Below are 57,671 nucleotides of genomic sequence, written 5' to 3' on the forward strand. Positions count from 1 at the left end.
GCTACATTAGGATGCTCCCCAGCAAACAGGCGCTTTGTCATTGCCAGGGCTTCAATCAACAGAGGTTCGGCATCGCTGTACCGTCCTTGGCTATTATACAGCAAAGCTAAATTGTTCAAGCTAGTAGCTACATTAGGATGCTCCCCAGCAAACAGGCGCTTTGTCATTGCCAGGGCTTCAATCAACAGAGGTTCGGCATCGCTGTACCGTCCTTGGCTATTGTAGAGTAAAGCTAAATTGTTCAAGCTAGCAGCTACATTGGGATGCTCCCCAGCAAACAAGGACTGGCAAACATTTACGCAATTTTCAGTCCAAAGTTCTGCTAATTTATATAGTCCTTGTCCTTCGTAAAATCTTTTTATCCCTACAAATATCCAAATTACTTCATCACTGGGAACTGATGCTAGAGAAATTATCTCTGCCTCTGTTGGTTCTTTTATCTCTGCAATTATACGTTTTCCCAAGTCTTCGAGATGGGGAACGATATCTCTGATGCTTTCAATCTGCTCAGAAGTGGCAGAATCAGGAAGGATTTGGGCAAAGCCTATCATCGCAGTAGCGAAGGTTGTTTCCAAAACTAATTTCATCTCGCCAGCATCGGCTAACTGCCCTTGCAAAAACCACCGCACCAAGGCATGAATTTTATAACATCCTGTTCTTCCTTCTAAGAGTTGCAGCAAGTTGCACCCGTAGAGTTGCTTTTTAGCTGCGTTTAATTCTTCTTCTGACCAAGTTAGCTGTTTTTGTTCCTGATTTTCTGCTTCCCCTCCACTTGTCGCCACCCAAAGAACTAAATCCCAAAGAATCTGTACAGGAGAAAATAAACTCAAAAATATTCCTAGTTGTTGCGCCAGTGGGTCGAGTTCTGACCAAGTTAAAGCAAAGACGGCTTTAACTCCTAGTTGAGTTGAGTTGAGATTTTTCCGGTCTTGTAAAGCTGCTTCTGCTAATTTACGTTTTTGCAATCGCCCAAACATGATATCTAAAGATATGTCCGGGTCGCGTACTAAATAGCCTCCCACTAATTCTATGCCCAAGGGCAAATATTCTAGACATTCACATATTGCTGTTGCGGCTTGTGGTTGATTTTCAACTCGCCTATCTGTTTTCCTCAACAGTCGTTTTAACAGTTCTAAAGCTTTACCTGGTTCTTTTTGGGGCGAGAGAACATCTAAGGCAATCTCTTGAATAAAATTCGCGTCTAAATCCCGCAGTCTAGTAGTAACTAAGACTCGGAAGCGGTTATCCTTGGGTACGACTTTGCGGAGGTTGTCTAAATCAGTTACGTCATCGAAGACAATTAAAATCGGCAAGGCAGAGTTAGGATATCTAGACCAACACCAGGCGACTTGTTGTTCAAGGCTTAAAAATCTTCCTCCTAATTTTTGGGGAATCTCCAAACCTAACTGCAATGAGAAAAACTCTAAAACTTCGGCGGCGAGATTGCTTTCTCTGTCGTTAAACCAAGCAATTCCCCCATAATCTTGTTCGTATCGTCTGGCGTACTGGGTAGCTAATTCAGTTTTGCCCACGCCACCCATTCCCGCTATTGCTACATAATTTCCTTGCTGCAAGTTTTCATGCACCATTGTCAGTTCGGTTTCTCGCCCGACAAAATTGACGGAACCGCGATAAGGAATAGATTTTGTGGGAGTTAGCTGTTTCTGCCCTTCAATAATTTGAGTCTCAATATGAACTTTAGAACCAGTGGCGGCGTAAACGCCAACTTTGTCAGCAAACTTCCCAGAGTCTTCAGACATATAATAGTTAAATTTTGCGGTTCATAAAAACTGAAAGACCTCTTTCTTTTTCGGCTACCGTGTATACACAAGTCTGAAGTCGTTGAGAAATATTGGTTTTACCCCACCCTAACCCTCCCCTTATAAAGGGGAGGGAACCGAATTTCCCAGTTTCCCCCTTTACAAGGGGGGATTAAGGGGGGTAATTCGACTTGTGTATACACGGTAGCCTTAAAAAGGGGGGCAAAAACCTCTCAAAGTCCTCCTTTTTAAGGAGGATATACATGATTTTGGTTTAGTACAGAGATGTGTGTACACCGTAGCCTTGGAAAGGGGAGGGAACTAGATTTCCCAGTTTCCCCCTTTACAAGGGGGGATTAAGGGGGGTAATTCGATTTGTGTATACACGGCAGCTCCGTTTCGGAGAGAAACTTTGAATCTTGCTCCCCTTCCCTTGTAGGGAAGGGGCTGGGGGTTAGGTCACACGCTAACTTTTGGTGATAATTTAAAAAGACTGATGTTCAATATTACCTGTCCCACCTGGCATAACTACCTGACCAATTTTATCTGCTAATTTTTGCAGGTTAGGCATAGCCAGAATTTCCGCAAACTTGGGATTTGGTTCTGCTTTAGCTGCTTCTGCCAATTCCTGTACAGCTTGAGCCACTTCTGGATTAGCTTTAGCAGCCAATTCAACCTCTAGTACAGCTTTGCCATAATCGAGTGGTTGTTCTGGTGCTTTCTCGATCGCAGCTACAGTATGGGGAGACTGTTTTTTCAGGGTGACGAGAAACTTACCAGTCTTATCTAATAAGGTTTCTGTTACCTTTTCGGTGGTTTTTTCTAAGGCTTTAGTGGCTATTACAGAACCAATTGCGATCGCCGCAGTTTCAAGTATCATATCCTGCCTTGACTATGTGTTTGCTATCTAACTTATTAATACACCGCCTTTGTTCTAAATTCCAAAGACGCGATAAATCGCCGTCTCTACAATAATTAATCCTTTGTAGACGGCGATTTATCGCGTCTGGTGCCTTATCATCGCATCTCTTGGTGCAACGTTTTCATCAACAAAAGCAACTGTTTCATCAACAAAAGCGACTGTTTCATTAAAAAAAGCAACTGTTTCATTAAAAAAAGCGACTGTTTCATTAAAAAAAGCGACTATTTCATCAACAAAAGCATCATTTTTGTGATAAATACTGATATTTACGTCATTCTGTATACTATTAAATGAGGATTTTACTGAACTTAGATCCAGCTTTAGTAAGGCAAACTAGCTCTAAGGCAATAAAAAGGATACATTTATGACTGCTCAAAAACGTACATACCGCGTTTTAGAAAAAGCTGAATTAAGACTGACGGGATTTAAAGCGATCGATCCGAGTATGGATTTTGGGGATATTCGCAACTTGCAAAACGTGACACAACTAATTGAGCAGTACCGTAGCAAGATAAATGCTTATAATACTGCTCTAGCCGTGATTAACTCTTCTAGAACTGAAATGGATGAATTAGACAAAAATTTAAATGACTTGGTTGAGAAAATGCTGATTGGAGTTGCTTTCAAATACGGTAAAGACAGCCGTGAATATGAAATGGCGGGTGCTGTTCGCAAAAGCGATCGCATCCGCAAAAGTCAGGCGACACGTTTGAAGAATTCAGAGCAAAAATCCAATCAGAATGCAAAAACCAGCTAGTCTCATCAGGCTTTGTTTGTAGCCAGTAAGTTTTATGCTGTTAAAATTCTCCGGCTAAGGCTGCAACGCATCGTTCGCAAATTAAGGGATGTTCTGCTGATTCTCCCACATGAGTAGAGTAGTTCCAACAGCGATCGCATTTTTCCCCATCTGCGTTCACTATCCCAATTCCCCAGTTTTCCGTCTGCGCTGTATATTTTAATCCTTGCAATCCCTCAGCAGAATCTAATAATTCCACTTGGGAAGTTAGGAACAAATAACGGAGTTCGTCAATACCGTTACCGTTAACAGGGTTAAAGGCTTTGATAGCATCGCCTAACTGTTTGTGAGGTATATGAATCAAAGCTTTCGCTTCCAGGGAAGAACCAATTAGTTTCTCTATCCTGGCTTGTTCTAACACCTTATTAACATCGGTGCGGAGTTGCCGCAGCGCTGACCAAAATTCCGCTAATTCTGGATTACGCCATTTTTCCTCTATTTGCACCCAACCGGCTTCAAACACTGATTTATAAGGTGTTTTGTAGGGGAGATATTGCCAGATATCTTCGGCAGTATGGCATAATACTGGTGCGATCGCTCGTGCTAAATTATCTATTGCTATCTTCAGCACCGTTTGACAACTGCGACGGCGGAAAGCATCGGTTGCACTGATGTACAGTCTATCTTTGGCAACATCTAAATAAAAGTTGGATAAATCCACCACGCAGAAATTCTGCACTGTTTGGAAAAAGCGGAAGAATTGGAAACTCTCAAAGGCTTCGGTTACTTCCTCAAATACCTCAGTTATGCGATGCAGCATATAACGGTCAAGTTCTGACAATTCCTCGAAGGGAACTGCATCTTTTTCCGGGTCAAAATCATCTAAGCTACCCAACAAAAACCGCGCCGTATTGCGAATTTTGCCTCTAACATCATTCATCTGCTTGATGATGTTTTTACCAATGCGGACATCGCCGGAGTAATCTACCGATGATACCCACAATCTCAATACATCTGCACCGTAGGCCGGTTCTACTTTTTGATTTTTCCCGCCTTCAATGATTGTATTTGGGTCAACCACATTCCCTTCTGACTTACTCATCTTTCGGCCTTGTTCGTCCAAAGCGAAGCCGTGAGTTAGCACAGTTTTGTAAGGCGCAATGTCATTCACTGCTACACTGGTGAGCAAGCTTGACTGAAACCAGCCACGATGTTGGTCGGAACCTTCCAAATATATATCAGCAGGGTAGCGTAACTCTGGACGCTGTTCGACGACAGCCGCCCAAGATGAACCAGAATCAAACCATACATCCATTGTGTCTGTACCTTTGCGGTAAGACTTACCATTTTGGCGATAGGATTCCGGTAATAACTCAGTTACCGACAGTTCCCACCAAGCATCAGAACCTTTTTTGGCGATAATTCCTTGGACGTGGTTGATAATTTCCTCATTTAACAGTGGTTCCCCGGTGGCTTCATCGTAGAAAACGGGAATGGGTACACCCCAACTCCGTTGACGGGAGATACACCAATCGGAACGTTCCGCCACCATTGGCGTGATCCGATTTTCACCTTGGGCTGGAATCCATTTTACCGTGGCGATCGCCTTTAATGCTTCTTCTCTAAATCCTTCCACGGAAGCAAACCATTGTTCAGTTGCGCGGAAAATCGTTGGTTTTTTCGTCCGCCAATCGTAGGGGTACTTGTGGGGGTATGCTTCTTCTTTCAACAAAGAACCAGCCGCATTTAATGCATCAATTACCGCCTGATTCCCATCACCCAGCACATTCAACCCTGCAAACTCTCCCGCTTCTTCGGTAAAATTGCCATTGTCATCCACTGGTGCAAGGATGGGTAAACCGTAGCGCAGACCAACAATGTAATCTTCTTGACCATGACCGGGGGCAGTATGTACTAACCCAGTACCTGACTCAGTAGTAATGTAATCACCGCCCACAACAATCGGACTTTCGCGGTCAAATAGAGGATGACGGTAAGTAGTATGTTCTAAATCATTCCCCTTAAACGTGGCTTTGAGAGTTAACTCAACTCCCAACGTCGAAGATAAACGTTCCACTAAATCAGCAGCAACGATGAGGTATTTGTGAGGTTGCTTTCGTCGTACCTGCTTTTCAAGTTCATGCAAAGCTTGGATGTAGTCAGCATCTTGACCAAACTTATCTTGTTGGGGTCTGCCTTTTGCTTCCCAGATTTCTTTTGCTCTGCGTTCAACTTCCTGATGTGTAAAGTCTTTTTTAGTAGAAATTACGGCATAGTTCAAATCTGCATTTACCGCCACCGCCAAATTTGCCGGAATTGTCCAAGGTGTAGTTGTCCAGATAGCCACGCCCAAATCTGACAGATATTCCGCCAACAGTGGTTTTACAGCTTCCGCCAGACTTGTGATGGGAAAAGCTGCATAGATACTGCGGGAAACGTGACCTTCAGGATATTCCAATTCAGCTTCAGCCAAAGCGGTTTTAGAACTCGGACTCCAGTGAACTGGCTTCAAACCGCGATAGATGTAGCCTTTTAAGAACATCTGACCAAACACGCCAATTTGAGCCGCTTCATATTCCGGCTTCAGAGTTAAATAAGGGTTGTCCCAATCACCCCAAATACCGTAGCGTTTAAAACTTTGACACTGGTTATCTACCGTAGTTAGGGCAAATTCTTTCGCTTTTTGGCGCAGTTGTAAAGGCGTTAAGTTTTGCCGTTCTGCTGACTTCATGTTCTGCAAAACTTTCAACTCAATTGGCAAACCGTGACAATCCCAACCAGGGACGTAGCGAACTTTACGCCCTTTTAGTAGTTGGTAGCGATTAATAATATCTTTGAGAATTTTATTTAAAGCATGACCAATATGGAGTGAGCCATTAGCGTAGGGAGGCCCATCGTGCAGTATAAATAATTCGCCGGTGTTCTTTTCAAAGAGGCGATCGTAAATTTTATTTTCTTCCCAAAATTTTTGGATTTCCGGCTCCCGCTTGATGGCGTTTGCCCGCATCTCAAAGTTAGTCTTGGGTAGATTTACAGTATCTTTGTAACTTCCTGATTCGGTCACAGTCTCATGCCTAGAATTAGGTGTGTAGGTTTTATTAATTATAGAAGATGGCATCAAAACCAAAATTCGCTATTTGAACGTGAGTTAAATAAACCTCTTCCTGCCTTGAATTTTCATTCAAGTCTCTCCCTCTCTGACTCGGCTACGGTGTACACACAAGTCTTTTATAGTTGTCGCACAGCGTTTAGATTTCCCCTAACCCACGCCAGTCGCTCCACTTGGGGAGACCCCAAGACCGCGCTGGCTCCCCTTAAAAAGGCTACAGTGTACACACAAGTTGGAAAATCCTCTACCCGCATTTTTGTCAGAGTGAAACTGTCACGCAGACTGACATCCCGCCCAGAACTCAAGTTCAGGGCTGATAGCGAAAGTCCACTCAAGTGGACTGAATTGATCATTTATATCAAGTCGAGTGATTACTTATAAAAAAATCTATCAATGTAGGTTGGGTAGAATGGCAGTGAAACCCAACATGAACAAGGATCAAATGTTGGGTTTCGTTCCTCAAACGCCACTTGCAACTCCTACGGGGAGATGCTACGCGAACAAGTCGGGAAACCGCAAGGGCGCAGTGGCTCCCTAAGCTACAGATATTATAAGTGTTTACCGAACCTGATATTAGTCCACGCTTAGTGGACTTCAGCGATGAGACTCGGAATTCATTCCGAGGTGGGATAGAAACGCAGTGCGAGATTCATTAATAAAGATATGGCTGTGGCAAGATTTGTGTGTACACCGTACTTCCGACTCGGAGAGGGACGGTTTTGCCTAGTAAAACCAGGGAGAGGTTTATAGGCAACTAGGGGACTAATCAGGAATTTTGCGGAGGTTGAGAGTTAATCAACAGAAAGTAGTATACTTTTCTGGGTTCTCGTATTGCCTATCCAAAGGTTTCGTTTAAAAACAAATAATTTTGGGGTTGCTCTAATGCTAAATCCTGTGGTAACAGTCGGTATCTTTCAAAAACAACCCGATCCTAAAGTATTTTCAGCAGGCCAAGTCATCTTTGAAGAAGGACAGCCTGGTGATGAAATGTTTGGCATTCTCGAAGGAGAGGTAGATATATTAGTCAATGGCAAGATTGTAGAAACCATTGAGACGGGCGAAGTTTTTGGTGCTGGGATACTAATAGGAATCAAAAATAGAACTTACAGAGCTATTGCCAAGGTGGATACCAAACTAGGTTTCCTTGATCAGGAAGGGTTTCTCTTTGCCGTTCAGGAAACACCTATGTTTGCCATACAGGTGATGAAAAGTTATTCAGAACGTCTGAGTCGCTTGCAGCGTATGATCTAAATCACCTCAGGAGGCAGAAGTGATAAAACTAATCAGAATCTGCCAGGAATTTTACCTCCTTCCCAGAAGGTCATACATAATATATATGCTCTCGCTTGGGGAGTCAGAAGTCAGTATTCAGAGAATTCTAGATTCTGGCAAATGACTCCTGATTTATATAAAGTGAAAGGTGCAAAATTTACCGGAGGTAGCAATGGCGCGTAAACGGTTGATTATCGAGATGGGGATGGGAATAGATCAGCATGGACAGTGCGATTCGTTGCTAGTAGAATCACGGTAATCAGTCCGTAAATATACTAGCCAACCCAATCTAGAAATAGAGAAAGGTTGAACTCTCGGTCTGATATGGGTGCAAGTCCCATCTGCCAGACTCAGGCATGACTCCTTACCTGCCCACACTGACCAGACTCGTTTTTCTGGAGGGTGAAGCTGGGAACAGGACGCAATCAGACACCCGTTGTGGGGTGACACTGGCGTTAATAGGGAGTTCCTATGATGAAGATCCGTAAAAAGCAACCTAGCTGGAAGCGAGACACAAAACAAAAACCTCGACTTCACTGGAGTTCATTCCCGCCGCATCTTGTTCAAATAGCGGCACGAGTCTAGGGGATTCAGTGGTTGAATTGGCTACATCTAAGGGAACTATCAATCAACTGAGGGAACGAATAAAAACGGGTTGAAGGTCAAGGGGGATGTCGAACCCCAAGTAGGCTAGACGAGCAGCGGAATCCCTTCAATCCGGGTAGGACAGACCGTAATTGGTCTGAGGTGTTCAGAGTACACAAATTGGAGCAGAGCATGGTTAGGCACAGCAACAATGCTAGTGAATCTTGGAAGACATTGCCTTGGAAGAAATTCCGCCGTAATTTATTCCGCCTACAAAGACGAGTGTATAAAGCTGTTCAAGCAGGAGACAAGCGGAAAGCAAAGTCCCTACAAAAGCTAATTCTGAAATCCACCGCAGCAAGATTACTGGCTATCCGTCAAGTATCACAGCTAAACGCTGGGAAAAAGACCGCAGGAATTGATGGTAAAAAGTCCCTTAACCATAAGGAACGATTTGAACTAAATGAACTGCTAAAAGCATCAAGTAGCAACTGGAAACACCAGAGACTAACAGAAATACCCATCCTAAAAAAGGATGGTACTATCAGGATGCTGAAAATCCCCACTATTGCAGACCGAGCTTGGCAATGCCTAGCAAAATACGCACTAGAACCAGCACACGAGGCAACTTTCCACGCTAGGAGTTATGGGTTCAGGGCAGGACGTTCATCGCATGATGCCCAGAAAATCCTGCAAATAAACCTAAAATCTAATGCCAACGGAATAGATAAACGAGTTATAGAACTCGATATCGAAAAATGCTTTGACAGGATAAACCACACCGCCATAATGGATAGGCTGATTGCTCCCAGGAGTATAAGACAGGGAATCTTCCGATGTCTCAAAGCCGGAGTCAACGCAGAGTTCCCAGAACTTGGGACACCACAAGGTGGTGTGGTAAGCCCACTTTTAGCTAACATCGCCCTAAATGGGATTGAAAGTATTCATAGATACCACTCGGAAATTGGTAAAAGAATCACAGACAATACCAGCAAGGACAGAATAATAGAGCCATCAATCCGATACGCGAATGATATGGTAATTATACTGCGACCTGAAGACGATGCTACAGAAATACTTGACAAAATCAGTCAGTTCCTCGCAGAACGTGGAATGAAAGTTAGCGAAAAGAAAACTAAACTAACCGCCGCGACAGATGGTTTTGATTTCCTAGGTTGGCATTTTAAAGTGCAAAATAACGGGAAATTTAGATGCGTCCCATCAGTGGACAACTATAAAGCTTTTCGCAAGAAAGTCAAAGCCATCGTCAACTGCTCGAATTATGGAGCTACCACAAAGGCTGAGAAATTAGCCCCTGTAGTTAGAGGTTGGAGGAATTACCACCGCTTCTGCAAGATGGACGGGTCGAGATTCTCCCTGTTCCATGTCCAAAACAGAGCATTCAAGGTATTCAATAAGGAAACCAAACAGAATCGCCACACTAGCAAAAAATTACTAGACAAAGCATTCCCATCAGTTCCTTACTCCGAAAATAAACACATCAATGTCAAAGGCGAGAAATCACCTTACGACGGAGATTTAACTTATTGGAGCGAACGCAACAGTAAGTTATATGACGACAATACCTCTAAAGCCCTTAAACGGCAAAACCATACTTGTGGACATTGTGGATTAAAAATGCTTAGTGACGAAAAGGTACGTTTGCATCATGTTGATGGCAATCATAAGAACTGGAAACCCAAGAACCTTTTAGCTATTCACGAAAGCTGCCACGATTACATTCACATGAGCAAAAGAGGAATCTAAGAACATCGGGAGCCGGATGCCACGAAAGTGGCACGTCCGGATCTAAATGAGAGGTGCGGGGAATAATATCCCCCATCGACTCAACCAGATCCAACAGTAGCAGCATCTAGGGCGGTAAGGAATGCGATCGCTCACAATGCCTTACCTGGTGTTTGGGAAGTTGCAGGTTTAAGTCACCCCAATGAAATGATTATAGAGGTTCAGGTAGCAGTACCATACCCAGAACAAGTTAGGGAAGAAGAAGTACTAGCTGTACTGCCATTTGGTCGGAAAACCCTCACCGTAGAATCTGGGGGGATGGTAGTTCAAGGGCGGGCGATTCCCGAACTCAACGATAAAAATGACGAAATGTTGATTGCGATCGCATCTGTAACAGTTCTGGTTGAAAATGAGTAGCATCAGTCAAACCCATAGAAGGCTGACTGATCCTCGACTAACCAAGAAATGGTTTTGCTCTGGTGCGCGATTGAAAAAATATAACTCAACATTTGGGACGATCGCGTCCCAAGTCCCCTGCCCACCCTACTGAAATCGTTATACTAACTGTGGGAGGCTGTGAATCTAACTAGCCAGCTTCCATAGTTGTGTTTTTTTATAGCTTGCTGCACTATGTCCTTGATCAAAACCCCGCTAATTGGTTTAAAAGCTGACTCATTTCGTCATCCATTAGACCTGGAAGCTACCAGAGCGCTCAAGCAGATACCAGGCATAGATATGTTGGTGCGAAATTGGCTCGGGCCAATGGCAGAGCAGGTTTTCTATGTGGAAAATATTGCCTCCAGCATTCTGGTGGGTGAAAAGCAACTGCCCGATTTATACAAACTGTTGTTAGATGCCTGTAAAATCCTGGATATAGAGCCTCCGCAGTTGTACGTCCGGCAACATCCGGCTCCTAACGCCTATACTTTTGCTATGCGGGGTAAACAGCCGTTTGTTGTGCTACACACATCCCTGATTGATATCCTCACACCAGAAGAAATACAGGCAGTAATTGCCCACGAGTTGGGGCATCTCAAGTGTGACCATAGCGTTTACTTGACTCCTGTAAATTTATTAATATTAGCTGCGGCGATTGTACCCAACGTCGGAACCTTCGTTGCTCAAGCGATACAGACACAGCTTTTAGAATGGGTCCGCTGTGCTGAGTTTACCTGCGATCGCGCCGCATTACTAGCAACCCAAGACCCCAAAGTTGTCATGTCAGTGTTGATGAAGTTGGCGGGTGGTTCCCCTACCTTAGCGCCACAACTAAATCTCGATGCCTTTGTTGCTCAAGTCCGCGCTTACGATGATATTAGCAAGACCGAACTAGGCGAAATGGTCAAAGTCGCCCGCACAGCCCAATTAACCCATCCAGTGCCAGTGCTACGAGCGCAAGAAATTGACCGATGGGCAAGTAGCACAGAATATCAAACTCTGTTACACAGTCACGGACTTAAGTATACCAACGAAGTTACACCCAAAGGCGGGTGGCGCAACTGGTAGAGTTATTAATCATAAGGGACTGACAAATAAAAAAATACTCAAGTACTTATTGTCGGGTGGATGTCTCGCCATTGGTGTCAACTTAAGCGCAAACCCTTTTAAAACCTCGTTTCCAGCCTCTTGCTGGAAATGCACTTCAATTGCGGCTCTGCCGCCAGTCTTGAGGCGGCAGCCCCCCCATTAGGCATTCCCAGTCTCCGACTCTTGACGAGAGAGACAATCTCTAAAAGCTAGTTATAGACTGGCTTTTACGTTAAGTTGAAACCAATGGCGTCTCGCACGCCCTACAAGATTGGATAAATGTATTTCTCAATATTATGAATGCGATGTCAGACGACAAGCCGCTTCTCTACGAGACGCTCCGAGAATACGTCTACGCACTCATGTAAAATATTGATACAGCCAAATAATCAGCTAATGACCAGGTTTCCCTACGACCAGTTTGCAAAAGACTATCTTAAAGAATTGTTACAGCCATTGGGAGAAGTGGAAACAAGTCGGAAAGTTCCGGCCCAAATCCGAGAGATTGATGTTTATTTTGTCCCTTCACCGCAATCCCCAAGCGATACAATAGAATTAGGACTGTTAGGAAAATTTGCGGCTGAACCTGCATTAATTGAACCATTTAGAAATGCGGCGACAATTGCGGAGATCCGCAGTTGCATGAATAAGTTGTTTGATATCTTTGCTGAAGTAAAACGTCAAGCTAAAGGTGATAAAAATCGGCTTGCAGAATCAGAATTACCACGTTTGTGGATTTTGTCACCCACAGCTTCTGAATCCATATTGGATGGTTTTAGAACTAACCTAGATGAAGAAAATTGGGGAATAGGAGTACATTTTTTAGGCGATTATTTGAGAACAGTAATTGTGTCAATTCACCAATTACCATGTACGGAAGAAACATTATGGTTGAGAATTTTAGGTAAGGGAAGAGTCCAGCAAAAAGCCATAGATGAACTAGAAGCACTTCCCCAAAATAATCCATTACGTTCCAAAGCAATTGATTTATTATTGAGTTTAAAGACTACCTTAGAATTCAATCAAAATATAGACGAGGAGGATAGAGATTTAATTATGCGCTTATCACCTATTTACGAGCAAAAATTAGCAGAAGCTAAACAAGAAGGAATCCAAGAAGGAATCCAAGAAGGAATCCAAGAAGGAATCCAAGAAGGAATCCAAGAAGGAATCCAAGCAGAACGTCGTAATGTTATAGAGAATTTGTTGCGAGTTCGCTTTGGTTCTTTAGATGCAGAAATTAGAGTAATTGTTGAAGCTTTGTTGGCATTATCTCCAGAGGAATTTACTCCTTTATTATTGCAACTATCCAGGGAAGAATTATTAGATAGGTTCCTTTAGAATAACCTGACATTTAATTGTAAAATCAAGGGTTTAAGACCCCTACATCTACAGGTAGCTCGGAGGCGGAGTGTCTCCGACTCCGCTCAGTTTCAGTCGGGGTTTAAATCCCCTTATGTAAATGTCTAAAATGTTTGAATGCGTGAATTTTGAATTGTTAATATGTCTACCTACTTATCCAATGACGATCGCTTTCAACCCATTAACCTTTTTGAGTACGAAAAATTAGCAAAAGAGCATCTGTCTCAAATGACGCTCGATTACTATAGCAGTGGTGCTTGGGATGAAATCACATTGCAGGATAATCGTGCAGCCTTTGAGCGAGTCAAGCTGCGACCTCGGATATTAGTCGATGTTACCGATCGCAATCTAACTACATCCATTTTAGGACAACCCCTGCAACTACCTTTGTTAATTGCGCCGATGGCTTTTCAATGTCTAGCCCATCCAGACGGAGAACTTGCCACCGCCCTAGCTGCCGCCTCAGCTGGTGTGGGCATGGTTTTAAGTACAATGGCCACAAAGAGCATTGAAGAAGTAGCGACTGCATCTGATAAATTTCCAGATTCTCTGCAATGGTTCCAGCTTTACATCCATAAAGATCGAGGATTAACTCGTGCTTTAGTAGAAAAAGCCCATAAATCAGGCTACAAAGCGCTTTGCTTGACTGTAGATGCACCTGTTCTCGGACAGCGCGAGAGAGATAGACGTAACGAATTTGCCTTACCCCTAGACTTACATCTGGCTAATCTCGCCAGCATCTCAGGGCTAGATATTCCCTATGAAAAAGGCGAATCTGGGTTATTTACCTATTTTGCCCAACAGCTAAACCCAGCAGTAACTTGGCACGATTTAGAATGGTTACAGTCTTTATCTGCACTACCTTTAGTCATCAAAGGAATTTTACGCCCAGATGATGCTGTGCGCGCTGTGGAATATGGAGCCAAAGCAATTATTGTTTCCAATCATGGTGGCAGACAACTCGATGGTGCGATCGCTTCTTTAGATGCCCTGGCTGAAATAGTAGCCGCAGTGGATGGTAAAGTAGAAGTGCTGTTGGATGGAGGCATTCGTAGGGGCACAGACATTCTCAAAGCTCTGGCATTAGGAGCAAAAGCGGTACTGATTGGACGACCCATTTTGTGGGGACTGGCAGTAGCAGGACAAGCGGGTGTATCTCACGTCATCTCACTGCTACAAGATGAGTTAAATGTGGCAATGGCACTTAGCGGCTGTGCAAAACTACAGGATATTGATCCTAGTTTATTGACCCTGCCACGCCTTTAAGCCTTAGAATTATCGGAGCTTATTCCAGCAAAGGTTTGAAAATTAATTTTCCCAGTTGTTACAAAATCCCTCAATTAGAGTATAATAGTTAAGATTGGATATAAGGGCGGGTGGCGGAATTGGTAGACGCACCACACTCAAAATGTGGCGGCCTTACGGTCATAGGAGTTCGATTCTCCTCCTGCCCACTACCAAACAATTGATAGAGAGGTTAATAATTTATGCGCCTGAAAAGATGGGAATCTCCCCGTAAAGAAGGCAGGAATGACAAAGGTAGAGGCGGTTCTGCTAGGAAGCGGCAACTCAAAAAGCAAAGGCAAATGTTACGGCAAAGACTCAAGGAAAGTAACAAACCAGACAACGAGAAAAATAATAAAGCAGGGAAAGATAAGTTTATCTTTCCCTTATTTTTTGGGCTTTTATTTCATGAAAAAATAAATTTTAGGGATTTTTCAATACATAGGGTAAATTAAGTTTTTCATAAATTGGGAAAGTCATAAGAAAAAATTATTATCCTATTCTTCAAAATATACTAATTTTAATTGAACCTCTTAAGCGGATACTTACGTATCAAAATCATCAAACTAAGTATCTACTATTTTGCTTCGCCATCTAATTTATATTTATATGTGTAGCAAATATTACGCAATTAAACACATATTTATAAGGAAATTATCGTAATTGTAATGCTTAGATGAACAAATCAAAAATTAATTATGAAGGAAGTATGAATTTTGCCCAGCAGTGTCTTAAATCCCTTGGTTAAAACGGTAAACTAGGACACAACAGCAAATAACTCTAGTATTACTGATTAAGCCAAAAGTATACTAAGAAGGCAATTGCATCTCCATGTGTTAACTTCCAACGATGACACAAGCCGACAAAAAGTCAGGAGTCATCCAATCCGAATTCTTCAATATTCGGATTGGTCTAGGTAATCTATGGATTTTTTTTCTTGGACACAGGAGTTATTGATGGTGGCGAGAGTGCTTCTACCTACTAAAAAAGTGCTTGATTTTCCTATTACTGCTTTACGCTTTGACGACCAAGTACAAACAATACTGAAGTGGTCGAGTCGGCATGAGAGTAAAAGTGTATACGTAGCTAATGTACACATGCTCATTGAAGCTCATTGGAATCCAGAGTTTGCCACAGTATTACGAAATGCAGATATAGTTACTCCTGATGGTATGCCTCTGGTATGGATGATGCGAAAAATGGGAGCGATTTATCAAGACCGTGTAGCAGGAATGGATGTTTTCCTAGCATTGTGTCAGCTAACTCAAACACAAAATCTTAGTATTTTCTTTGTTGGTTCCCAAACAGAAATTCTTTCTAGGATGCGAAAAAGGTTAGAGGAGGAATTTCCGCAGATGAAGATTTCGGCGATGGAACCTCTACCCTTTCGTCCCCTGAGTGAAACTGAAGACGAAGCTTTGATTCAAAAGATTAATTCTAGTGGTGCTAGCGCCGTCTTAGTATCTCTGGGATGTCCTAAGCAAGAAAATTGGATAGCTCAACATAAGGGTAAGATACAAGCTGTAATGATTGGACTGGGTGGAGTTTTCCCAGTTTATGCAGGAATTTACAAGCGGGCACCCCGCATAGTTCGAGATTTAGGACTTGAATGGCTGTATCGATGGATTCAAGAACCGCGCCGACTTTGCGGTCGCTATGCTAAGACCATTCCACTATTTATCTGGCTGGCTACAAAGCAACTACTATCATCAAGTCGAATTGCAGCCGTCTTTCTTCACGAGACTGGAGATTAACAGCTTCTGAGCAATGGTTGGAAAGATATTCGCGACATTAAGGAAATGTCGGGCATGAAACAGTTAAAAATTCTCATCTGTGCATATGCTTGTGAACCGGGAAAGGGTTCTGAACCAGGATTAGGCTGGAATGTTGTTAGGGAGGTAAGCAAGTATCACCAAATTTGGGTACTCACATCAAACTGTCACCGTCAAGGTCTTGAAACTGAACTAGCACGTAACCCCCTGCCCAACCTGCACATTGTTTACTTAGATCCTCTAGGCTGGATTATAGACTGGAGTCATCAGAGGATGGGAAAACAATGGGGGGTTTATCTTCACTATTACCTTTGGCAAATTTGGGCGTATTTTATCAGTCGCTCACTCCACAAGCAGATTGGCTTTGATATCCTACATCATGTAACTTATGCGAAGTATTCAAGCCCTAGTTTAATTTCACTGCTACCAGTTCCTTTCATCTGGGGTCCAGTTGGGGGCGGGGAATCATCTCCCAAAAGTTTTTGTCAAGATTTTAGTTTCCGTGGGAAGATATATGAGGTTTTGCGAAATTTGGCTCGCTGGATAGGGGAGTGTGATCCCTTAGTTCGCATCACTGCACAACAAAGTGTCTTAGCCCGCGCTACCACAGAAGATACAGCTAAACGCTTACGCAAAGTGGGGACAAAAAATGTCCAAGTTTATTCTCCATTAGGTTTATCTCAAGATGAAATAGCAAACCTTTCAGATTCTCTAATTCTCGATAATTCTGTAATTAGATTTATCAGCGTAGGTAGACTTTTGCACTGGAAAGGGTTTCATTTGGGATTAGCAGCATTTGCCCAAGCAAACCTACCTAATGCTGAGTATTGGATTGTAGGAGAAGGATTTGAACGCAAACAGCTAGAAATATTAACTCAACATCTGAATATTAATCAACAAGTCCAGTTTTTAGGTAATCTGTCTCGTGAACATACATGGAGTAAAATACAGAACTGCCATCTGTTAGTTCATCCCAGCTTGCATGAATCTGGAGGATTTGTGTGTTTAGAGGCAATGGCAGCTGGGCGACCAGTGATTTGCCTAGATTTAGGAGGTCCCGCAGTTCAGGTTACAGAGGAAACTGGCTTTAAAATTAAGGCAAATACACCTGAGCAAGTAGTAAGTGATATTGCTAAAGCTATGACGTATTTGGCTAGTAACCCAGAGCTAAGATTATTGATGGGTCAAGCCGGACAGAAGAGGGTGAGAGAGACTTTCAGTTGGGAAAGTAAGGGGACGCAGCTAATTCAACTCTACGAAGAAATTTCAAACCAGAATAAATCCTGCTTGAAATTGAGTTAGAGCTATGGCTCTAGCGATGATTAATGATAACGTCATAGTATATATCTTCTCAATAGCTCCTTTAGCGCTACTGGTAGCATACGTAAAAAACTAATTAAATTTCATCAAAAATTGGCTGTAGTGTCACGAATTGTAGAAAAACTGGCTATAGAACAGTAAAACTACTGTAAATCAGGGTGTAATTGCTTTGCATGATCTACTAGTTGGTTCTTTCCTTCCACTATTCAGAGAGTTAACTGGATGAAAGTGCTGTTGATACATAACCATTATCGACTTGCAGGCGGTGAGGATGGAGTAGTGAAAGCTGAACAATCCTTACTGAAAGCAAATGGTCATCAGGTATCTTTACTGGAAGTTAGTAATCATGACATTAAAAATACCTGGGATAAAGTTGCAACTGGTATTAGTGCAATTTACTCATATTCAGGAAAACAACAAGTTCGCATCAAAATTTCCCAACTCCGCCCTGATGTCGTCCATGTACATAACTTTTTTCCTCTACTCTCTCCTTCGATATATGATGCTTGTCGAGAGTATGGGCTAAGTATTGTCCAAACTCTTCACAACTATCGGCTTGCTTGTCCCAAAGCAATACCTTTTCGAGATGCAAAGGTTTGTGTTGATTGCTTTGGACAAACAGTGCCGTGGTCTAGTGTTGTACATGGCTGCTACCGCAATTCACGTCTACAAAGCTCAGTGATAGCAGCAATGAACAGCTGGCATCGGTTGCGAGGTACTTGGCAAGAACAGGTAGATGCCTATATTGTCTTTACCCAATTTCAAAAAGACAAAATGTTACAGGCTGGACTACCGGCAGAAAAGTTGTACATCAAACCTAATTTTGTGTTTGCTCCAGACTCTCGAAACCAAAATAGTGAGCATAGTGATTACTTACTTTTTGTTGGTAGATTGTCTGAAGAAAAGGGAGTTTCTGTTTTAATTGATGCCTATGTAGAGAAGAAATTATGCACACCACTAAAAATTGTGGGTGATGGTCCTTGGGGTCAAAAGTTACAGCAACAGATTAAAAATACCAGTTCCGAAAATTTCATCGAATTTTTAGGCTTTCAGGATAAGCCAACAGTGTTGGCACTAATGCAGAATGCACGGTTTTTAGTATTTCCTTCCATTTGGTACGAAGGTTTTCCCTTAACTATCGCTGAAGCTTTTGCCTGCGGTTTACCTGTACTGGTGTCCAAATTAGGTAGCATGGTAGAAATTGTCGAGGATGGAGTAACTGGTTTACATTTTGAAGCCGGCAACCATAGGGATATGGCAGCTAAAATTGAATGGGCAACCACTCATCCTGAAGCGATGAGAACTATGGGCAAAAATGCTAGCCAGGTTTATGAGAGTAAGTATGCTCCTGAAGCTAATTATCAGCAATTGATGGCAATTTATCAACAAGTCATCAATAAGAAGAAATAGTCTGTCCCTAGTAAAGGAATTGCGATCGCACAATTTTGTCCCTTAACCCTCTTTGATCATTATCGGATAAATTAATGTGAGTTCGACGATACAGCCAAACATTGATTCAATAGTTCATCCCAAAGTGATGAAATAGTCTAAGTGCAAGGATTCCGACCAATCAATGTCCGGCTGTAAAAACCCATTATCTGAAATCAGCTATTAAAGTACTTGACATTAACCCACGACTAAGTGCTATATTAACTAAAGTAAAGTCGTTGGGGCGTCGCCAAGTGGTAAGGCAGCGGGTTTTGGTCTCGCCATCCCTGGGTTCGAATCCTAGCGCCCCAGTAAATCTAAAGACAGGCATAACAGCCTGTCTTTAGATTTTTTAATTATATTTTTAAGATGCGTCTCAATGCATCTAACTCTGTAAATGTTACTTGTCAGGCGATTTGAGAGCTTGATCCAAAATCTGCCGAGCCTGTTCCGCTTTAGATCGCGCTTCCTGATAGCGCACATTAGCTTGGGCAAAATTTTTGAGAACTTTAAAACCTTCTTTAAGTCGAGTAATTTCCTCTTCTGTCACCGACTCGTCGGTGAACAGAACATCAACCGCTTTGCGAATTTCCAACGCTTCAGCTCGTGACTCTTGAACTTTCAACTTGAGCGTGGCCAGATTACTCAAAACCTGGACAGCTTGTGTAATGGTATCCTCACCGCTAGCAGGATCAATAGTTGGCTCTTTAACCTCAATTAATTGTTGAGGACCAAATCCTTCTTCCAGTTCCGTGGGTAGCTTACCTGCATCCATCAGTTCCATCAGCTGATCCATTGCTTTATCACGGGCTTTAGCTGAATCTTTTCCAGAAACAGTAAGGATAATTTCTGGGCTTTGAGCGAGAGTGTACTGAACCATATTTGAGCAGAAAATTTGCTGGTTAACCAAGCTGAAGCAAATAATTATAACATGTTGCGTGTTAGGTAATTTGTTGATTTATCAACTTTAGTGTCGGTTTGCCAACTTTATGTGATTTATATATTTAATGATTTCATGCTTCAATCCTGCCCCTGGCAAGTCACTTAAAATAAAACTTTATACTTAAGAAAAGGGAAATAAGTTTCAACAGGAGAGGAGAGCAATGGCTCCCAGTCCCACCATCATGCAAGCCGTGGAACAACTGGGCTACCGTGTCACCGTTGGTGATGTGGCAACTCAGGCAGGATTGAACGTCGCTGAAGCTAATCAAAGCTTGTTAGCCCTGGCATCTGATGCTGGGGGACATTTGCAGGTAGCGGATTCAGGTGATATAGTTTACCTTTTTCCACAAAATTTTCGAGCAGTTTTGCGTAATAAATACTTCTGGTTACGATTGCAGGAATGGTGGAAAAAGGTCTGGAGTGTTCTGTTTTACCTGATTCGCATTTCTTTTGGAATTTTCTTAACTGTTTCCATCGTCCTGATAACTGTTACCATCTACATTATCATTACCTATGCCAACTCAGACCGGAACGGCAACAATCGGGGCAGTAATTTCGGTGGTGGGTTCTTCTATTTTCCAAATTTATTCTGGTATCTTAGCCCAAATTATGACACCCACAACCAGGAACGGCGACGTGAAAGGCACCAAGAAAGCAATCTGAATTTCTTTGAAGCTGTGTTTTCGTTTTTGTTTGGCGATGGAAATCCTAACGCCAATTTAGAAGAACGTCGCTGGCAAGAAATTGCTACGGTGATTCGGAGTAACCGTGGTGCAGTGGTAGCGGAACAAATTGCCCCATATTTGGATGACATTGGCGAGGGATATACAAGAGAGTATGAAGATTATATGCTGCCCGTTCTGACGCGATTTAATGGGCAACCGGGGGTAAGTCCTGAAGGGCAAATTGTTTATTACTTCCCAGAGTTGCAGGTGAGTGCAACTAAAAAGCGCCGTCATGCAATATCAGATCACTTGGAGGAATTTCCCTGGCGTTTTAGTGCCGCAAGTTCCGGACAAATTATGCTGAGTGCTGGGTTGGGTGTATTAAATTTTGTTGGTGCCTTAGTACTGGGAAGTTTGTTGAGAGATGGCACTATTGCCGTCAAATTAGGTGGACTGGTAGCTTTTGTGCAAGGAATTTATTGGCTGCTATTGGCTTACGGAGCAGGTTTCTTAGCCATACCGTTATTGCGTTATTTCTGGATTCGGTGGCGTAATCGCAAAATAGGCGATCGCAACCGCGATCGCCTTTCCAGAGCAAGACTATTGGTAAGTCCTGATGCACCTTTGCAACAAAAAATCGACTATGCTCAACAATTTGCAACAGAAAAAGTCATTGGCAACGAAGATTTAGTGTATTCTAGCGAAACTGACTTACTCGACCAGGAAGTTGAGCGTTCTGCACAAATTGACGCTGAATGGCAACGGCGGTTAGACCAGTCATAAGTAATTCGCTCAGTCAAAATTTAGAATAATTAGAAGGTAACAAAAATGGGTGGGCATCTTGCTCACCCAACTGAGTTTTTGAGGAAGTGCGATCGCTTGATTTTTAAGACAGTCGTTACAGGCTAGAACTGAGCGCTAGACCACCATGTTACTACCAACTACCAGATTTGTAGCCTTATATCTGGGGTTTTAATTCTTATTTTTCTGAAAAGCTCGATGTCTGCGCCCATTTTCAAACAGGGGTTTTCGCAACGGTACTACCTCAGCTTCACTACTCTCGCGTGCTACCCGAATCAGCAACCCAGCAGATACTAAGCTGGCAATCATGGAATTACCACCATAACTAAACATGGGCAAAGGTAAGCCCGTAGTTGGTAGAGAACCTGTAGCAACACCGATGTGGAGCAATGATTGTCCTACCATCAAAATCGTCACGCCGATCGCTACCAATCGATGTACTGTATTTTTAGCCTTCAGCGCCACGATTAATCCGAGAGTGGCGAATGTCGCTAAAAGTGCTAATAACACCATACTGCCAACAAAGCCAAACTCTTCAGCGAACACAGCAAAAATAAAATCGGTGTCCTGAATTGGTAAATAAAACAGCTTTTGTTGAGAAAGCCCATATCCAGCTCCCCAAGTTCTACCAGAACCCACGGCTAGTAGACTTTGCACTAACTGGTAGCCATCTCCTGTAGCATCTGCCCACGGATTAAGGAATGACATTACCCGCTTACGCTGATACTCTTTAATACTAATACTGAGTACTGCCAACATCACTCCACCAATTGCTGTTCCTCCCAGATATTTGTAAGATAATCCAGATGCGAGAGCAATTAGCCAGATAGTCATGCCGCAAAGTGCTGTTGTACTCAAGTTAGGCTGGGCAAGAATTCCTAAAAGTACCAGACCGAAAATACCCAACCAAGCCAAGCGAACCCGCCAACTGATTCGTTCCCACTGACCAAAAAGCCGCGCACTTTGCAGCACCAAAAAGGGTTTAATCAATTCTGAAGGTTGAATCGGAATTGGCCCGATCGCAATCCAACGCGCTGCGTCAAAAGCTTTTTTTCCCAATCCTGGGATCAGTGTGACAAAAATTAATGCCAAAAACAGCAACAAAAACCAATGGGATAATCCCAAAATTTTCTGCAACGGCAAATTAACAATAATATTAAATCCGATTAAGGAAACTAACACCCAAAGCAGTTGACGCTTAAAGTAGTACAACCCATCATGTTGACGGGCATCAGCGACGGGATAAGATGCGGAAAATAGCATGATCAAGCCGACGAACAGCCAAATCAACGTTAACCAGCGCAACAACCGCGCTTCTAATGCCCAGTTGGAGGCGGAAATATCAAAAATTGGAATCAGGCGGCGTAGATTCACGATCAGTACAGGTAAAAAGTTAGAAATTAGGAGTTAGTAATAAAACTCATAAATCATAACTTATAACTTATAACTCTTAAGTAGCTTTGACAACGATACATTTGATAATGGTCAACTTTAATACACTCAGCTAGCAACTGTTAATCTAATTCTCAGTCGCCTTGACTGGGGTTGTTCTAGCGATCGCTAGTTGATACAAAGGATATTTTTCTCAGACGACTACCAAATTTGACAACACAATATTTTTTGCTTTCCTTGATTTGACTTTTGACAAACTGAAAAATTTTTAATTTATCACGCATCCAGAAAGTTTCTCATAAAAAGCCCAGATAAAATTTCAGTAATATTACGGTAGTTGCTTCACTTTCTTGGGGCTATGGTTAATTGAACTTATTTCAAAAGCTTGCGTAAATATGACGAATAACAGCAAAACCCCCACAAACACAATTGTGCGTAAATCTACTCGTCCAGCATTAGTAGGTGAGTTTCACATTCATATAGATGCTCAAACGCTTTCAACTCCTTTTGAAAAATTTCTGATCGAGACTCAGAACTTTTGGAATTCCGATTTCTCAGGTCATCCCGAAGGACTTGCTCATCGTCCTCCAAAAAAGCACTTGACAATGAAAACTAAATATGCATTACAGCTTAGAGAAAACTTTGCTGATATTCTCCGCTACTTAGAGGATAATTCTGAAGCTATAGAAGGGTACATTGAGGCGGAATATATTCCCGTTGACGTAGAAATTGAGGAAAAATCTTTCAATCCAGAAATCGAAATTCCTTTTAAGCTTAAGTTGGCATCTTTAGCACCTGGAACATTTCGTCAAGATGAGCTCCACATCACTTTATCGCGGGAGCAGTCAGACCCAAGATTAATTAATTCCTTGCGAGATATGGGATTCTACTCAGTCTATATGGAAAAATCATTTGGGGAAGTAGAAATCTTTACTGCCCAAGGAACACGCAAAATGATTCGTCAGCTTTTGCCAGAGGTTATTATATATCTAACAGCTGTGGGGGGTGCCGTACAGTGCAGCGTTAAAGAAGAAAGAATTATTCGCTGGTGGATGAGTTCACCAGAACTTCTACTGCCTTCTGTTATCAACACTGTTGAGAGTTAATTAGCTCTGTTTCATCAGTGTACTGGGAGTAATATTTAGAGTAGCTCCTATAAAATGCCAGCTAATCTAAAACCTTTGCTGCAACAAAGTTTTAGACTCTTTCGAAGGGCTTGATAGAACACCTAATCGTAGTATAGCTACGTGGAATTCAAAATTAAGAAAGCTTACCAAATAAGGTTTTCACTCATTTAAATAATTGGTTTATTTGCCCCCTGCTGCACTGGTTAGAGTACAAGAATGAAGGCTACTTGCTTTGGTTTATATAACTGTAGCAGAATTCTTTACTCTAAAAGCCAGAATCTTGTGAAGAGTCAACCCAATCTCATCTGTCGATTTATCCCATTACAAACTCGTTCAAACAGGATATCAGACATCCTGCATCGTTTGAGTTTAAGAAACAAAATTATTGGCGGCTATGCTGTAGCTCTGAGCATTGCTGTAGGAGGAACGATCGCTGGATTGACCCTTGGCAATTACTACCAGCAACAAGCGAGTACCAGTCAAGACAGTGCTAATCAACAAGGTCAGCTCTTGAGTGACTTGCAAGTAGCTATGCTTCGGACTCTACCTACCAGAGAGTTTGTACCTTTACTCAAAAAGCCGAAAGAGTTTGAGCAACACAAGTCGGAATTGGGTGAGCGAGCAGAAAAAATTAAGCAGCTGATCAACGAACTCCAGGGATCACCAGAAACCACAGCTACAAAAGACTTGGATCGTTTGTTGTCCAAAGATTATCGGGCGACGGAACAATTCTACCAACAGCTTGAAGTCTTGCTCAACCAGATAAAGCCGCAGATGTTACAACCACAATCAAGTGGTGCAGCTAAGAAACAAATCACAGACTTTACAGGTGGCCCTGAATTTGGTGCAATTGTTAGCTCTGCTTACGATCTCACAACTTTTATTAGAAGCGCTGGAGAGCAAGAGAAAGAAGCAAAGGACGCCTTGACAGAAGCAGAGGACTTGCGAAACCAGATTATTGCTATCGGTATGGTACTCTCAGTCTTGTTCGCTGCTGTCTTAGCCTTCTCTACCAGTCGAGCGATCGCCCGGCCGATAGAAGCTGTAACTCAGGTTGCTCAACTTGTTAGTTCTTCATCAGATTTTACTTTGCGAGTTCCGGTCACCACATCAGATGAAATCGGTCTATTGTCAATATCCTTCAACAACCTTATCCAAACGATCGCAACTTACATTCAAAAACTTTCACAAAAGAATCAGAAACTAGAGCAAGCAGAAGAGGCGTTACGAATAGCTCATGATCAGCTAGAAACTCGTGTCAGAGAACGAACAGCAGAACTAGCGAAAATAAATCAGGAATTGCTAATTGAAGTTACAGAGCGTAAGCGAGCAGAATCACAACTGCTACATTTGGCATTTCACGATGCATTAACGGGGTTGCCAAACCGCACTTTCTTTATGAATAGCCTCAGAAATGCGATCGATTATTCAAAGCGGCATTCAGATTATTTATTTGCCGTGCTGTTTCTAGACTTAGATCGCTTCAAATTTATCAACGACAGCTTGGGACACACATTTGGTGACCAAGTACTGCTGACTATTGCTCAAAGGCTAAAGGAATGCCTACGCTCTATAGATGTAGCTGCAAGGGTGGGAGGAGACGAGTTCACAATCCTGTTGGGAGGAATTCAGGATGTCAACCACGTAGTACGCATGACTGAACAGATACAAGAAAAACTGGCAATTCCCGTAGTTTTAGATGGGCAAGAAGTGTTTACTACAGTCAGTATTGGTATTGCCTTGAGTATGACAGATTATAACCAACCAGAAGACCTTCTGCGTAACGCCGACATTGCAATGTACCGAGCTAAGGCACAAGACAAGGTGCGCTACGAGATGTTTAATACTGATATGCATATTCAGGTAATGGCACACTTGCAGTTGGAGACAGCTCTGCGACGAGCTATTGAACGTCAGGAGTTTCGGATTCATTATCAACCAATTGTGTCACTCACTACCGGGAGGATAACTGGTTTTGAAGCACTGGTGCGATGGCAGCATCCAGAACGAGGTATTATTTTTCCAGAAGATTTCCTGCCAACTGCTCAAGAAACTGGGCTTAGTATTTTAATTGATGAGTGGGTGATGCGTGAAGCATGCCGCCAGACACAGCAGTGGCAAGACCGATTCCCTCCAAAATCAGGGAAGTTGGGTGAGGAAGCCTTGACGATTAGCGTCAATCTTTGTAGTTCTTGGTTCAGTCAACAAAAGCCACTGCTGCACATCAATCAAGTCTTACAGGAGACTAGTTTAGATATACAGAGTTTGAAATTGGAGATCACAGAAAGCGTAATTATGGAAAACGGCGAGAATGTCACCACCACGTTAAATCTACTAAGAAATTTAGGAATTAAGTTGGCAATTGATGACTTTGGTACAGGCTATTCTTCATTAGGTCGCCTTCACCACTTTCCGATTCATGAGTTGAAGATTGACCGCTCCTTTGTTAGTGGAAGGAGTGTTGGTGAAGGAAATTTAGATATTGTTGAGACAATTGTCACCCTGTCTAAAAAAATAGGTGTAACTGTGACAGCAGAAGGCTTGGAAACGGCAGAACAACTAGCACTCCTGAGAGCAATGAAATGTGAATATGGCCAGGGAAATTTTTTCTCGAAGCCCTTGGACAGTTCAACAGCAGAGGCTTTAATCGTGGCTAATCGTCAGTGGTGATTATGGCAATTTTTTACACAGTTGCAGACAACGACTTCAACTAACAACAAATCTTATTCTGATGCTATTTACTTAACATAACTCAATGACTTAATCCGATTAACTGCTTGGCTTTTAGGAGATATGATGATGCAAGGATTGTTAGCACAATCACCAGTGAGCGATCGCATTTTCTAACTTTCAAAAATCCAAGCAACAAAAAAGAGGTCTTTTTCGACCTCTTACCAATTCCCTAAAATAATGTTCTATTTACAGAATTACGACAAGCCAGTATTAGCACCTTGCTTACCAGTTACCAGCTGCACCTTGATGATTTTGCCGCCTGCTTTTTGAATACGTTGCTGTTCGCGGAACCAGTTCTCATAGGGAACTAGCTTAGTGAAGTAAGTATTTTGCAGTTCGCGTTGGGTACGAATTCGGGTTTGGCTGGGAACTAGAGCAGTAATTTTAAACAAACGTGACATATTTTGAAAATCTCCTGTATACTTTGTGAAAACTTTTTTTATCTCAAAATCTTGAGTGCAAATCTTTTAATCATTCAAAGGCTGGAAATCAAACATCAATATTAGACCACTAACACTCATCACTGATAATTTACCAAGATAAGCAATATAACGTTCTAACACTCACGGTTGATTTCCAGACCTTAATAAAGCCGCACCTAAATTCTTAAGCGCAAACTAGCTCTTAACTTAAGCCAGAGGAGATATAGTCTAAGTAAACGCCCATTTCCTTACCGGCGTCAGAACCAACCAAGCTAGCGGTTACTTCCTTGATTGCTTGGATAGCTTGCACGGTAGCACCAACGGGAACTCCTAAAGAGTTGTAAGTTTCCTTCAAGCCATTTAATACACGCTCATCCAGAATGGAAGGATCGCCAGCTAACATAGCGTAGGTAGCATAACGAAGGTAGTAGTCCAAATCACGGATGCAAGCAGCATAGCGGCGGGTGGTGTACATATTGCCGCCGGGACGGGTGATGTCAGAGTATAGCAAAGATTTTGCTACAGCTTCTTTGACGATCGCAGCAGCGTTAGCGCTGATGGTGCTAGCAGCACGTACCCGCAGTTCGCCAGTGGCGAAGTAGCCTTTTAGCTTCTCTAAAGCAGAAGAGTCTAAGTATTTACCTTGAACGTCTGCGGAGTTAATGACAGCGGTAATTGCGTCTTGAGCCATGTTGTTAATTCCTTATTTCCAACCGTATTGCAATACTTCTGTTTCAGTAGGTAAACAGCTTTACCTTATCCTAGAAGGGCGCCAACTAGGTAGTCGAAGTAGCTACCAGCTTCACTAGCGTCATCACCAGACAGCAGAGTAGCAGAGACATTCTTCAGCCCACGGATACCTTCAGCAACACCATCGATAGGAGTTCCCAAGGACTTGTACAGTTCACGGGCACCGATAACACCAATTTCTTCGATGGGGGTAACATCACCAGCAACGATACCGTAGGTAACGAGGCGCAGGTAGTAATCTAGGTCACGCAGACAAGTAGCAGTCAATTCTTGACCGTAGGCGTTACCACCAGGAGACACAACATCAGGACGCTTTTGGAACAGTTGATCGCCAGCTTGTTTAACAAGCCGTTCACGATTTTCTGACAAAATTTGAGCAATCCGCACACGGCGCTCACCACTTGCAACGAAGGATTTGATCCGATCTAACTCACCAGGGCTGAGATAGCGGGCTTCTGCATCAGCATTCACGATAGCTTTCGTGACAATACTCATTAATGGATTCCTCCAATACGAATGAAACCAGGATTTGATTAAACTGGCGCGACTTTAAATTTGGTTTACTGAGTTTGTTTTCTCGTCCTTTTAGACACAACAGTTTCATAACTGCTACGGCTAATAAATTACGAGTTTGCTTGAGTCAACATAAGTACACAAGCTTTTAAACTCAATTACCTTCCGCAAAACATTTTCCGGCATTCTGTTGAGCATTTATGACTGCTCTTAACACTTTGTAATATTGCTTTTCAGAATTTACTGTTTTAACTGCAATCTGAGAGCAATATTACGAAAGGTTACGAATAGGCATTGGGCATTGGCAAGAAAGTTAAGTCCTTAGTCCCCAGTACCCAATTCCTACTCCCGACTCCCGACTCCCGACTCCCTAATCAACCGCTACACTGCCGAGTTAGTTACCTGCTGGCAGAGACGGGAAGCGGTTGTAAGGCACAACATCTTCACCGAAGTAGCGGCTATATTCTGGGCTTTCGACTATTGCTTCTACAGCAGCCGACAAACCACTATCGGCTAGCAGCTGGTTATACTGGTAAATTTCTGACTGAGTTGCGGGTGTACGCCCCAACAAGTGACGAAAGAGGAACTCAATCACCTTGGCATGAGGATAAGGTGTGTAGAAGCGCTGGCGATAGATTTCGGAACTGGCTAGTTCACGCACAAACTCCCGCACGGAAATTTCCCCATTTTGGAGTTTGCTGTCTAGGTCAGTACGGCGGAAATTATCAGGCACTTCACCACTAAATACATCCAACACCTGACAGTAAATAGCGTTGATTGCTTGTAGTGTTTCAGCTTGGTTTGTGCTTTCCGTCAGACGGTAAATGCGTGCATTTTTACGCACACTTAGTTCTACAGCTTGTCCGCTACCATCGTTGTAGGAACGACCCAGTTCAGCAAAAGAGGGATTGTTCTGGTTTATACCATTTGTTCGCGCTGCTATATCTGCGATCGCCTGTGTCAAAAGTGGTGTATCACTAGCTCCTACCCGGGCTTGTACTGGCTTAAAGCTAGGTACAACTACGTCATCATTTTGCTTCGTAAGCTGATTGTACAGCTTCTCTGTATTCGGGAAGTTTGCCGCAGGTAGGGTCGGGAAGCGACGGTAAGGTACCGTATCTTCACCAAATACCTGGTTATATTCCACACTATCTACCAAAGCACCAATAAAGGCACGAATACCTTGAGTAGCCAAAATCTGGTTATACTTGCGGATTTCTGCTTGGTCTAGTGGCGCACGTCCTAAGAAGTGTTTGGTTCCCAACTCAATTACTTTGGTGTTGGGGTAGGGTGTGTAGAATTCTTTCAGGTAGAGGTTAGAGTAACCCAAACCTTCAATAAATTCCTTCACACTAATTTCGCCATTCCCTAGCTTGCTTTCCCATTTTGTAAATTCGTTTTTGGCGATGTAGGGTGCAATATCCCGCTCAAAAATTTGACGATACGCAGCGCTAATCAAAGTTTGCACTGCAACTTTGTCACTGGTATTCGCCACCAGCTTGAAGATTTTGGTTTGTTCGCGTTGCTTGCTGACGCCTTGGTTAATCCGGAACTGAATATCTGGTTCTGACCGGTTTTCTGTGACTGTACCCAGTGTCACAAAGCTCGGTGTTACTTCCTTCTGGAGTTTAGCGGCAACATCATCACGAATGCTACCAACGCGCAATTGTCGCCCTGCTACACCACCAGGAGTCAGATACCGTTCGTAAGGAATTGTATCTTCACCAAATGCTTCGTTGTATTCTACGCTGTTAATAATGGCATCAACTACCGCGTAAAAGCCCTGTTTAGCGGCGATGTCGAAATACTTGTTGATTTCTTGACGACCATAGGTTGGACGACCCAACAAGCGGCGGTGAATATACTCGATCGCTTTACAAACATATAGCGATGTCCAGTAGAGATTGCGGAATACATCCGACTTAGCCAAAGCACGGATAAACTCACGCACGGAGATGTTGCCGTTTTCCAGCTTGATTTCCAATACCTTCTGGCGCTGACCTTCGTAGACATCGCGACCGAAAACTTGCAGGTAAGCAGCTCTAATCAGTGCTTGCGTTGAGCTTTCGGAGTATCTGACGCTAGAACCTTTGGCAGCTTTTTTCCCAACAGTACCAGGTAGTTGATCTAACTTGAACACCTTCGGACCAAGAGTACCAGGAGCTTCACCCCGCGCTTTGGGATTACTATTTTGGTTATTAATCCCTGCCCCTTGGTGAATCAGGATTCGCTTGGTATCCTTACCAAAAGGAGCCGGACTCGTGCTGGGGTTGCGAGTTTCTTTCGGGAAAATCGCCCCAAACTGAATTTCCAAGGGGTCATTACCAGAGCCGTAAGGATGTTGATCTGGTAGGGGTTGCTCGTAAGCAGCAAATGTGGTTATGAACTGAGGTATCTTGCGGAAAGGCGCACTGTAGTTAAACAGGTCTTGCTGCGGTCCCCAGTTGCGACATTCTTGTGCTTCTTGACCCAGACCCCGGAGATAGGGTACCGTTTCCTCGCCAAAATAGTCGCCGTATTCAGCAGAATCTACTAAGGCATCTACCAAGGCCGGTAGACCACCGTTAGAAATAATCGAAAAGTATTTTTGTACTTCTTCGCGGCTACTTGGGCCCCGTCCCAAAATGTGACGGAAAGCTAGTTCGATGACTCGGCTGTTAATAAAAGGCTGGTAAAACTGTTTTTGGTAAAGGGGAGATTTAGTTAGACGACGGACAAACTCTTTCACAGAGATGTCGCCATTCTTGACCTTGGATTCTAAGTCAGATATGGACAAGCTATAAGCACGGGTAATGTCGCGCTCAAAGATTTGCCGATATGCAGCTTTGATTACCTCATTTTTTTCGCTAGCTGATAACCCAGTCTTCATCACAAACTTGGGACGCCGTTCTGCCGCATTAAAGTAAATTTGGGGCAGTTGCAACCCTTGCTGGTCGCTAGAGGGGCGTTGGCGCAGTTTATTTGAAGGTGTGGCTGCTTTGAATTCTGTTAACAAAACATCCATGTACTGAGACACAATCTCTGTAGCCTCAGCATCGTTGCGGAAAAACGAAAGTGACCCGGCTTTGATTTCCTGCAAAGCTACCAGCGTTGCTTCACCAGAGCAGGCATTTTCAATTATTTCCCGCAAACCTCGTGTATTCACGGCTATGATGTTGGGGTCGCCAGCAACGATCGCATAAGTAGCGTAGCGCAAGAACCAGGATAAATCCCGCAAGCTCTTGGCCATGTTGCTCGGACCATAACGAGCAATGTTAATTGGTCTGAAACCTGCGGGTGTCGGGCCACTGGGGGATGAGTTAAATATTGAGCGTAAATTTTCTAGGAACCCACCACGACTTTCAACGTAGGTTACGGTTCCCAGTTGCATCCCTTGTTGAACATTAGCACCACCACCAGCAGTTACTAGTTCTGCTTCTCTAGGCTTTTCTAAAAAAGCCATTGGCGAACCACCGACAAAAATCCGGTTGGCAGCACGAGATACGATAATCTCGGCATTATCCGTCAGCGTCTGAGAAATTTCTAAACGCTTTGCACCAGATGCAAAATAGCTTGCCAGTTCATTTAGTTCACCACTTCCCAAAAAGCGGTCTTGCTGCTCCGCTTGGGTAATTGTAGCTACTGCTAGGGTTTGATATAGTTGCGGACGCGCAACTGAGCTTCCACCACTCGCCTTAACACTCATCGGATTTCTAAAACTCCCATCATCAGCGTTTATGTGTTAAGTCTGGATTGTTTTGAGGCTTGACACATCGGTGTGTCTATGCTTTATGAGCTTGAGAGTATTGCCTGCAAAACTGCCAGTAAATTAACCCAGTTAGCTTTTAGATTAGAACGTTTTGCGTTCTCAAGGCTGGTTTATTAAGAAGTGTGTAGAACCTCGCTCTTGAATGTATCCAGTCTTAAGAATGGGTACTATTGTTTGGCTGAGACAAAAGATAAATTTTGTAACTACTTATCGGTAGACGGACACCCGACGATTATTGCAACTGGTGCAAAATCTCTGTTGAAACCAAATTGACTTTAGCAACGTCAGTGGACAGTAGTCATTAGAGGATGCTAAGTTATTTTTGCTACCACTACCTTGATCTTGATAAATAACGCCAACCGGAAAATAATTGTCAATTTGTGGTGGTTTTAGCTTTACCTATTAGCATTCTTTAATAGGAAAATACTATGCTCAAAAGTTCTAAATTTAACTATTTATTCAATGCTACCCTGTCGGCCATCGCAGTTATTTTGGCTGTCAGTCCTGTAAATGCGCTTCCAGAACAAAACATCAGCACCGTTGTTAAGTGGGCAAAAACCAGACCTCAACTACCAACTCTGAGATACAACAGCGAAGCCCACGGCTACGAAGGGACAAAGGGAAAATTATACTTTTATGCTGATGTCCCTTCTCAAAATGGGACAGTGACTAAAGAAAGAATAACCGTTAGTGGTGACTCAAGCCTCAAATTCACCACAAAAAATGCCAAAGCAGTGAAATTGTTAGAAAATATTTATAATTATAACATTGCCAATGACTTCCAGAAGTCTCGATATATCACCAAAATTGGACGTGACCAGTTTTATCGCGGGGAAAAGTTTGCTTACATAGCTGCTGCGGTGCAGGATGGGTCATCATTGCAGATAATTCCCTTAAATAAGTTGCAAGAGTTTATAGATAATGCCAAACATTGTCAAACCAATCAATGCGACATTTAATTAACCCTGTTTTGAAATTTGACATTTTATGCTGAAGGGGCGACGTAAATTTCCCGGCTTGATTCCTGGTTTCGTAGTAGCTAGCAGTAGCAGCATACTTTTGAGTTTCAATACCCAAAAAATATTGGTAATGCTCATTTTGGCCATCGCCTTTTTCTTGGCTAGTATGATTCCTGTAAGAATAGCTGTTGCACTCCATCAAGCCCCAATACCCCAGGCTATTTTAGTCTTGGGGAGTGCTACCAAAAGAATGGAGTTTGCCGCCCGATTTTGGCAATCTCACACTAATGTAGATATTTGGGTTTCTGATTATGCTTGGAATCTGGATGTTAATCGCCGTATTTTTCAACAGTTTGACGTTCCAAATAAGCGGTTGCACTTAGATGGTAGAGCAACGGATACTGTGACTAATTTTACGACTTTGGTAGAAGATTTTGTCAGGCAGAAGTTACAGCATATTTATCTAATTACATCCAATTATCACATGAAAAGGGCAAGAGCGATCGCGGCGATCGTTCTCGGTAGTCACGGGGTTGCGGTTACACCTGTGGAGGTTCCTTCGCGAGGAGACGAGTCAGAAACCCTGGTGCAGGTGTTACGAGATTGTGGGCGATCGTTTTTGTGGGTTGTGACCGGGAGGACGGGAGCTAGTTTTAATCCGCGTCTTGAAAAACTATGATTTGTCTACCAAGCACTAAATACCATAGTAAAATTTGAACCACGATGTAAATTTATCTAATCCTACTTCAATTGGTGTACTCGGTCTGAACCCGACATCTCGAACAAGATCATCAACATCGGCATATGTGATTGGAACGTCACCTGGCTGCATTGGCAAAAAGTTTTTCTGTGCTTTTTTACCCAAATGACTTTCTAGCACTTCAATAAAGTGTAGTAGTTCTACGGGTTGATTGTTGCCGATATTATAGATTTTGTAAGGAGGAATGCTCGCATCTAAATCTGATGTAGGGATTTTATCAATAACTCTCACCACACCTTCAATAATATCGTCGATGTAAGTAAAGTCTCGTTGCATCTTGCCATAATTGAATACGTTAATTGGTTCACCTGCCAAGATGGATTTTGTAAAGGAATAGTAAGCCATATCAGGACGACCCCAAGGTCCATATACCGTAAAAAAGCGTAGTCCTGTAGCTGGAAGGCAATACAGATGACTATAGGTGTATGCCATCAGTTCATTAGCTTTTTTTGTGGCGGCATAGAGGCTGATGGGGCGATCAACATTGTCGTTTACAGAAAAGGGGATCTTGGTATTGGCTCCGTATACGGAACTTGAAGAAGCAAATACTAGATGTTTAACTTGGGAATGACGGCAACCTTCCAGAATATTAATGAAGCCACTTAGATTGCTGTCTGTGTAGGCATGGGGATTTTTGATGGAGTAGCGCACGCCTGCTTGAGCAGCTAGATTGACTACAATATCAAACGGATGATCTCTAAATAATTTTGCTATATTTTCTCGATCTGCTAAGTCTAATTTATAGAATCTAAACTTCTTATTTTCTTGTAGTTGCTGAAACCGATCGCATTTTAATTTAACATCATAATAGTCGTTTAAATTATCTAAGCCGACAACTGTATCGCCTTGAGATAGCAGTTTTTGACAGAGGTAAAAACCAATGAAACCTGCTGCACCTGTAACTAGAATAGAACTCATAGTCTTATCTTTTTATCTTAACTTTGTCTGCTAGTACGCGCTCATAGATTGCTTCGATTTTTTGCACCATTAAGTTAGCATCAAATAGTTGCCGTGTAAGTTGACGGGCATTGTTCCCCAGTCTTTCTCTTTCTTCTGGATGTTGCAATAAGTAGTTTAAATGTTGAGCTAGCTGTTCTATATCCTTTGCAGGAAAAAGCAAGCCTGTTTTACCATGCTCAACTTCTTCAGGAATACCATTGACGCTAGTTGCCACTACAGGTACACCAGCACGCATAGCTTCTAGAATACTGATAGGCAAACCTTCATAATGGGTACTGAGAATAAAAATTTGAGATTGGGCTAATAAATCGGGTACATCTGTGCGATCGCCTAAAAAAGAAACCCTTTCTGCAATTCCAAGAGAATGTGCTAAATCTTTGCAGAATTCCAGAGATGAACCACTACCAGCCAAATCAAGATGGATAGGGTGATTAGACAATTGAGCGATCGCTCGAAGTACAGTTGCTTGGTCTTTTTGTCCTTGAAATCGTGCTACCATGATTAATCGAGGTGGCTGTTGTGAAGAATTCGCAATGCACAGAGGAATATTCGCAATGCCATAATGAATGACCTGGAGTGAATTTTTATTGCCAACACCAAACTTGAGGGCTTGCTGACGACCGCTTTCAGAGACACAAATTAGCTTCGCAGACAGTGGTGCCAATAATTTTTCAGCTATCAGCGCCACGGTTCGCTGAAGTGGAGGCGTTCCCTGAGTAAAACCCCAACCATGCGCTGTGAAGACAACAGGTGTCTTGGATATGCATGCAGCAATACGTGCTATAACACCAGCTTTACTGCTATGTGCATGAATGATATCAGGTTTAATTTTATTAATCAATGAAATACATTCTTTGATAGCGATAAATTCACTTGATAATTTAATATCACGACTTAAGTTAGAAATTAAATGTACAGCAACATCTAAATCACTAACAAATTCTGTTAGTAAACCTAATTGACTAGTTGCCAGGTGGATTTGATAGTCTTTGCGAAAATTTTCGATTAAATCATAAACATTTTTTTGAGCACCACCAAGCTCTGATTTTGTAATGATATAGAGTACGACAGGTTTTTTGGAATATTTCATACACAGCAACCTCACCTTATTTAGTTTGTGTAAAAGTGGATAAAGTTATTAACTGACAGTTTTTGTGTACAAATCTATATATTCTATTACTGTTTGATTGATATCAAATCTAGATGCTCTCAGTCGAGCATTTTTGCCCATCGTTAAACGTAGGTTTTGGTCTGCAAGTAACTTGCTCAATTTTTTAGCAATATCATCTTCACACAGAGGGTCAACAAGAAATCCAACTTCAGATGTTTCAGTTGCTTCTTCAGTTACTGCCTCTCTAACTCCAGGAACACTGCTGACAATTACGGGCAGTTCTGCTGCCATTGCCTCAAGCAAAGCTAAACTAAATCCTTCCCATAATGAAGTTAGAAGAAAAATATCAGCTTGGTGAAGTAAATCAGGAATATCTGTGCGAAAACCTAAAAACTTCACCTTAGATTCGAGGTTTAGAGAATCAACCAGTTCTCTCAACTGTTGTTCTAAAATACCAGAACCCAAAATCCAATACTCAAAAGCCTGCTCAGAAATTTTGCTCAAGGCTCGGATAGCAGTTGCATAGTTTTTCAACTCGATTAAACGCCCAATCGATATGATTATAGGGGTATTACCTTTGGGCTGAGGTGTAGAATGAGGTAAGTATTTTTGAATATCAATACCATTATGTATAATGGTTATTTTTTTGATTAATTGAGGTTGTGAATGAAGCAGAGCCTCAGCAACCGCAGAGCCAACACAAATGATTTTCTGATAAAAATAATAGAAAAACTTATCAATTATTTTCCCATAAAATTTATTTCGTCTCCAGTTGAGTGTACTATGTTCAGTAGTTATCAAATAAGCCTTTAAGTTTAAATATCTGCTGATTATGACAGTAAAAAATTGTGAAGGAAATAAATGAACATGAATGATATTTAAATCCTTCCACTGTGGTTGAGATAAAAATGAATAAAGTTTGAATGGTACTGATAATTGGTAAGGACTATCAAAGCCAAGGGAATAAGCATTTGGTAGACTACCAGCCGAGGATTGTATTAAACTGAGAGCATGACTATCAATACCTTGCTGAAGACACATTTGATGTATCTGAAGAGCGAGTTTCTCTGCTCCGCCGCCTTCAAAGGAGTTAATAACGTGTATAATTTTCATAGTTTATTACTGATGTGTCATTAAGTCTGTTATAAGTTTGAGAAAATTAAATAAAATTATTCTTCCATAGCATATCCAGTGAATTTCATGGGTTTTCTGAATTCCACGCTAAATTTCTTATAGATGCCCGTTTCTTGGCAAAGTGAATAGATGCATATATAAAAAAGCTTATCCAGGGAAGTAGACGAAGACGAGTATTCGCACCGATATTGTCACTAAATAGAGCGAAAATTCCAACTTGTATGAGACAAGTTATCAAAAGAAGTATCTCTTCATTATTCTTATTTTTTATTGTTCTGCCAGACCATGATTGCCACAATTGAAAATATAAAATCCACATACCTATTACTTCAGGTAGTGTAATAAGTGTAACTAGAGACTTCATTTGCCAAGGTAAAGGACCTAACATTGCATTGATATAGCTTTGTCCATAGGTAAAAATAAAATTAATCGGATTGCTGTAGTCGATAGATATACCAGTTGAACTACCACCTGTTGAATAGGCATTTTCTCTCTGCCTAGCAATTTCTTCAGTGTTCAAGGTAGGAGCTATATGTTCAAAACCAAATATTCCTTGACCGAAAAAGTAAGGAACTAAGGCACAAGGAATTAAAACTAATGCTAAGACAAATAATTTACGTTGAATTTTTACCTTCCAAATAAGTGTTAAATATGCAAAAAAACCCATCAATAGTCCAACTCCTGCGTAATTACGCAAGAAATAGACTATGAACAAGGTTATAACCCACCAAATCCAAAGGCTTTGCTTTCCTCTTTTCAAAATAATTATGAATAAGTAAATATTCAGAATTGCGAAAAGAACGAGTAGTAAATCTCTAACTAGTTGTGTAGAGTACCAGAGTGCAGAAGGGTACAGAGTAAGCAGTATTCCTGTAAAGTTAGCAGCATAGTTTCGGTCTTGCTGAGGGAGATTGTCGTAATAGCCCTTCTTGCTGTAGTACATATAACCACTATCAGCAGTAACTCCATTCACCACCATTCCCAAAACACGCAATCGCGCCTGCTCAAGCATTATCTTCGTACTCTTAGCAACAGCAGAGTCAAGCACTCCAGGACGTACAACCAGCAATATTCCATCTGCCATTTTGCCTAGCATTAGTCCATCACCAAACAGACTCAAGGCAGGAGTATCAATAATGACATAATCATAATCTTTGGCTGCCTCTTGAATTAACAAAGCCATGCGCTGTGAGTCTAGCAATGCTGCCGGATTAGGTGGAATTGTTCCAACAGTTAGCACATCTAAGTTAACCAATACTTCTTGGGTAGTGCGGGAAAACTCTGCTTGACTGACTAAAACATTACTCAGTCCTAGCAAGTTGGGTAATTTCCAGATTTGTTGTTGGCAGGAGTGACGCATATCCGCATCTACCAACAGCACTTTGTGTCCCATATGTGCTTTAGCTACTGCCAGATTAGATGCCACAAATGACCTGCCTTCACCTGGAGTTTAACTAACCACAGCAATTACTTTTAGCGGTTTATCAAAAACGGTAAAATCTAACTTCGTCTGAAGCATCTCAAAGGCTGAATTCCCTACTGAGTAAGGATTTTCTCTCATTGGCAGTTCTAATAAAGACTCTGCCTCACCACCTTTAGATTTTTGACCCAAGTGAGGAATTGTACCGAGCAAGGGATAATCAAATAGCTGTTGAGCTTGCTCAATAGTTTTCAGGGATTGATCCATAGCTTCCAACATTAAAGCTATCCCCACACCTAGCAAAATTCCCAAAAATCCACCTAGCACGAAGTAGAGTTTAATTTTGTTAGCTGCTTTGTTGGGAACTAAAGCCATAGATACCACCTGTGCATTACCGACATTTTGATTGACAACGACATCCACTTCTTGCGATCGCTTCAGCAGTTCTTCATAAGTTCCTCGTGCTACTTGCAACTGTCGCTCTAGCTGTTGCTGTTTTTGTTGCAATTGGGGTAAGACACTCAACCGTTTTTGGGACATTGTGTATGCATCCTGCAAAACCTTAATTCGATTGGCTAATGCTGAACGTTCCACATCCGACTGTACCAACTGAGCAGTTAGAGTCTGCTTGAGTTCCCCCATCTGTAAATTTTGCGTCGGTACAGATTTTTCGCTGCCCGCGTTTTCCAAAACTCGCATTGCTAACTGTTTTTTGAGAGCTGCTGCTTTTGCCGTCAAATTAACGATCGCTGGATGTTCATTTGTATAGCGAGTCTGTGCCACCGCTAACTCGTCTTCCACTTTCTGATATTCTGTTAGCACCTCTTGCACACCTTTGGATTGACTTAAATTGCCCATATCCAGAGCTTGCAGCGAATTCAATTTCAATTGATGTTGAAGAAGTTGTGAGCGAGTCTTGGCATCTACCAAGTTGGACTGAGCTTGAGTTATTTGACCAGATAACTCATTAAGCCTTTGTACACCTGTGGTAGCTTCTTGGTCTAAGGCAACTACCTTGTTTTCTTCTTTAAACTTACGCAAAGCTGTTTCTGCTCTAACTACCCTTGCCTCTACTTCAGGCAATTGGTTACTCAAAAATCTCTTTGCAACCCTTGCCTGGGCTTAATTAACGCTAATATTGTTTGCCAGGTAATATTTCATCACCGAATTCACAACAGCTGCGGCTTCTTTTGGATCACTACTGCTGTAGTAAATCGCCAAAATATCTGTACCTCGGATACTTTTAACCTTAAGTTTTTTGAGAAACTCATCTATTTCTAGAGGTGTTCCTTTCTTATCTGTCAGACTTAGGCTAGTAATGGTTTTCTTAACTATTGGATTGGAGCGAATTATCTCTGCTTCTGTATCCAATGGGCTGCTTAGTTGAGTGACACCGTTTAACTCTCCAACTTGTGCCGAGGGACTTGTCAGCGAAGAAACACGGTCAGTTTTACTGAAAAGCAACTTGCCTTCTGCTTCATAAATTGGCTTTTGTCTGATGGCAATCAAAGCTGAGAGTCCAAAAATAGAGGCAGTCACCGTAGCTATCACTAGCCAACGCCTTTTCAGAATCAGTGAGTATTGTTGCAAATCTAGGGAGTTTTGGTCTTCTTAGTTAGAGGGCATGGAAGATATTGCGAATATCTGAAATACTTACTAATTTTGCTTCACAATTTTGGTAGTCCAAGATAGTCATTTGAACATACTTAGGTTTAATTATTTACAAAATTAAATATATAAAAAATACCAGACCTATCTGTAATTTTTTCAGTTTGCTTTCCTTTTTTTTACATCTTTTCAGTTGTTATGCCAGAAAAATCATCTAAATGTCAAGGTATTTTTAATATGCTTTATTGAAAGTTTAAATTAATTTAATACCAACTCTATGTGAATATTACTGTACTTTGACCAATTACAATCCTTAGCATGAAGTTGATAATAGCATTTTATCAATTACAATCCTTAGCATGAAGTTGATAGCAGCATTTTATCAGATAGAATAAATTTTTTGCTATTACTTCATCACTCCGTAAATCTATCATATCAAAGTAAATTTACTGTAAAAATTTCAATTTCAAGTTTATATAGACTACACTCATGACATAATTCAAAGAGAAAAGGAAGAACTTTAATCTGTAGTGTGAGTCGGACAGCCAACGCAAGTAAAACGTTTTTTTATAGACATACTACGCCAAGGCACTGACAATTCCCTTCCCAGCTTCTAATACTCAATACCCAACTGCTTTGAAAAGCAGAGCATTGGAAAAATTTATCATTACTGTATACTTTGACAGAATACGGCTAGTTTTTAGTATCACCATCTTTGAATCTCTTACTGCTTTTAAGAAACAAAGAAATCCCAGGATACTGAAAAATAATAAAAATCAATGACTCTTAAAAGTTATGTTAGTTACCCTGCCAATACTAGGTTGCCAAATATAGTCCGCAGCCTACCGATATTGCTCTTGTTAGGGGATATTTTTGGGTTGCTCATTTGTTTAGCGATCGCCTTCAAAACTATTCGAGTTGTTTTGTTAGGTAAAGGTAGATAAGGAAAAAGAAATGAAAAATAAAATATTGGTAACTGGCGGTGCTGGTTACATTGGCTCCCATGTAGTTCGTCAACTGGGGGAAGCTGGTTATGATGTCGTGGTCTACGACAACTGCTCTACAAGTTCACCAGCATCCGTACTACACGGTAAACTAATTATTGGTGATTTAGTAGACACTGAGCATCTTTATCAAGTTTTTGCCCAGCATCAATTCAGCGCCGTCTTACACTTTGCCGCTAGTCTGATTGTTCCAAAATCAGTAGCTCATCCCCTCGACTACTACGCAAACAACACCCGCAACACCTTAAATTTGCTGCACTGCTGTAGCGTTATGGGTGTTAACAAGTTCATTTTTTCCAGCACAGCCGCAGTGTACGGAGAAGTTGAAGAAAATCCTGTTACTAAGTCTAATCTCACACATCCCATTAATCCTTACGGACGTTCCAAGTTGATGAGTGAGTGGCTGATCCAGGACTATGCAGCAGTATCTTCACTGCACTACGTAATTCTACGTTACTTTAATGTAGCAGGTTCTGAACCAAGTGGACTATTGGGGCAAATGTCACCGAATGCTACTCACTTGATTCGGGCTGCTTCTGATGCGGCACTCAAGCGCAAGCCAGAAGTACGGATTTTTGGTACTGATTTTCCCACGCCTGATGGAACTGCAATCCGAGACTATATCCACGTCGAGGATTTGGCGACTGCTGACTTAGATGCTTTGGATTACTTAGAAAAAAAAGGGGAAAGCCAAATTTTCAACTGCGGTTACGGGCAAGGATACAGCGTGCGACAAGTTATTGAAAGAGTTAAGGCTATTTCTGGTGTAGATTTTCCCGTTATTGCCGCACCACGTCGTCCGGGCGATCCTGCCTGTGTTGCAGCTTGTGCTGATAAAATCCGTAGGGTTTTGGGTTGGCAACCAAAGCACAATGATTTAGACGAGATTATCAACACAACCATTACTTGGGAAAAACAGAGGAGTAACTTGGTAAGCCAGAGGCATCTAAGTATGGCATATACATAATTAAAACTGTCATATCATGTCCGCCTGAATACTTACGATAAAATTGACGCTGAGATGTTCAAATATAAGAACTCTGGAAATTTTTTATCGTAACTAATTACCCGGACATGATATCACACCTAATTAACGTTGTACCTGTAATTTACATAGGCATTATCAGTAAACAAAGGCACGCAATCACTAACGTTGTAGGCGGCTGACAGTTCAACATCTGACTCAAAACCTTTTTCAATCAACTCTTTACCTGAACTACATTTTTTCAAGTACCCCAGTAAATCTTGCCGGAAAGCCTGAAATGTTGCCACAGCCACTTCGGCTTCTGGTGAGAAACTGCCATGTGAATAACTAAGAATTGCTCCAGCACCAATTATATCTTCAAATGCAGGACGTAGGCTACCATCTTCTTTCCACCTTTCACCAGCAGGAATCACAGCGATTTTATCGCCATACTTTTGAGCAAACTGCGCTACAGCTTGGCAATTTCGCAAGCAGCCAGCCAAAGTTGGTGTATTCCCAGTATGTAAAGTCAGAAAAGAGCCATTAGGTGAGGGTAAAACTAGTCTAGTTCCAGCCGGAATTTGAACCACCGATTTTGGCGAGAGAGAATATCTGTTGTAGTCCAACGTTGTCTATGACTTGCCAACTCTGCTCGCACTGACTTGGCATAATCTATGACAGATTCATCTCTCATTGCGTAGGGAAAAATTATCGCGCCATTGTTGGTGGCAATTTCCACGCAGGTAGAAAAAGAGAGAACGTCAACTATCACAACTACATCACTTATGGGAGCGAGTTCAGCAACTCCTTGTGGTCCCCACTCACAGCGTAAATTAAACTCTGATTGGTCGTAAATCATTTTACTGTGGTATTTATTAATTTCTTGTAAGATGGTGTCTTGCCCATTCCACAATGAATATATTAACCAAGGATGATTTAGATGCAATTTCAAGATGTGTGTATTTGTTTAGCTACATCTAATATTTCTTTAAGTGTAAAGTAAATATAGTAAAATACTGGGATTCTATTAATTTCTATAATACCGTATTTTCGAGGCAGGCAATTTTTCACGTCTTTAGAAGACAGTTTAGGTTCATATCCACGGTAATTTTGAGGAAGATTTGCTAGTTTAATCGGAGTGCATCTTTCATCAAAAGTGATGCTCCATTTAATTTTTAATTCTAATTTACCATCAGAGCCTCGTTCTAAGTCATGGAAGAAATTTTCATAAAAATAGCTTATTTTTACTTTATTGAAATCTTTAAAATCTTCTTCTGTAATAAGTTTTGAATACGATAATTGAGTTCGGATGACACCAGTAGGATATATTTTTTGGAAAAATTCATCTACTTGCATAAATATATAATTCTCTATAGCCTTCTTTTGCTCATCGTTAGCAAATGAAATAAACGGAACGTAAGCACTCTCAAACTCTGTATCTCCTGAACGAGTTCCAATTATATTTTTGTTAAAATTCATAAATTATCTTCTAGATAAATAGTTTGTATTAAAGAGAAATTTGCCCTAAAGACTGTTATACCTTTAAGGTTTAGCTCTGGTTCCAATTCTCCCAATGGAGCAGATGGTTCTACGTCATAATAATAGGGAATAAAAAACTCATTTGCAGAAATATTATGTGTTTTCTGTAGAGCATATTCATATATAAGTTGTTTAACTAGATCATCTCTATATTTTTTTGCTGGCTTTGGAGGCAATAGTTTATTTTTGTAAAACTCCAGTGGTACTAGATAAATAGCGCGATCTAGATACTTATGAATTTGAGAATATTCGATGTCTTCACTACGTCTAACTTTCTTTTGAACTGAGCTGATCGCAAGTTCATCGTAGGCTTCCAGAACTCGCTCAATCATTTTAATCTTACTGTAGAGTACACAAACATCTCCTTCCTCTGTTTGCATCTTGACTCCACCAGATGAAAGAGTCGTCTGATCCTGCTCTTGTTGAAAATCAGGTTTATTTATGTTGAATCGTTTGTTGTCTAAATTATCGACCTCAAACTTCCGAAAGGTGCGATACATTTTGAAAAATAAATTTCGTACTGCGTCGAAGTCACCCTCTGGGAAATCATCAAAGCCATTGGGCAGACAAAACTCGAAGTTATCTTCAAATTTAGACTTACGAATACCAATGAAAAAATCGTTAGTGTTTTTGACTATATTAAGGCTAGAAAAGTCAAACATGGAACGTTAAACATAGAGGCTAGTGTTTCAAATTGATATTGTGACACGCAAATCAATCAGCCAGGTTCATTAGATTTTTAATTAAAGTATTATGTAGTTTAGTGAAATCTCCAAAAGTCACAAGATTATCTTTTGTTACATTTAGAAGCTCCACTAGTGGCTTTTTATCACGATTAAAAACACTGTCCCACAAAAAGAACATTAGTTTATTCTGTATCTGTTCAGCAGTTACAGGCTGTTTGATGAAATAATAGCCGATTTGCTTGTCTTCAATTCCTCGAATGGAGGCATGATGGCTTTTGATAAAGTTATTAAGGTTTTTAATCAGCTTTTTCCATTAATTTTCATCTAAGATTCCTCCTTGTCCATACGTAGCTGTATTCGGCTTACTCTCATCCCAGTTCACAAATTCCCAATCCCAACGACGTTTGAATGCACTGTCCATGAAGTAAATGGAATTATCAGAGGTGTTCATGGTAGCAAGAATAGAAAGATTAGGGGGGATTTTGATAATTCTATTTACCAAATCAAATCTTAAAAATTCAATTTTTTTTTGTAAGGTTTCTAGTTTGGCGACTCCTTCGTAAGGTTGCAATTTATATTCGTTGATATTTCCTCTGTCATCATAACTAAATTTAGTTCCTATCAATTCTAATAGCTTTAAAAATTCAATAACAGTTAGATTAATTCCGTAACTTGACCAACCATCTTCATCTCTATCTAAAAGTTGAAAAACAGTGCCAAATATAGCTGAGGAGTTACCTCTATTTATTTTATCAATTACAAGAGCAACATTTTTCGGTTGGTTCAGTTGTTTACCTTCTTTATCGTAAGCTTCCTTAATATTCTTATAAGCTTGAGATAGTGCTTTTAAAAAATGTCCTTCATAGTAGTTGTACTCTACTTTCCCTGATCTCATCGTAATCGGTATTAATTTGCCCATGAAATCCCCATAGGTATATTCTGGGTGAAAAACTGTTTTGATAATATTTTCAGGATTAGTACATTCATCTATACCTAAGTGGTTAGGGATAATCTCGGAAACTATTCTGTGGCTTTTGCCAGTTCCAGGACTGCCAAAGAGGATTTTATGAACGGGTTGATTCATTAGTGGTGATATTTGATAAGCAACCATTTTTTAAAGCTAAATGCAAAATTTATACAACAAACCAGTTTAACTCAACTTCCTGAAAACGGAGGGTAAAACTTCTTGGCTGCGAGCATCAAATATTCGATAGACTCAGAAATGCCCCAAGATTTACTTACCATGTCCGATTCTCAAACTGTTAGTGCTGCTGTTGCCAAACTCTACAATACCTACCCCTTTCCACCAGAAACCCTGTTGGATGAACCACCTCCAGGCTATAACTGGCGCTGGAATTGGCTAGCTGCTCATAATTTCTGTACAGGTCAAAAACCCCAAAGGCAAGATATTCGGATTTTAGATGCAGGTTGCGGTACTGGTGTGGGTACAGAGTACTTGGTTCACCTCAATCCTCAAGCTTCTGTTGTGGGAATTGACCTCAGTACTGGCGCTTTAGCTGTAGCCAAAGAACGTTGTCAGCGTTCTGGGGCTAACCGCGTTGAATTTCATCACCTCAGCTTGTTTGATGTGGAACAGTTACCGGGTGAGTTTGATTTAATCAACTGCGTTGGTGTTTTGCATCATACCCCTGATCCGATTCGCGGTATTCAAGCCTTGACGAAAAAGTTAGCCCCAGGCGGCTTGATGCACATTTTTGTATATGGGGAGTTGGGACGCTGGGAAATCCAACTCATGCAAAAAGCGATCGCACTTATTCAAGGTGACAAAAAAGGCGACTACCGCGATGGTGTCCAAGTCGGGCGGCAAATCTTCTCTTCTTTACCAGAAAATAACCGAATTGTCAAATCCGATAAACAACGTTGGTCACTAGAAAACAACAAGGATGAATACTTTGCTGATATGTACGTTCATCCCCAGGAAATTGACTACAACATTGAGACGCTATTTGAATTAATTGATGCTTCGGGATTGGAGTTTATTGGTTTCTCGAATCCGAGTTTCTGGGATTTGGAGAGACTTTTGGGCAAAGCACCAGAGTTAGTAGAACGGGCTAAAGATTTGAGCGATCGCCAGCTTTACCGTCTGATAGAATTACTAGATCCAGAAGTAACTCATTACGAGTTTTTCCTTGGTCGTCCTCCCTTAATCAAGTCCGACTGGACAGACGATAACGCGGTATTGGCAGCGATTCCCGAACTTAATCCTTGTATTGAAGGATTTCCCAGTCAATGTTTCTTTAATTACGATTACCAGATTGTTAATTTATCAGTAGCAGAGTTTGAGTTTATGCAAAGATGTGATAATAATTCCACAATTGCAGATATTTTGGCAAGTGTGCAACTGCGATTGGATGGGGTAAGAACGCTTCTCCAGCAGCAGCTGATTTTATTGACACCTGCTTAATTACACTGGACTCCGATACTGAATTATTAAAACAAATTTATACTCGTGGTGATGAGCGATCGCCCATCACCACTTTTGGTAAATTAATGTAAATTAGGAAAGTGTCCCAGAAACGGGGTATTGTACATCTCAAAAGTTGGAGTTTTCTGGAATTCAGCAATCGTGCGATGTTTAATGACAAGCCGCTACTCTACGATTTCTGATTTGCGGTACGTCCATACACTCCTCAAGCACTAGTTGATTTTCTTGACATCGACTTAATTCAAACACCAAGATGGTATGTAACGTCTTTGGAGGAAATTATTCTCTCAAAAAATCTCGAATTGGAAGAAATTTTGAATTTTCAGGTAGCGATTATTGATTATTCACCCCCTCACTCCCCCAGATCATCAGCCGCTCTCTCGCTTCTGGTACCGCGACTTTACTTACTGTCTAACGTTGACAAGAAGTTAATTGTTTTTTCCTAAAGTATTGTTACCGCATCGTGATATGATTCATCTGACTGAATGTGCAGTCATAATGTTTAACTGTACTGGTTTCAAGTCCCGTGAGCTTGTCAGACGAATCAATTGCGCCCACTCCGACAACGCAACAAGATGCTAAAACTGATTCTGAAGACACAGAATCAGATAACTCCATGCAAGAGTTCTATCAACTCTTCCAGCGATTGTTGGTAGTCACGCTTGTCTTGACGGGGGTTATTTTTATCTCTGTGTGGATTTTTTATTCCTTGAACATTGCTCTTAATTATTTAATTGGGGCGTGTACAGGTGTGGTTTACTTAAAAATGCTCGCTAGAGACGTTGAGCAGCTCGGTAGTGAGAAAACCAGTTTGAGCAAAACTCGTTTTGCTCTATTTATGGGAGTAATGATCGTAGCAACTCAATGGCGTGAGCTACAGATTCTACCCATATTTTTGGGATTTCTCACTTACAAAGCCACGCTCCTCGTCTATATGGTGCAAATTGCGTTCATTTCTGATTCTTAAAAAGTCAGGCTCACAAAGACAATAATCCCATCCTCGCTCGTTGGGGAAAATGCTTGAAGAATGCAAATGCTTAGTGTCTTAAACGCCTTTAATTCTTTTCCCCTCGCCGAATTAGAAGTAGGTCATCATTTCTACTGGCAGTTGGGCAATCTTAAAATTCATGGGCAAGTTTTTCTCACCTCATGGTTTGTGATTAGCATTTTAGTAGTGGCTTCAATAGCTGCTACTCGCAACGCACAAAGAATTCCTAAAGGCATCCAAAATCTGATGGAATATGCCCTAGAATTTATTCGTGATTTGGCAAAAAACCAACTTGGTGAGAAAGAGTATCGCCCTTGGGTGCCATTTATTGGCACATTGTTCTTGTTTATTTTCGTATCGAACTGGTCGGGTGCGCTAATTCCTTGGAAGCTCATCAAGCTACCTTCGGGTGAATTGGCAGCTCCCACCAATGACATCAATACGACTGTTGCATTGGCACTGCTGACCTCTTTAGCGTACTTTTACGCAGGTTTTAGCAAACGGGGTTTGGGCTACTTTAAGAAATATATAGAGCCAACACCCATTCTATTGCCGATCGCAATTCTCGAAGATTTCACCAAGCCCCTCTCCCTAAGCTTTCGGCTATTTGGTAATATTTTGGCCGATGAGCTGGTAGTAGCGGTGCTGGTGCTGCTAGTTCCTCTATTTGTACCTCTGCCTGTAATGGCCTTGGGTTTATTTACCAGTGCCATTCAAGCCCTGGTTTTTGCTACCCTAGCGGGGGCATACATTCATGAGGCAATCGAGGGACACGGTGGAGAAGAGCATGAGGAGCATTAAACTTCTCAGTTGATAGCACAGTTCCAAGAGCATATTCGCTCAAAACATCGCAAAAGCGATTTGTCAGAACTCGGTGCAGCGAACGTGAAAAACACGTTTCTAGTCGTTAACGTACATTTGTTAGTTTTGTAATCAAACCAAGGAAAATCAAAATGGATCCATTAGTGCAGGCTGCTTCAGTTCTCGCTGCTGCTTTAGCGATTGGTTTAGCTGCAATTGGCCCTGGTATTGGTCAAGGAAATGCTGCTGGACAAGCAGTAGAAGGTATTGCCCGTCAACCAGAAGCAGAAGGAAAAATTCGCGGTACTCTGCTATTAACCTTGGCGTTCATGGAATCCCTGACTATTTATGGTCTAGTTATTGCCCTGGTACTACTATTTGCTAACCCCTTCGCAGGATAGACCTAAAAGTTTTTATGAGTGTGGAGACGTGAACCATCACGCCTCTGCAATCTAAATATTTTAGGCATTAAATCGTTCTGATGTAGTTGACTAAGAATTTGAGATTTTAGGTTGCCCCAAAGGTGCGCTTCCAGCGCAACTTTGATTTTGGATTATCAAGAGTTTTCGGTACATACCCCTAAGCTTGTTGGTGGAACAAATCTAAAATTGCAAATCTAAAATCCAAAATCCCTTGACCCTTGTTGGCTATGGGTCTTTAAAATATCAAAGGTTGGATAATGTTGCTAGCCAGGAAAACTGCTACTCCAGCCAAAGAGGAGAGAAATGTTTGATTTCGATGCTACCTTGCCCTTCATGGCATTACAATTCCTGCTATTGGCAGCTTTGTTGAATGTAATTTTCTATAAGCCACTGACCAAGGTACTAGACGATCGCGATAATTATATCCGAACTAATACCCTTGAGGCGCGGGAACGCTTGGCGAAAGCTGAACGTTTAGCTACTGAATATGAGCAGCAACTCGCAGACGCTCGCAGACAATCGCAAGCTACTGTAGAAGCAGCTCAAGTTGAAGCTAAGAAAATTACTGCCGAAAAAATCGCCCAAGCCCAAAAAGAAGCTCAGTCTCAACGAGAACAAGCTGCTGTTGAAATAGAGCAACAAAAGCAGGAAGCTATGCGTACCTTAGAGCAACGAGTTGATGCTCTAAGCAGGCAGATTCTAGAAAAACTATTAGGACCAACTCCTGTTAGATAAACTAACAAGACTGGTTCTGTAAAAGCATACGCGCAACTGGGCGGTAGTCCCAGAGCGCTTAATTAAGTGTCAAAAAAAGGCACTTTTTCCCTTCGGGGAAAGATACTTTATTTCCCGGAAGGGAAAATACACGTATTAGCAAGCGAGCAGCGCACTTGTAAATGGGTATCATGGGCACATTCTTATTACTTGCCGCAGAAGCGAACGCTGTTAACTCTGAATTGGCAGAAGGCGCAGCAGAAGGTGGTTTCGGTCTAAACCTAGACATTTTTGAAACCAATCTCATCAATATAGCGATTCTGATTGGCATACTATTCTACTTCGGACGTAAAGTTTTAAGCAATATCCTGAACGAGCGAGAATCCAATATTGCCACCGCAATTCAGGAAGCAGAAGGGCGCTTAAAAGAGGCACAGACTGCCCTATCCCAAGCGCAAAAGCAGTTGACCCAATCTCAGGCAGAGGCACAACGTATCCGCAAATCTGCTGAAGAAAACGCCATCAAAGCTAAAGAAGCCCTGTTGGCCAAAGCAGTGCAAGACGTAGAACGCCTGAAACAAACAGCAGCAGCCGATTTAAACAGCGAAACAGACCGAGCGATCGCTCAACTGCGGCAACGAGTTGCTACACTAGCATTGCAAAAAGTCGAATCGCAACTTAAAGGTGGGATTGCCGACGATGCTCAACAAACTTTAATTGACCGCAGCATCGCACAACTGGGAGGCAATGTATGACAAGCCAAGTAGCAACAGCCGAAGTAGCCCAGCCTTATGCACAGGCACTTTTGTCAATAGCGCAATCGAAAAATTTGACAGAAGAATTCGGGGAAGATGCGCGGACTTTCCTGGGACTGCTCAGGGCAGACAAACAGCTACATAACTTCTTCAGCAACCCGTTTATTCAGTCTGAGAACAAAAAAGCTCTGATCAAACAAATACTCGGTGAAGGCGCTAACCCCTACTTACGCAATTTTTTGCTAATACTGGTAGATAAACGGCGCATTGCCTTCTTGGAATCGATTTTTCAACAATATCTGGCGCTGTTGCGGCAGCTGAATCAAACCGTTTTAGCGGAAGTAATTTCAGCCGTTCCCCTCACAGAAGCTCAACAGCAGGCAATCATCCAAAAGGTAATTGCCATAACTAATGCTCGCCAGGTAGAACTAGAAACCAAGGTAGACAGTGAGTTAATTGGTGGTGTGATCATTAAAGTAGGTTCGCAGGTAATTGATGCCAGTATCCGGGGTCAGTTGCGCCGCCTTTCATTGCGCTTAACCACTAGCTAGAAAGTTAGGATTAGAGACGCGATTAATCGCGTCTCTACAAGAGTTAGGAGTTAGGAGAGACGCGATTAATCGCGTCTGTACAGGAGTTAGGAATTGGGAGTTGGGAGTTAAGTAACAGTAATTTATTTTGACTTTTAACCTTTGCTTTTTTAACTCATAATTCTTAACTCATCACTACTCACTCTTAACTCAGCACTCAGCACTCAGCACTCAGCACTGAATTCCGTCTCGAAAGCAAAAAAGATAGACACATGAGCATATCAATTAGACCTGACGAAATTAGTAGCATTATCCAACAACAAATCGAGCAATACGATCAAGAGGTCAAAGTTGCTAACGTTGGTACCGTCTTACAAGTAGGTGACGGTATTGCCCGGATCTATGGTCTGGAAAAGGCTATGTCTGGGGAACTCTTAGAATTTGAAGATGGCACAATTGGCATCGCCCAGAACTTAGAAGAAGACAACGTGGGCGCGGTGCTGATGGGTGAAGGGCTGGATATTCAAGAAGGTAGCTCTGTAACCGCCACTGGTAAAATTGCCCAAGTGCCCGTAGGAGAAGCCTTAATTGGACGAGTTGTAAATGCCTTGGGTCTTCCCATTGATGGCAAGGGAGACATCAAGTCCTCAGAAAGCCGTTTGATTGAATCCCCAGCACCCGGTATCATTGCCCGTCGATCTGTACACGAACCCATGCAAACGGGGATCACAGCTATTGACTCAATGATTCCCATCGGTCGTGGTCAACGGGAATTGATTATTGGCGATCGCCAAACCGGTAAAACTGCGATCGCGATTGACACCATCATCAACCAAAAAGAAGAAGATGTAGTTTGTGTCTACGTTGCGATCGGTCAAAAGGCTTCCACAGTTGCTAACGTGGTGCAGACATTGCAAGAAAAAGGCGCGATGGATTACACCGTCGTTGTCTTTGCTAGTGCCAGTGAACCAGCAACCCTACAATACCTAGCTCCTTACACAGGCGCAAGTATTGCTGAGTACTTTATGTATAAGGGTAAAGCTACCCTGGTAATTTACGATGACCTCTCCAAGCAAGCCCAAGCTTATCGGCAGATGTCCCTATTGCTGCGTCGTCCACCCGGACGCGAAGCCTACCCTGGAGATGTATTCTACATCCACTCTCGGTTGTTAGAAAGAGCAGCAAAGCTGAGTGACGAATTAGGTAAAGGCAGTATGACCGCCCTGCCAATCATCGAAACCCAAGCTGGTGACGTTTCGGCATACATCCCCACCAACGTAATTTCCATTACCGATGGTCAGATATTCTTATCTTCTGACCTGTTTAACGCTGGTATCCGTCCGGCTGTAAACCCTGGTATTTCCGTATCCCGTGTGGGTTCTGCGGCTCAAACCAAGGCAATGAAAAAAGTTGCCGGTAAGATTAAATTGGAACTAGCCCAATTTGACGACCTGCAAGCCTTCGCTCAATTTGCTTCCGATTTGGATAAAGCCACTCAAGACCAGTTGGCACGGGGTCAACGGTTGCGCGAACTCCTCAAACAGCCACAAAATTCGCCACTCTCGGTATACGAGCAAGTAGCAATTTTATATGCTGGTATTAATGGCTACTTGGATGATGTGCCTGTAAATCAAGTAACCACCTTCACCAAAGGTCTGCGGGAATACTTAAAGACTGGTAAAACCGAGTATGCCCAAGGAGTACAAGCATCTAAAGCATTAGGTGACGCAGAAGAAGCTGCGTTGAAGGAAGCGCTTACCGAATATAAGAAGACCTTCAAAGCAGCAGCGTAATTAAAGTGAGGAGTGAAGAGTTAAGAGTTAAAAGTTAATGAAACACTCGTAACTCTTAACTCCTAACTCCTAACTCCTGTACAGACGCGATTAATCGCGTCTCTCCTAACTTAAGAATATGGCCAATCTAAAAGCAATACGCGATCGCATTCAGTCGGTCAAAAACACCAAAAAAATCACAGAAGCCATGCGCCTAGTTGCAGCAGCTAGAGTGCGTCGGGCGCAAGAACAAGTGCTAGCGACTCGCCCCTTTGCCGATCGCTTGGCACAAGTATTGTATGGTTTGCAAAGCCGTCTGCGCTTTGAAGAGGCAAACCTACCACTATTGAAAAAACGCGAAGTTAAGTCAGTTGGACTGTTGGTAATTTCAGGCGATCGCGGTCTATGCGGCGGCTACAATAATAACGTTATCCGTCGTGCAGAAAACCGCGCCAAGGAAATCAAGGCAGAAGGTCTAGACTACACATTTGTGATCGTCGGACGCAAAGCTACACAGTACTTTCAACGCCGCGATCAGCCCATTGATGCTACTTATAGCGGCTTAGAGCAAATTCCCACCGCACCGGAAGCCAATCAGATTGCCGACCAACTACTTTCCTTGTTCCTATCGGAAAAAGTAGACCGCATCGAGTTAATCTATACCAGATTCCTTTCCTTGGTTAGCTCCCGTCCTGTGATACAAACCTTACTGCCCCTCGATCCGCAAGGTCTAGAAGCAGCCGATGATGAAATCTTCCGCTTGACAACCCGTGGCGGTAAATTTGAAGTAGAACGGGAGAAAGTGACTAAGCAAGTCCGCGCTTTGGCTCCTGACATGATTTTCGAGCAAGATCCAGTCCAGATTCTCGATTCTCTATTGCCCCTGTATCTGAGTAATCAGTTATTGCGGGCGCTGCAAGAATCGGCGGCTAGTGAACTAGCAGCCCGGATGACAGCCATGAGTAATGCCAGTGAAAACGCCGGTGAACTGATTAACACCCTCACGTTGTCTTACAACAAAGCCCGACAAGCTGCAATTACCCAAGAACTCCTTGAGGTTGTTGGCGGTGCTGAAGCACTAACTTAGGGTATAGCTAATTGTTTACTTCTAAAATATAGCTAATTGCTAATTATTTTAAGGTTAGCAATTGGCTATTTTTAGTATTTGGGACTTTTAACTAAATAACATTAACTGTATATAGACACTCTCAATACAGTTATTGAAGCAACACTTTATCGGCTAGTTCTTCCCTTAAACGTTTTGACCCAAAATCAGTTAGTCGATACTGAGCGTTCGACAATAGTATGATTTGCCGAAATTGTGCAGACGATAATTTTTGAAGTGCTTTCGTTACAGACGAAGCAGAACACTGAGCATAAATCAAAAATTTTTTGTCTAGCAACACATTTTAAGAATCTCGTATTATAATTGAAGTATGAAGCGCATGGGTCCGTCACGGTTTCGACAGGTTGGCGAACGCTGCTCTGTGATTCAGGTCGAGAGTGAGTCTCCTCTCGGAAATCAAAGGCTCGAAAAAAAAGTAAATGCGAACAACATCGTTAACTTTGCTCGTCGGGAAGCTCTAGTAGCTGCCTAAACACCTCTTATAGGTTCGAGCGTCTTTAGTTTGACTCCGTTAAGGACTGAAGACCAAACCCCAACGGATGCTCTAGCAAGCGTTCTCTGGTTGGCTTGTTGGCTAAGATTAAATCAGAGCATCCTACGTTCGGGATAATGAACGATTCCCGCCTTGAGGGTCAGAAAGGCTAAACCTGTGAACGAGCGGGGGGTCAATACCCAATTTGGACAGCAGTTCGACTCTGCTCGGATCCACTAATGATAGCTAACAAATCCACCAAACACTCTAATGTTTAGGTGGATTTTGTTTTATCTAAACAGAATTCAGTAGTCAGGAATCAGAATTCAGAATGAATTGGAGTCCGATGGTTACTGAGTAGTTTGGCAGAGCTACCTGTACGACTTGCATTGCCCTGAGCTTCCCCGTAGTAGCGTGGTTTCATACAAGCAGAGAAAAACTAAAACTGGGTTTCAAAGCCTCTCGACCTTTCGGGGAGAGGAATGGAAGTGGGGTAAAAAGTCATGTTACAAAACGAGAATCAAGACTTATGTATTTTTCTTTCTTCCTATGAAACCACCCTCAATACTGTTCGGTTAAGGCAAGAGACGCGATAAATCGCCGTCTTTACAATAATCAGTCCTTCGTAGAGACGGCGATTTATCGCGTCTTTGGGATCTATTATTTTCATCAAATAACCTTAACCGAACCGTATTGAAACCACCCTGCCCTGAGCTTCCCCGTAGGGGTACGCGAGCATCTTAATTCTGAATTCTGACTTCTGAATTTCTCTTCAACAGTTATTCAACAATCAGCTAATTCTTCTGTTTCTGGGGTTGTGTGCGTGGATTTTCAAACCTCCTTCCCCTTTTTTTAAGTACCCGTCGTAATCGGTCTGCACTCAAGCTTACTTGACGCTCAGATGCGAGTTTTTTTGCCAGCTGTTTTGAGTTATAAGTCTGTGGCTCTTGAGCTAAACAATTTTCTAGATAAACCAAGTCTGATTCCGAATATCGGGGTTTTCCTCCTCGACCAGGAGCATCCCACAAACCTGCTAAACCCATCTTTTCCCAGCGATGAAGAGTTTGACGCACTGTTGAAATTGCCCAGTTTAAGCCTTTAGCAATATGCTCATTTTTTAAGCCGCGAGCATTCAGCAATAAAACTTGAGCACGATCCTTGGTACGTTGAGGAACATCTTTGGCTTTTCTTAACTCTTCTAAAGTCAGCTTTTCTTCTTCATTTAGAAAGACTTTCAATCGGCATCCCATAAACCATAACCTTTCACATAGTCAATTTTTGGCATTCTTATATCTATTCACGCCTCTATATTTACTACGGCATGTATTTAATAATACACTTGTAACTTGAATAACAAGTATTAAGTATGCCGAAGTCTAGCCTTATGGCTGTTATGCGCGAAGTATTAGCTTGAGAACATTGTTAATATTTGCAATTTATCATCGGTAATGAATTTTCGTAAAAAGTTAGGTAGACAAAAAACGACACCCTTAGCCTGTATGGGCATATACATTGGATAGCCAGACGCTGTAGCTTATGGCTATAATGAAAATAATTTGTTGGCGTTGTTTTGATTAATGGTTAGGTTGATAATAAAGAAACTGTATCATCAAAATTATTAGAGTATTCGTATTTTTACGGTCATTCATCGAAACTTTAAAAAAGATTTTTAGGCTAGTTTATACTTGAATGAGCAGAAAAAGGTATACAGTCCCAGTTCTTTTTATTCAACTCGTCTCAGAAACTTGCCCTTGATTACCTTTAAAAAGACATCTCTTTTCTCGACTTTACATAAAATTTATATTTTACGTAACAAGATTCTTGCTTGAGACAACAATATATTTAATGCCCATTGGAAAAAAGAGTAGGAACATCTCATTTGATGGATATTTAAAATGTGCGAAAAATTTGTCATACCTTTCCTACTTAGTTATAAGAAAGGACTTGAAAAAAACTAACTTTTTCTATTCTCTTAAGACATCGATTTTGCGATCGCCCAATATTCTACGCCACAATTACAAAGTTTCTTTGTAAATCCTGGTATGTCCTTAGCATTCATACGTCATTTTCAAAAACAAACGTTAGTATAACAGTGGTGGAAGTGTGATATTTTTTTTAAGTTTTTATTGTTAAATAATCTGATGAACATAATATTTTTAAATTAGGATAAAACCAGATAAATAGCAAAATTAAATACTCAGTAATTTTCTAGAAAAAAGTTAATATATAGTATATTTTTTGATTCATATTTTTTTCTAAAAAACAGCAATAATTGATACAAGTTAAATTTTTAAAAAACTGATATTCATTACAACTTAAAAAGAAAATAATCGGGACAATGGGGGCAGAAGAAAAACCTGTTAATTTGCGCTCGGAGACGAATAATGGTAGCGATCGCAGAGAACGTTCAACATCGGCTAACTATACAAACTGTAGAAATTGCCCCTAACACAACGGCGATTCGCTCTCTTGATTGGGATCGCGATCGCTTCGATATCGAATTCGGACTCCAAAACGGTACAACCTACAATTCATATCTAATTAGGGGTGAACAAACAGTTTTGATTGATACTTCTCACCAGAAGTTTCGCAATCTGTATTTAGAGACTCTAAAAGGTCTTGTCAATCCCAAAACAATTGATTACATAATTGTCAGCCACACAGAGCCAGACCATAGCGGCTTAGTAGAAGATGTCCTCCAGTTAGCTCCTAGAGCTACCGTCTTAGCCTCAAAAGTTGCGCTTCAGTTTTTGGAAGGCTTAGTACACGATCCTTTTAGTAAGCGGGTTGTAAAAACTGGCGATCGCATAGATATTGGTAAAGGACACGAAATCGAATTCGTGAGTGCGCCTAACCTGCACTGGCCAGATACAATCTTTAGCTTTGATCGCAAAACCCAAACCCTTTACACCTGTGATGCTTTTGGGATGCACTTCTGTGACGATCGCACCTTCGACGAAGATTTAGAAGCGATCGAAGCTGACTTTAGATTTTACTACGACTGCTTGATGGGCCCTAACGCTCGTTCTTTGGTGAATGCCATGAAGCGGATGAGCGAACTAGGGAAGATTAATATTATCGCCAACGGTCACGGGCCTCTTTTATACCACCACTTAGATGTTCTAACCGGGTGCTACGAAAATTGGAGTCAAAAACAAACTAAAGCAGAAACAACGGTTGGCATGTTTTTTGTCTCAGATTATGGGTATAGTGAGCGCCTTGGTCACGCAATTGCCGAAGGTATACTGAAAACTGGCGTTGGGATAGAAGTCCTGGATCTAAGTACTGCCCAGAGCCAAGAAATCCAAGAACTAGCTGGGAGAGCAGTTAGCATCATTATTGGTATGCCCCCGACTACAAGCGCCGCCGCCCAAGCTAGTATCAGTTCGCTGCTAGCTGTTGCCAAGAACAAGCAAATGGTTGGGCTGTTTGAATGTTATGGTGGGGATGATGAACCCATTGATACACTCCGCAGAAAATTTCTCGACTCTGGCATCAAAGAAGCCTTCCCAGCGATTCGGATTAAAGAGGCTCCCACCGCATCAACATTCCAGTTGTGTGAAGAAGCGGGTAAAGACTTGGGA

General features: G+C 41.8%; 46 protein-coding genes, 2 tRNA genes, 1 other RNA gene and 3 pseudogenes (1 of these 52 running past the window's edge). 30 read left to right on the forward strand and 22 right to left on the reverse strand.

Features of this window, described 5'->3' with window-relative positions; all coding sequences use genetic code 11:
* Together V7K36_RS10940 and V7K36_RS10945 are read right to left on the reverse strand one after the other, a co-directional pair.
* Positions 1-1,760 (reverse strand): tetratricopeptide repeat protein (locus tag V7K36_RS10940; RefSeq protein ID WP_335115634.1); only part of this gene is annotated, 1,760 nt, incomplete at its 3' end.
* A 484-nt stretch (positions 1,761-2,244) separates the two neighbouring features.
* The gene (locus V7K36_RS10945) at positions 2,245-2,640 is read right to left on the reverse strand and encodes a hypothetical protein (RefSeq protein ID WP_335115636.1); all 396 of its coding nucleotides are present in this window, start codon (positions 2,638-2,640) and stop codon (positions 2,245-2,247) included.
* Between the two features lie 406 nt (positions 2,641-3,046).
* Here V7K36_RS10945 and V7K36_RS10950 point away from each other — a divergent pair, with 406 nt between their 5' ends.
* The gene (locus tag V7K36_RS10950) at positions 3,047-3,439 is read left to right on the forward strand and encodes a hypothetical protein (protein WP_334826602.1); all 393 of its coding nucleotides are present in this window, start codon (positions 3,047-3,049) and stop codon (positions 3,437-3,439) included.
* Between the two features lie 40 nt (positions 3,440-3,479).
* On the opposite strand, the gene ileS is transcribed toward V7K36_RS10950, so the two are convergent.
* Positions 3,480-6,482, reverse strand: coding sequence for an isoleucine--tRNA ligase (gene ileS, locus V7K36_RS10955; protein ID WP_335116050.1), 3,003 nt, complete (start codon positions 6,480-6,482; stop codon positions 3,480-3,482).
* A gap of 164 nt (positions 6,483-6,646) precedes the next feature.
* The gene (locus V7K36_RS10960; RefSeq protein ID WP_335115638.1) at positions 6,647-6,880 is read right to left on the reverse strand and encodes a hypothetical protein; all 234 of its coding nucleotides are present in this window, start codon (positions 6,878-6,880) and stop codon (positions 6,647-6,649) included.
* A gap of 529 nt (positions 6,881-7,409) precedes the next feature.
* Here V7K36_RS10960 and V7K36_RS10965 point away from each other — a divergent pair.
* The 11 genes and pseudogenes from V7K36_RS10965 (at position 7,410) to V7K36_RS11015 (ending at position 19,135) form a co-directional block, all read left to right on the forward strand.
* Positions 7,410-7,778 (forward strand): Crp/Fnr family transcriptional regulator, encoded by a 369-nt coding sequence (locus V7K36_RS10965; protein ID WP_335115640.1) that lies wholly within the window; start codon positions 7,410-7,412, stop codon positions 7,776-7,778.
* A gap of 798 nt (positions 7,779-8,576) precedes the next feature.
* A complete protein-coding gene (locus V7K36_RS10970) occupies positions 8,577-10,151 on the forward strand; it encodes a group II intron reverse transcriptase/maturase (RefSeq protein WP_335115642.1) in 1,575 nt (524 codons plus the stop codon).
* An 87-nt stretch (positions 10,152-10,238) separates the two neighbouring features.
* Positions 10,239-10,547 (forward strand): annotated as a pseudogene (locus tag V7K36_RS10975) (Lin0512 family protein); the annotation flags it as partial.
* A 213-nt stretch (positions 10,548-10,760) separates the two neighbouring features.
* A complete protein-coding gene (locus V7K36_RS10980) occupies positions 10,761-11,636 on the forward strand; it encodes a M48 family metallopeptidase (protein ID WP_335115644.1) in 876 nt (291 codons plus the stop codon).
* 417 nt (positions 11,637-12,053) lie between these two features.
* On the forward strand, positions 12,054-12,998 hold the full coding sequence (locus V7K36_RS10985) for a hypothetical protein (RefSeq protein WP_335115646.1): 945 nt from the start codon (positions 12,054-12,056) through the stop codon (positions 12,996-12,998).
* A gap of 162 nt (positions 12,999-13,160) precedes the next feature.
* Positions 13,161-14,285 (forward strand): alpha-hydroxy acid oxidase, encoded by a 1,125-nt coding sequence (locus V7K36_RS10990; RefSeq protein ID WP_335115648.1) that lies wholly within the window; start codon positions 13,161-13,163, stop codon positions 14,283-14,285.
* 104 nt (positions 14,286-14,389) lie between these two features.
* Positions 14,390-14,473: transfer RNA gene (locus tag V7K36_RS10995), tRNA-Leu, on the forward strand.
* Positions 14,474-15,259: 786 nt separating this feature from the next.
* Positions 15,260-16,057, forward strand: a complete 798-nt coding sequence (locus tag V7K36_RS11000; RefSeq protein ID WP_335116052.1) for a WecB/TagA/CpsF family glycosyltransferase — start codon at positions 15,260-15,262, stop codon at positions 16,055-16,057.
* A 54-nt stretch (positions 16,058-16,111) separates the two neighbouring features.
* Positions 16,112-17,377, forward strand: a complete 1,266-nt coding sequence (locus V7K36_RS11005) for a glycosyltransferase family 4 protein (protein ID WP_335115650.1) — start codon at positions 16,112-16,114, stop codon at positions 17,375-17,377.
* Between the two features lie 240 nt (positions 17,378-17,617).
* Positions 17,618-18,805, forward strand: a complete 1,188-nt coding sequence (locus V7K36_RS11010; protein WP_335115652.1) for a glycosyltransferase family 4 protein — start codon at positions 17,618-17,620, stop codon at positions 18,803-18,805.
* Between the two features lie 258 nt (positions 18,806-19,063).
* Positions 19,064-19,135 (forward strand) — tRNA-Gln (locus V7K36_RS11015).
* A gap of 88 nt (positions 19,136-19,223) precedes the next feature.
* Here V7K36_RS11015 and V7K36_RS11020 read toward each other — a convergent pair.
* Positions 19,224-19,703, reverse strand: coding sequence for a hypothetical protein (locus V7K36_RS11020; RefSeq protein WP_334941807.1), 480 nt, complete (start codon positions 19,701-19,703; stop codon positions 19,224-19,226).
* Between the two features lie 223 nt (positions 19,704-19,926).
* Here V7K36_RS11020 and V7K36_RS11025 point away from each other — a divergent pair, with 223 nt between their 5' ends.
* Complete coding sequence (locus V7K36_RS11025) at positions 19,927-21,213, forward strand: hypothetical protein (RefSeq protein WP_335115654.1); 1,287 nt, start codon at positions 19,927-19,929, stop codon at positions 21,211-21,213.
* 189 nt (positions 21,214-21,402) lie between these two features.
* Here the strand turns inward: V7K36_RS11025 and V7K36_RS11030 are convergent, their stop codons facing one another.
* A complete protein-coding gene (locus tag V7K36_RS11030; protein WP_335115656.1) occupies positions 21,403-22,605 on the reverse strand; it encodes an FtsW/RodA/SpoVE family cell cycle protein in 1,203 nt (400 codons plus the stop codon).
* Positions 22,606-23,018: 413 nt separating this feature from the next.
* Here V7K36_RS11030 and V7K36_RS11035 point away from each other — a divergent pair, with 413 nt between their 5' ends.
* Together V7K36_RS11035 and V7K36_RS11040 are read left to right on the forward strand one after the other, a co-directional pair.
* Entirely contained in the window at positions 23,019-23,729 is a 711-nt protein-coding gene (locus V7K36_RS11035; protein ID WP_335115658.1) for a hypothetical protein, read from the forward strand.
* Positions 23,730-24,032: 303 nt separating this feature from the next.
* A complete protein-coding gene (locus V7K36_RS11040; protein ID WP_335115660.1) occupies positions 24,033-26,420 on the forward strand; it encodes a putative bifunctional diguanylate cyclase/phosphodiesterase in 2,388 nt (795 codons plus the stop codon).
* 257 nt (positions 26,421-26,677) lie between these two features.
* Here the strand turns inward: V7K36_RS11040 and V7K36_RS11045 are convergent, their stop codons facing one another.
* The 4 genes and pseudogenes from V7K36_RS11045 to V7K36_RS11060 all read right to left on the reverse strand — a co-directional run.
* Positions 26,678-26,884 (reverse strand): phycobilisome linker polypeptide, encoded by a 207-nt coding sequence (locus V7K36_RS11045; RefSeq protein WP_334826620.1) that lies wholly within the window; start codon positions 26,882-26,884, stop codon positions 26,678-26,680.
* 223 nt (positions 26,885-27,107) lie between these two features.
* Positions 27,108-27,596, reverse strand: a complete 489-nt coding sequence (gene apcB, locus V7K36_RS11050; protein WP_069068902.1) for an allophycocyanin subunit beta — start codon at positions 27,594-27,596, stop codon at positions 27,108-27,110.
* Between the two features lie 65 nt (positions 27,597-27,661).
* Complete coding sequence (gene apcA / locus V7K36_RS11055) at positions 27,662-28,150, reverse strand: allophycocyanin subunit alpha (protein WP_094328048.1); 489 nt, start codon at positions 28,148-28,150, stop codon at positions 27,662-27,664.
* A 415-nt stretch (positions 28,151-28,565) separates the two neighbouring features.
* Positions 28,566-31,853 (reverse strand): annotated as a pseudogene (locus V7K36_RS11060) (phycobilisome rod-core linker polypeptide); the annotation flags it as partial.
* A 491-nt stretch (positions 31,854-32,344) separates the two neighbouring features.
* On the opposite strand from V7K36_RS11060, the gene V7K36_RS11065 reads away from it, so the two are divergent.
* Together V7K36_RS11065 and V7K36_RS11070 are read left to right on the forward strand one after the other, a co-directional pair.
* Positions 32,345-32,875: a hypothetical protein gene (locus V7K36_RS11065; RefSeq protein WP_335115662.1), complete on the forward strand. Its 531-nt coding sequence runs from the start codon at positions 32,345-32,347 to the stop codon at positions 32,873-32,875.
* 28 nt (positions 32,876-32,903) lie between these two features.
* Positions 32,904-33,554, forward strand: coding sequence for a YdcF family protein (locus V7K36_RS11070; protein WP_335115664.1), 651 nt, complete (start codon positions 32,904-32,906; stop codon positions 33,552-33,554).
* A 15-nt stretch (positions 33,555-33,569) separates the two neighbouring features.
* Here the strand turns inward: V7K36_RS11070 and V7K36_RS11075 are convergent, their stop codons facing one another.
* The 6 genes and pseudogenes from V7K36_RS11075 to V7K36_RS11100 all read right to left on the reverse strand — a co-directional run bounded on the left by V7K36_RS11075 (position 33,570) and on the right by V7K36_RS11100 (position 39,850).
* Complete coding sequence (locus V7K36_RS11075; protein ID WP_335115666.1) at positions 33,570-34,553, reverse strand: NAD-dependent epimerase; 984 nt, start codon at positions 34,551-34,553, stop codon at positions 33,570-33,572.
* A gap of 4 nt (positions 34,554-34,557) precedes the next feature.
* Complete coding sequence (locus tag V7K36_RS11080; protein ID WP_335115668.1) at positions 34,558-35,685, reverse strand: glycosyltransferase family 4 protein; 1,128 nt, start codon at positions 35,683-35,685, stop codon at positions 34,558-34,560.
* Positions 35,686-35,733: 48 nt separating this feature from the next.
* A complete protein-coding gene (locus tag V7K36_RS11085; protein WP_335115670.1) occupies positions 35,734-36,819 on the reverse strand; it encodes a glycosyltransferase family 4 protein in 1,086 nt (361 codons plus the stop codon).
* An 85-nt stretch (positions 36,820-36,904) separates the two neighbouring features.
* A pseudogene (locus V7K36_RS11090) lies at positions 36,905-38,275 on the reverse strand (polysaccharide biosynthesis tyrosine autokinase); the annotation flags it as partial.
* A 15-nt stretch (positions 38,276-38,290) separates the two neighbouring features.
* Positions 38,291-39,355 (reverse strand): GumC family protein, encoded by a 1,065-nt coding sequence (locus V7K36_RS11095; RefSeq protein ID WP_335115672.1) that lies wholly within the window; start codon positions 39,353-39,355, stop codon positions 38,291-38,293.
* Between the two features lie 27 nt (positions 39,356-39,382).
* Positions 39,383-39,850, reverse strand: coding sequence for a Wzz/FepE/Etk N-terminal domain-containing protein (locus V7K36_RS11100; protein ID WP_335115674.1), 468 nt, complete (start codon positions 39,848-39,850; stop codon positions 39,383-39,385).
* 797 nt (positions 39,851-40,647) lie between these two features.
* Here V7K36_RS11100 and V7K36_RS11105 point away from each other — a divergent pair.
* Complete coding sequence (locus V7K36_RS11105) at positions 40,648-40,812, forward strand: hypothetical protein (protein WP_335115676.1); 165 nt, start codon at positions 40,648-40,650, stop codon at positions 40,810-40,812.
* Positions 40,813-40,822: 10 nt separating this feature from the next.
* Positions 40,823-41,839, forward strand: a complete 1,017-nt coding sequence (galE, locus tag V7K36_RS11110) for a UDP-glucose 4-epimerase GalE (protein ID WP_335115678.1) — start codon at positions 40,823-40,825, stop codon at positions 41,837-41,839.
* Positions 41,840-41,958: 119 nt separating this feature from the next.
* On the opposite strand, the gene V7K36_RS11115 is transcribed toward galE, so the two are convergent.
* The 5 genes from V7K36_RS11115 to V7K36_RS11135 form a co-directional block, all read right to left on the reverse strand.
* The gene (locus V7K36_RS11115) at positions 41,959-42,426 is read right to left on the reverse strand and encodes a 2-phosphosulfolactate phosphatase (protein ID WP_335115680.1); all 468 of its coding nucleotides are present in this window, start codon (positions 42,424-42,426) and stop codon (positions 41,959-41,961) included.
* Entirely contained in the window at positions 42,396-42,788 is a 393-nt protein-coding gene (locus V7K36_RS11120; RefSeq protein ID WP_335115682.1) for a hypothetical protein, read from the reverse strand. Before V7K36_RS11120 ends, V7K36_RS11115 begins: the two co-directional genes overlap by 31 nt.
* Entirely contained in the window at positions 42,785-43,315 is a 531-nt protein-coding gene (locus V7K36_RS11125) for a hypothetical protein (protein ID WP_335115684.1), read from the reverse strand. The genes V7K36_RS11120 and V7K36_RS11125 overlap by 4 nt, the downstream gene beginning before the upstream one ends.
* Positions 43,312-44,037, reverse strand: coding sequence for a hypothetical protein (locus V7K36_RS11130; protein WP_335115686.1), 726 nt, complete (start codon positions 44,035-44,037; stop codon positions 43,312-43,314). The genes V7K36_RS11125 and V7K36_RS11130 overlap by 4 nt, the downstream gene beginning before the upstream one ends.
* A gap of 337 nt (positions 44,038-44,374) precedes the next feature.
* A complete protein-coding gene (locus tag V7K36_RS11135; RefSeq protein WP_335115688.1) occupies positions 44,375-45,145 on the reverse strand; it encodes a restriction endonuclease in 771 nt (256 codons plus the stop codon).
* Between the two features lie 159 nt (positions 45,146-45,304).
* On the opposite strand from V7K36_RS11135, the gene V7K36_RS11140 reads away from it, so the two are divergent.
* The 10 genes from V7K36_RS11140 to ssrA all read left to right on the forward strand — a co-directional run bounded on the left by V7K36_RS11140 (position 45,305) and on the right by ssrA (position 54,326).
* A complete protein-coding gene (locus tag V7K36_RS11140; RefSeq protein ID WP_335116054.1) occupies positions 45,305-46,486 on the forward strand; it encodes a class I SAM-dependent methyltransferase in 1,182 nt (393 codons plus the stop codon).
* Between the two features lie 547 nt (positions 46,487-47,033).
* On the forward strand, positions 47,034-47,474 hold the full coding sequence (locus V7K36_RS11145; protein WP_334941855.1) for an ATP synthase subunit I: 441 nt from the start codon (positions 47,034-47,036) through the stop codon (positions 47,472-47,474).
* Positions 47,475-47,534: 60 nt separating this feature from the next.
* Positions 47,535-48,296: a F0F1 ATP synthase subunit A gene (gene atpB, locus V7K36_RS11150; RefSeq protein WP_334826638.1), complete on the forward strand. Its 762-nt coding sequence runs from the start codon at positions 47,535-47,537 to the stop codon at positions 48,294-48,296.
* A 152-nt stretch (positions 48,297-48,448) separates the two neighbouring features.
* Complete coding sequence (gene atpE, locus V7K36_RS11155) at positions 48,449-48,697, forward strand: ATP synthase F0 subunit C (protein ID WP_196521630.1); 249 nt, start codon at positions 48,449-48,451, stop codon at positions 48,695-48,697.
* Between the two features lie 324 nt (positions 48,698-49,021).
* Positions 49,022-49,453: a F0F1 ATP synthase subunit B' gene (locus V7K36_RS11160; protein ID WP_334941860.1), complete on the forward strand. Its 432-nt coding sequence runs from the start codon at positions 49,022-49,024 to the stop codon at positions 49,451-49,453.
* Positions 49,454-49,614: 161 nt separating this feature from the next.
* Positions 49,615-50,187, forward strand: coding sequence for a F0F1 ATP synthase subunit B (locus V7K36_RS11165; protein ID WP_335115690.1), 573 nt, complete (start codon positions 49,615-49,617; stop codon positions 50,185-50,187).
* Entirely contained in the window at positions 50,184-50,738 is a 555-nt protein-coding gene (atpH, locus tag V7K36_RS11170; protein ID WP_334826641.1) for an ATP synthase F1 subunit delta, read from the forward strand. Before V7K36_RS11165 ends, atpH begins: the two co-directional genes overlap by 4 nt.
* Positions 50,739-50,989: 251 nt before the next feature.
* The gene (atpA, locus tag V7K36_RS11175; RefSeq protein ID WP_334826643.1) at positions 50,990-52,510 is read left to right on the forward strand and encodes a F0F1 ATP synthase subunit alpha; all 1,521 of its coding nucleotides are present in this window, start codon (positions 50,990-50,992) and stop codon (positions 52,508-52,510) included.
* Between the two features lie 118 nt (positions 52,511-52,628).
* Positions 52,629-53,576 carry a F0F1 ATP synthase subunit gamma gene (locus tag V7K36_RS11180; RefSeq protein WP_334826644.1) on the forward strand — a complete coding sequence of 316 codons (948 nt, stop codon included), beginning with the start codon at positions 52,629-52,631 and terminating at the stop codon, positions 53,574-53,576.
* A gap of 360 nt (positions 53,577-53,936) precedes the next feature.
* Positions 53,937-54,326: a transfer-messenger RNA gene (gene ssrA, locus V7K36_RS11185) on the forward strand.
* A gap of 555 nt (positions 54,327-54,881) precedes the next feature.
* Here the strand turns inward: ssrA and V7K36_RS11190 are convergent.
* Entirely contained in the window at positions 54,882-55,337 is a 456-nt protein-coding gene (locus V7K36_RS11190) for a helix-turn-helix domain-containing protein (RefSeq protein WP_335115692.1), read from the reverse strand.
* A gap of 1,134 nt (positions 55,338-56,471) precedes the next feature.
* Here V7K36_RS11190 and V7K36_RS11195 point away from each other — a divergent pair.
* Positions 56,472-57,671, forward strand: partial view of a diflavin flavoprotein gene (locus V7K36_RS11195; protein WP_335115694.1) — the 5' portion only. It continues 519 nt past the right edge of the window; 1,200 of the gene's 1,719 nt are visible here — the first part of the coding sequence; the start codon lies at positions 56,472-56,474; the stop codon falls past the right edge of the window.

The organism is Nostoc sp. (assembly GCF_036919555.1).
Lineage (GTDB): Bacteria > Cyanobacteriota > Cyanobacteriia > Cyanobacteriales > Nostocaceae > Nostoc.

Coding starts and splice junctions, on each gene's coding strand:
- V7K36_RS11075 (WP_335115666.1), bottom strand. CDS start 34,553: ATGAGTTCTATTCTAGTTACAGGTGCAGCAGGTTTCATTGGTTTTTAC.
- V7K36_RS11010 (WP_335115652.1), top strand. CDS start 17,618: ATGAAAGTGCTGTTGATACATAACCATTATCGACTTGCAGGCGGTGAG.
- V7K36_RS10945 (WP_335115636.1), bottom strand. CDS start 2,640: ATGATACTTGAAACTGCGGCGATCGCAATTGGTTCTGTAATAGCCACT.
- V7K36_RS11125 (WP_335115684.1), bottom strand. CDS start 43,315: ATGAATTTTAACAAAAATATAATTGGAACTCGTTCAGGAGATACAGAG.
- V7K36_RS11135 (WP_335115688.1), bottom strand. CDS start 45,145: ATGAATCAACCCGTTCATAAAATCCTCTTTGGCAGTCCTGGAACTGGC.
- V7K36_RS11020 (WP_334941807.1), bottom strand. CDS start 19,703: ATGGTTCAGTACACTCTCGCTCAAAGCCCAGAAATTATCCTTACTGTT.
- V7K36_RS11160 (WP_334941860.1), top strand. CDS start 49,022: ATGTTTGATTTCGATGCTACCTTGCCCTTCATGGCATTACAATTCCTG.
- V7K36_RS10960 (WP_335115638.1), bottom strand. CDS start 6,880: ATGATCAATTCAGTCCACTTGAGTGGACTTTCGCTATCAGCCCTGAAC.
- galE (WP_335115678.1), top strand. CDS start 40,823: ATGAAAAATAAAATATTGGTAACTGGCGGTGCTGGTTACATTGGCTCC.
- V7K36_RS11070 (WP_335115664.1), top strand. CDS start 32,904: ATGCTGAAGGGGCGACGTAAATTTCCCGGCTTGATTCCTGGTTTCGTA.
- atpH (WP_334826641.1), top strand. CDS start 50,184: ATGACAAGCCAAGTAGCAACAGCCGAAGTAGCCCAGCCTTATGCACAG.
- V7K36_RS11065 (WP_335115662.1), top strand. CDS start 32,345: ATGCTCAAAAGTTCTAAATTTAACTATTTATTCAATGCTACCCTGTCG.
- V7K36_RS11080 (WP_335115668.1), bottom strand. CDS start 35,685: ATGAAATATTCCAAAAAACCTGTCGTACTCTATATCATTACAAAATCA.
- V7K36_RS11000 (WP_335116052.1), top strand. CDS start 15,260: ATGGTGGCGAGAGTGCTTCTACCTACTAAAAAAGTGCTTGATTTTCCT.
- V7K36_RS11045 (WP_334826620.1), bottom strand. CDS start 26,884: ATGTCACGTTTGTTTAAAATTACTGCTCTAGTTCCCAGCCAAACCCGA.
- V7K36_RS11165 (WP_335115690.1), top strand. CDS start 49,615: ATGGGTATCATGGGCACATTCTTATTACTTGCCGCAGAAGCGAACGCT.
- apcB (WP_069068902.1), bottom strand. CDS start 27,596: ATGGCTCAAGACGCAATTACCGCTGTCATTAACTCCGCAGACGTTCAA.
- V7K36_RS10990 (WP_335115648.1), top strand. CDS start 13,161: ATGTCTACCTACTTATCCAATGACGATCGCTTTCAACCCATTAACCTT.
- atpB (WP_334826638.1), top strand. CDS start 47,535: ATGCAAATGCTTAGTGTCTTAAACGCCTTTAATTCTTTTCCCCTCGCC.
- V7K36_RS10965 (WP_335115640.1), top strand. CDS start 7,410: ATGCTAAATCCTGTGGTAACAGTCGGTATCTTTCAAAAACAACCCGAT.
- V7K36_RS10970 (WP_335115642.1), top strand. CDS start 8,577: ATGGTTAGGCACAGCAACAATGCTAGTGAATCTTGGAAGACATTGCCT.
- V7K36_RS11190 (WP_335115692.1), bottom strand. CDS start 55,337: ATGGGATGCCGATTGAAAGTCTTTCTAAATGAAGAAGAAAAGCTGACT.
- V7K36_RS10950 (WP_334826602.1), top strand. CDS start 3,047: ATGACTGCTCAAAAACGTACATACCGCGTTTTAGAAAAAGCTGAATTA.
- apcA (WP_094328048.1), bottom strand. CDS start 28,150: ATGAGTATTGTCACGAAAGCTATCGTGAATGCTGATGCAGAAGCCCGC.
- V7K36_RS11035 (WP_335115658.1), top strand. CDS start 23,019: ATGACGAATAACAGCAAAACCCCCACAAACACAATTGTGCGTAAATCT.
- atpA (WP_334826643.1), top strand. CDS start 50,990: ATGAGCATATCAATTAGACCTGACGAAATTAGTAGCATTATCCAACAA.
- V7K36_RS11105 (WP_335115676.1), top strand. CDS start 40,648: ATGACTCTTAAAAGTTATGTTAGTTACCCTGCCAATACTAGGTTGCCA.
- V7K36_RS11085 (WP_335115670.1), bottom strand. CDS start 36,819: ATGAAAATTATACACGTTATTAACTCCTTTGAAGGCGGCGGAGCAGAG.
- V7K36_RS11005 (WP_335115650.1), top strand. CDS start 16,112: ATGAAACAGTTAAAAATTCTCATCTGTGCATATGCTTGTGAACCGGGA.
- V7K36_RS11140 (WP_335116054.1), top strand. CDS start 45,305: ATGTCCGATTCTCAAACTGTTAGTGCTGCTGTTGCCAAACTCTACAAT.
- V7K36_RS11025 (WP_335115654.1), top strand. CDS start 19,927: ATGGCTCCCAGTCCCACCATCATGCAAGCCGTGGAACAACTGGGCTAC.
- atpE (WP_196521630.1), top strand. CDS start 48,449: ATGGATCCATTAGTGCAGGCTGCTTCAGTTCTCGCTGCTGCTTTAGCG.
- V7K36_RS11180 (WP_334826644.1), top strand. CDS start 52,629: ATGGCCAATCTAAAAGCAATACGCGATCGCATTCAGTCGGTCAAAAAC.
- V7K36_RS10985 (WP_335115646.1), top strand. CDS start 12,054: ATGACCAGGTTTCCCTACGACCAGTTTGCAAAAGACTATCTTAAAGAA.
- V7K36_RS10980 (WP_335115644.1), top strand. CDS start 10,761: ATGTCCTTGATCAAAACCCCGCTAATTGGTTTAAAAGCTGACTCATTT.
- V7K36_RS11130 (WP_335115686.1), bottom strand. CDS start 44,037: ATGTTTGACTTTTCTAGCCTTAATATAGTCAAAAACACTAACGATTTT.